Origin of the sequence: Streptomyces sp. C10-9-1 (assembly GCF_024497955.1) — a bacterium.
GTDB classification, from domain to species: Bacteria; Actinomycetota; Actinomycetes; order Streptomycetales; family Streptomycetaceae; genus Streptomyces; species Streptomyces sanyensis.
In genome coordinates, this window is the sequence record NZ_JANHKP010000004.1 from 57672 (window position 1) to 115342 (window position 57671).

The 57671-nt window shown below is 73.3% G+C and carries 47 protein-coding genes and 2 tRNA genes (2 of these 49 cut by a window edge); 23 read left to right on the plus strand and 26 right to left on the minus strand.

Annotation, left to right across the window (positions count from 1 at the left end):
- The 6 genes from mreC to NPS70_RS06770 form a co-directional block, all read right to left on the minus strand.
- On the minus strand, positions 1 to 544 hold the 5' portion of the coding sequence (gene mreC, locus NPS70_RS06745; protein ID WP_256523117.1) for a rod shape-determining protein MreC. Its footprint begins 539 nt before the window's first position; only the first 544 of its 1083 coding nucleotides appear in the window; it begins with the start codon at positions 542 to 544; its stop codon lies off the left edge, out of view.
- A gap of 146 nt (positions 545 to 690) precedes the next feature.
- The gene (locus NPS70_RS06750) at positions 691 to 1710 is read right to left on the minus strand and encodes a rod shape-determining protein (RefSeq protein WP_256523389.1); all 1020 of its coding nucleotides are present in this window, start codon (positions 1708 to 1710) and stop codon (positions 691 to 693) included.
- Between the two features lie 280 nt (positions 1711 to 1990).
- The gene (ndk, locus tag NPS70_RS06755) at positions 1991 to 2401 is read right to left on the minus strand and encodes a nucleoside-diphosphate kinase (protein ID WP_256523118.1); all 411 of its coding nucleotides are present in this window, start codon (positions 2399 to 2401) and stop codon (positions 1991 to 1993) included.
- A 94-nt stretch (positions 2402 to 2495) separates the two neighbouring features.
- Entirely contained in the window at positions 2496 to 2849 is a 354-nt protein-coding gene (locus NPS70_RS06760) for a DUF4233 domain-containing protein (protein WP_256523119.1), read from the minus strand.
- A 5-nt stretch (positions 2850 to 2854) separates the two neighbouring features.
- Complete coding sequence (locus NPS70_RS06765; protein WP_256523120.1) at positions 2855 to 4345, minus strand: folylpolyglutamate synthase/dihydrofolate synthase family protein; 1491 nt, start codon at positions 4343 to 4345, stop codon at positions 2855 to 2857.
- A gap of 80 nt (positions 4346 to 4425) precedes the next feature.
- Positions 4426 to 7047, minus strand: coding sequence for a valine--tRNA ligase (locus tag NPS70_RS06770; RefSeq protein WP_256523121.1), 2622 nt, complete (start codon positions 7045 to 7047; stop codon positions 4426 to 4428).
- Between the two features lie 138 nt (positions 7048 to 7185).
- On the opposite strand from NPS70_RS06770, the gene NPS70_RS06775 reads away from it, so the two are divergent.
- Entirely contained in the window at positions 7186 to 8217 is a 1032-nt protein-coding gene (locus tag NPS70_RS06775) for a hypothetical protein (RefSeq protein ID WP_256523122.1), read from the plus strand.
- 197 nt (positions 8218 to 8414) lie between these two features.
- Here NPS70_RS06775 and clpX read toward each other — a convergent pair whose 3' ends face one another.
- The 5 genes from clpX to NPS70_RS06800 all read right to left on the minus strand — a co-directional run bounded on the left by clpX (position 8415) and on the right by NPS70_RS06800 (position 13043).
- A complete protein-coding gene (gene clpX / locus NPS70_RS06780; protein WP_256523123.1) occupies positions 8415 to 9704 on the minus strand; it encodes an ATP-dependent Clp protease ATP-binding subunit ClpX in 1290 nt (429 codons plus the stop codon).
- Positions 9705 to 9849: 145 nt separating this feature from the next.
- Complete coding sequence (locus NPS70_RS06785; protein WP_256523124.1) at positions 9850 to 10524, minus strand: ATP-dependent Clp protease proteolytic subunit; 675 nt, start codon at positions 10522 to 10524, stop codon at positions 9850 to 9852.
- Between the two features lie 52 nt (positions 10525 to 10576).
- A complete protein-coding gene (locus NPS70_RS06790) occupies positions 10577 to 11182 on the minus strand; it encodes an ATP-dependent Clp protease proteolytic subunit (RefSeq protein ID WP_256523390.1) in 606 nt (201 codons plus the stop codon).
- 259 nt (positions 11183 to 11441) lie between these two features.
- Entirely contained in the window at positions 11442 to 12818 is a 1377-nt protein-coding gene (gene tig, locus NPS70_RS06795) for a trigger factor (RefSeq protein WP_256523125.1), read from the minus strand.
- Positions 12819 to 12966: 148 nt separating this feature from the next.
- A tRNA-Pro gene (locus NPS70_RS06800) sits at positions 12967 to 13043 on the minus strand.
- 144 nt (positions 13044 to 13187) lie between these two features.
- On the opposite strand from NPS70_RS06800, the gene NPS70_RS06805 reads away from it, so the two are divergent.
- A tRNA-Gly gene (locus NPS70_RS06805) sits at positions 13188 to 13261 on the plus strand.
- Positions 13262 to 13743: 482 nt separating this feature from the next.
- Here the strand turns inward: NPS70_RS06805 and NPS70_RS06810 are convergent.
- The gene (locus NPS70_RS06810) at positions 13744 to 14286 is read right to left on the minus strand and encodes a DUF4262 domain-containing protein (RefSeq protein ID WP_256523126.1); all 543 of its coding nucleotides are present in this window, start codon (positions 14284 to 14286) and stop codon (positions 13744 to 13746) included.
- Positions 14287 to 14502: 216 nt separating this feature from the next.
- Positions 14503 to 14697, minus strand: coding sequence for a hypothetical protein (locus tag NPS70_RS06815; protein WP_256523391.1), 195 nt, complete (start codon positions 14695 to 14697; stop codon positions 14503 to 14505).
- A 431-nt stretch (positions 14698 to 15128) separates the two neighbouring features.
- Between NPS70_RS06815 and NPS70_RS06820 the strand changes: the two genes are divergently transcribed.
- Complete coding sequence (locus NPS70_RS06820; protein WP_256523127.1) at positions 15129 to 16307, plus strand: acyltransferase family protein; 1179 nt, start codon at positions 15129 to 15131, stop codon at positions 16305 to 16307.
- A gap of 34 nt (positions 16308 to 16341) precedes the next feature.
- Here the strand turns inward: NPS70_RS06820 and NPS70_RS06825 are convergent, their stop codons facing one another.
- Together NPS70_RS06825 and NPS70_RS06830 are read right to left on the minus strand one after the other, a co-directional pair.
- Positions 16342 to 16794, minus strand: a complete 453-nt coding sequence (locus NPS70_RS06825) for an HD domain-containing protein (RefSeq protein ID WP_256523128.1) — start codon at positions 16792 to 16794, stop codon at positions 16342 to 16344.
- Between the two features lie 178 nt (positions 16795 to 16972).
- Positions 16973 to 18118, minus strand: coding sequence for a PP2C family protein-serine/threonine phosphatase (locus NPS70_RS06830; protein WP_256523129.1), 1146 nt, complete (start codon positions 18116 to 18118; stop codon positions 16973 to 16975).
- A 105-nt stretch (positions 18119 to 18223) separates the two neighbouring features.
- Here NPS70_RS06830 and NPS70_RS06835 point away from each other — a divergent pair, with 105 nt between their 5' ends.
- Positions 18224 to 19453 (plus strand): GNAT family N-acetyltransferase, encoded by a 1230-nt coding sequence (locus NPS70_RS06835; protein WP_256523130.1) that lies wholly within the window; start codon positions 18224 to 18226, stop codon positions 19451 to 19453.
- A gap of 49 nt (positions 19454 to 19502) precedes the next feature.
- Here the strand turns inward: NPS70_RS06835 and NPS70_RS06840 are convergent, their stop codons facing one another.
- From NPS70_RS06840 to NPS70_RS06850, 3 genes are all read right to left on the minus strand, one after another.
- Positions 19503 to 20312: an Fpg/Nei family DNA glycosylase gene (locus NPS70_RS06840; protein WP_256523131.1), complete on the minus strand. Its 810-nt coding sequence runs from the start codon at positions 20310 to 20312 to the stop codon at positions 19503 to 19505.
- Entirely contained in the window at positions 20312 to 20806 is a 495-nt protein-coding gene (locus NPS70_RS06845) for a ribose-5-phosphate isomerase (RefSeq protein WP_256523132.1), read from the minus strand. Before NPS70_RS06845 ends, NPS70_RS06840 begins: the two co-directional genes overlap by 1 nt.
- A gap of 197 nt (positions 20807 to 21003) precedes the next feature.
- Positions 21004 to 21588: a biotin transporter BioY gene (locus tag NPS70_RS06850; protein ID WP_256523133.1), complete on the minus strand. Its 585-nt coding sequence runs from the start codon at positions 21586 to 21588 to the stop codon at positions 21004 to 21006.
- A 419-nt stretch (positions 21589 to 22007) separates the two neighbouring features.
- On the opposite strand from NPS70_RS06850, the gene NPS70_RS06855 reads away from it, so the two are divergent.
- Positions 22008 to 23411, plus strand: coding sequence for an amino acid permease (locus tag NPS70_RS06855; protein ID WP_256523134.1), 1404 nt, complete (start codon positions 22008 to 22010; stop codon positions 23409 to 23411).
- Between the two features lie 209 nt (positions 23412 to 23620).
- Positions 23621 to 24265, plus strand: a complete 645-nt coding sequence (locus tag NPS70_RS06860) for a superoxide dismutase (RefSeq protein WP_256523135.1) — start codon at positions 23621 to 23623, stop codon at positions 24263 to 24265.
- A gap of 153 nt (positions 24266 to 24418) precedes the next feature.
- On the opposite strand, the gene NPS70_RS06865 is transcribed toward NPS70_RS06860, so the two are convergent.
- Entirely contained in the window at positions 24419 to 25090 is a 672-nt protein-coding gene (locus NPS70_RS06865; RefSeq protein ID WP_256523136.1) for a DsbA family protein, read from the minus strand.
- Between the two features lie 137 nt (positions 25091 to 25227).
- Here NPS70_RS06865 and pepN (NPS70_RS06870) point away from each other — a divergent pair, with 137 nt between their 5' ends.
- Positions 25228 to 27810, plus strand: a complete 2583-nt coding sequence (gene pepN / locus NPS70_RS06870) for an aminopeptidase N (protein ID WP_256523137.1) — start codon at positions 25228 to 25230, stop codon at positions 27808 to 27810.
- A 172-nt stretch (positions 27811 to 27982) separates the two neighbouring features.
- Entirely contained in the window at positions 27983 to 28993 is a 1011-nt protein-coding gene (locus NPS70_RS06875) for a hypothetical protein (RefSeq protein ID WP_256523138.1), read from the plus strand.
- A 40-nt stretch (positions 28994 to 29033) separates the two neighbouring features.
- Here the strand turns inward: NPS70_RS06875 and NPS70_RS06880 are convergent, their stop codons facing one another.
- The 3 genes from NPS70_RS06880 to NPS70_RS06890 all read right to left on the minus strand — a co-directional run bounded on the left by NPS70_RS06880 (position 29034) and on the right by NPS70_RS06890 (position 31828).
- Entirely contained in the window at positions 29034 to 30248 is a 1215-nt protein-coding gene (locus NPS70_RS06880) for a serine hydrolase (protein ID WP_256523139.1), read from the minus strand.
- A gap of 211 nt (positions 30249 to 30459) precedes the next feature.
- Positions 30460 to 31398 carry a pyridoxamine 5'-phosphate oxidase family protein gene (locus NPS70_RS06885; RefSeq protein ID WP_256523140.1) on the minus strand — a complete coding sequence of 313 codons (939 nt, stop codon included), beginning with the start codon at positions 31396 to 31398 and terminating at the stop codon, positions 30460 to 30462.
- A gap of 79 nt (positions 31399 to 31477) precedes the next feature.
- A complete protein-coding gene (locus NPS70_RS06890; RefSeq protein WP_256523142.1) occupies positions 31478 to 31828 on the minus strand; it encodes a VOC family protein in 351 nt (116 codons plus the stop codon).
- Between the two features lie 247 nt (positions 31829 to 32075).
- Here NPS70_RS06890 and NPS70_RS06895 point away from each other — a divergent pair, with 247 nt between their 5' ends.
- The 10 genes from NPS70_RS06895 (at position 32076) to NPS70_RS06940 (ending at position 46015) form a co-directional block, all read left to right on the plus strand.
- Positions 32076 to 32615, plus strand: a complete 540-nt coding sequence (locus tag NPS70_RS06895) for a CGNR zinc finger domain-containing protein (protein ID WP_256523143.1) — start codon at positions 32076 to 32078, stop codon at positions 32613 to 32615.
- A gap of 325 nt (positions 32616 to 32940) precedes the next feature.
- Positions 32941 to 36258 (plus strand): S8 family serine peptidase, encoded by a 3318-nt coding sequence (locus NPS70_RS06900; protein ID WP_256523145.1) that lies wholly within the window; start codon positions 32941 to 32943, stop codon positions 36256 to 36258.
- Between the two features lie 228 nt (positions 36259 to 36486).
- A complete protein-coding gene (locus tag NPS70_RS06905; protein ID WP_256523146.1) occupies positions 36487 to 37515 on the plus strand; it encodes an aspartate-semialdehyde dehydrogenase in 1029 nt (342 codons plus the stop codon).
- A 189-nt stretch (positions 37516 to 37704) separates the two neighbouring features.
- Positions 37705 to 40272 (plus strand): aminopeptidase N, encoded by a 2568-nt coding sequence (gene pepN, locus NPS70_RS06910; protein ID WP_256523147.1) that lies wholly within the window; start codon positions 37705 to 37707, stop codon positions 40270 to 40272.
- Positions 40273 to 40502: 230 nt separating this feature from the next.
- Positions 40503 to 41951: a sensor histidine kinase KdpD gene (locus tag NPS70_RS06915; protein ID WP_256523148.1), complete on the plus strand. Its 1449-nt coding sequence runs from the start codon at positions 40503 to 40505 to the stop codon at positions 41949 to 41951.
- Positions 41948 to 42364, plus strand: a complete 417-nt coding sequence (locus NPS70_RS06920; protein WP_256523149.1) for a roadblock/LC7 domain-containing protein — start codon at positions 41948 to 41950, stop codon at positions 42362 to 42364. The genes NPS70_RS06915 and NPS70_RS06920 overlap by 4 nt, the downstream gene beginning before the upstream one ends.
- The gene (locus tag NPS70_RS06925) at positions 42361 to 42720 is read left to right on the plus strand and encodes a DUF742 domain-containing protein (protein ID WP_256523150.1); all 360 of its coding nucleotides are present in this window, start codon (positions 42361 to 42363) and stop codon (positions 42718 to 42720) included. The genes NPS70_RS06920 and NPS70_RS06925 overlap by 4 nt, the downstream gene beginning before the upstream one ends.
- Positions 42701 to 43321: an ATP/GTP-binding protein gene (locus tag NPS70_RS06930; protein ID WP_256523151.1), complete on the plus strand. Its 621-nt coding sequence runs from the start codon at positions 42701 to 42703 to the stop codon at positions 43319 to 43321. The genes NPS70_RS06925 and NPS70_RS06930 overlap by 20 nt, the downstream gene beginning before the upstream one ends.
- Before the next feature lie 213 nt (positions 43322 to 43534).
- On the plus strand, positions 43535 to 44629 hold the full coding sequence (locus NPS70_RS06935; protein WP_256523392.1) for a selina-4(15),7(11)-diene synthase: 1095 nt from the start codon (positions 43535 to 43537) through the stop codon (positions 44627 to 44629).
- Between the two features lie 27 nt (positions 44630 to 44656).
- Positions 44657 to 46015: a cytochrome P450 gene (locus tag NPS70_RS06940; RefSeq protein WP_256523152.1), complete on the plus strand. Its 1359-nt coding sequence runs from the start codon at positions 44657 to 44659 to the stop codon at positions 46013 to 46015.
- A 160-nt stretch (positions 46016 to 46175) separates the two neighbouring features.
- On the opposite strand, the gene NPS70_RS06945 is transcribed toward NPS70_RS06940, so the two are convergent.
- The 3 genes from NPS70_RS06945 to NPS70_RS06955 are packed head-to-tail and all read right to left on the minus strand — an operon-like array spanning position 46176 to position 48890.
- The gene (locus NPS70_RS06945; RefSeq protein WP_256523153.1) at positions 46176 to 46406 is read right to left on the minus strand and encodes a hypothetical protein; all 231 of its coding nucleotides are present in this window, start codon (positions 46404 to 46406) and stop codon (positions 46176 to 46178) included.
- 23 nt (positions 46407 to 46429) lie between these two features.
- A complete protein-coding gene (gene malQ, locus NPS70_RS06950) occupies positions 46430 to 48595 on the minus strand; it encodes a 4-alpha-glucanotransferase (protein WP_256523154.1) in 2166 nt (721 codons plus the stop codon).
- A gap of 13 nt (positions 48596 to 48608) precedes the next feature.
- Positions 48609 to 48890 (minus strand): hypothetical protein, encoded by a 282-nt coding sequence (locus tag NPS70_RS06955; protein ID WP_256523155.1) that lies wholly within the window; start codon positions 48888 to 48890, stop codon positions 48609 to 48611.
- A 277-nt stretch (positions 48891 to 49167) separates the two neighbouring features.
- Here NPS70_RS06955 and NPS70_RS06960 point away from each other — a divergent pair, with 277 nt between their 5' ends.
- Positions 49168 to 52095, plus strand: coding sequence for a beta-N-acetylglucosaminidase domain-containing protein (locus NPS70_RS06960; RefSeq protein WP_374211948.1), 2928 nt, complete (start codon positions 49168 to 49170; stop codon positions 52093 to 52095).
- Positions 52096 to 52206: 111 nt separating this feature from the next.
- On the opposite strand, the gene NPS70_RS06965 is transcribed toward NPS70_RS06960, so the two are convergent.
- On the minus strand, positions 52207 to 52743 hold the full coding sequence (locus NPS70_RS06965) for an HNH endonuclease (protein ID WP_256523157.1): 537 nt from the start codon (positions 52741 to 52743) through the stop codon (positions 52207 to 52209).
- A gap of 250 nt (positions 52744 to 52993) precedes the next feature.
- On the opposite strand from NPS70_RS06965, the gene NPS70_RS06970 reads away from it, so the two are divergent.
- From NPS70_RS06970 to NPS70_RS06985, 4 genes are all read left to right on the plus strand, one after another.
- Positions 52994 to 54061, plus strand: coding sequence for a mechanosensitive ion channel family protein (locus NPS70_RS06970; protein WP_256523158.1), 1068 nt, complete (start codon positions 52994 to 52996; stop codon positions 54059 to 54061).
- A gap of 167 nt (positions 54062 to 54228) precedes the next feature.
- The gene (locus tag NPS70_RS06975; RefSeq protein WP_256523159.1) at positions 54229 to 55467 is read left to right on the plus strand and encodes an ROK family transcriptional regulator; all 1239 of its coding nucleotides are present in this window, start codon (positions 54229 to 54231) and stop codon (positions 55465 to 55467) included.
- Positions 55468 to 55655: 188 nt separating this feature from the next.
- A complete protein-coding gene (locus NPS70_RS06980; RefSeq protein ID WP_256523160.1) occupies positions 55656 to 56921 on the plus strand; it encodes a 6-phospho-beta-glucosidase in 1266 nt (421 codons plus the stop codon).
- Positions 56912 to 57671: the 5' portion of a BadF/BadG/BcrA/BcrD ATPase family protein gene (locus NPS70_RS06985; RefSeq protein WP_256523161.1), read on the plus strand. The gene runs 227 nt beyond the window's last position; only the first 760 of its 987 coding nucleotides appear in the window; it begins with the start codon at positions 56912 to 56914; the stop codon falls past the right edge of the window. Before NPS70_RS06980 ends, NPS70_RS06985 begins: the two co-directional genes overlap by 10 nt.

Here is a 57671-nt window from a genome sequence, read left to right on the forward strand (position 1 = left end):
CGACGGTGAAGTCGGGGTCGTTGGCGAGGAGCACGGTGGACGTACGCGGGCCGACGGTGGTGACCCGGCCCACGAGCCCGTCGCCGTTGAGGACCGTCATGTCCCGGCGGATGCCGTCGTCGGAGCCGATGTCGATGGTGACGGTCCAGGAGAAGCCCTGGGCCGCTCCTATGGCGACGACCTCGGCCCCCTTGACCCCGTACTGGCCGGTTGCCGCGGTGCGGATCAGCCCGTCGAGTTCGCGGAGCCTGCTGCGGTTGCGGTCGTCGCTGCCGAGGCGCTGCTTCAGTTCCGCGTTCTGCCGCTCCAGCTCGCTGATGCGGTCGTGGCGCTCGCCGGAGTCGCGGACCGCGCCGATGGCGTTCCCGATCGGGTCGACCGCGGCCGCCACCCCGCTCTCGACGGGTCCGAAGACGGTGGCCGCCGCCTGCCGGGCTCCGTCGACCGGGGACTCCTCGCCGCCGCGGATGTCCACCGTGATCAGAGCGAACGCGATGGCGATCAGCAGCACCAGGAGCAGCCGGCTCTCTCGTGTGTCCCTCACGTGCGGCGGCCGTGCCTTCCTCGTCGGTATGGGGTGTCGGTGGTGCAGACGGTGCTGCGGACCGGCCGGGAGCGGGGCGCCCCCGGCCGGGGTCCGCTGCCCCGTACGGCGGAGGGTGCGCCCCGGGGGGGGCGCACCCGTGACGCCTAACGACGCGGTTGTGCGTCCAGTACCTGCTGGAGCGCCTCGAACTCCTCGACGCACTTCCCGGAGCCGAGGGCCACGGAGTCGAGGGGGTCCTCGGCGATGTGGATCGGCATGCCGGTCTCGCGGCGCAGGCGCTCGTCGAGGCCCCGCAGCAGCGCCCCGCCGCCGGTGAGGACGATCCCGCGGTCCATGACGTCGCCGGAGAGCTCGGGCGGGCACTTGTCGAGCGTCGTCTTCACGGCGTCGACGATGGCGTTGACGGGCTCCTCGATGGCCTTGCGGACCTCGGCCGCCGAGATGACGACCGTCTTGGGCAGCCCGGAGACCAGGTCGCGCCCGCGGATCTCGGTGTGCTCGTCCTTGTCCAGCTCGTACGCGGACCCGATGGTGATCTTGATGCTCTCGGCGGTGCGCTCACCGAGGAGGAGCGAGTACTCCTTCTTGATGTGCTGGATGATCGCGTTGTCGAGCTCGTCGCCCGCCACCCGGATGGACTGTGCCGTGACGATTCCTCCGAGGGAGATCACGGCGACCTCGGTGGTGCCGCCGCCGATGTCGACGACCATGTTGCCGGTGGCCTCGTGGACGGGCAGCCCGGAGCCGATGGCGGCGGCCATGGGCTCCTCGATGATGTGCACCTGGCGTGCGCCCGCCTGGGTGGACGCCTCGATGACGGCACGGCGCTCGACACCGGTGATACCGGAGGGGACGCAGACCACGACCCGCGGCCGGGCGAGGTAGCGACGCTTGTGGATCTTGAGGATGAAGTAGCGGAGCATCCGCTCGGTGATCTCGAAGTCGGCGATCACGCCGTCCTTCAGAGGCCGGACGGCGACGATATTGCCGGGCGTCCGGCCGATCATCTTCTTCGCTTCGGCTCCGACCGCGAGAATGCCGCCCGTGTTGGTGTTGATCGCGACGACGGACGGCTCGTTGAGAACGATCCCCCGGCCTCTGACGTACACCAGCGTGTTGGCGGTCCCGAGGTCGACAGCCATGTCACGGCCGATGAACGACATGTTGTTCCCCATGAGGATGCGTCTGGCCTTCCCAAATCGAGCGTTGATGGCTAATCAGGATGGCGAGGTGGGTGCTGTGGCGTGGAGGCTTACATCGTAGTGCCGTAGGCACGGACACTGCGCGCTGGTCCACCTCTGTATGTGGTGACGATGCTTTGTAGCCATGCGTTCCCGCAATACCCGTGCGTAGACCTGAGGCGACCGAAATTCCTTCGGTCGCCCCAAGTCAAGACCCCTGTATGGCTGATGCTTTGTCAGGAATTCCCCGACGCGGCGGGGCTCAGAGTTCCGGGAAGAACAGCTTCAGTTCCCGTGCGGCGGACTCCTCGGAGTCCGAGGCGTGGATCAGGTTCTCCCGGACGATGGTGCCGTAGTCGCCGCGGATGGATCCGGGGGCCGCCTCGATCGGGTCCGTGGGGCCCGCCAGCCGGCGTACGCCGTCGATCACCCGCTCGCCCTCCACCACCAGGGCCACGACCGGCCCGGAGGACATGAAGGCCACCAGCGGCTCGTAGAAGGGCTTGCCCTTGTGCTCGCCGTAGTGCTGCTCCAGGGTGGCCCCGTCGAGCTGGCGCAGTTCCAGCGCGGCGATGCTCCATCCGGCCTTGGCCTCGATGCGGCCGATGATCTCTCCGATCAGGCCCCGGCGAACGGCGTCGGGCTTGAGCAGGACGAGCGTGCGCTGGCTCACGGTGCGGGCTCCTTCATGTGCGGTGTCCAGGGCCTGCGGCCCGGCCTGGGGACGACAGGCACCCCCGAGGCTACAGGGCCGGGACCGACGCCGGTCACGCAGCGTCAGGCCCTGCCGAGGCCTCCTGGGCCCAGCGCGCCTTGGCCTCGTCGACCTTCCTGCCGAAGTGGACCGAGGCCCACCACAGCCCGGCGAACACGACGCCGAGGAAGAACATCGCGGGCACCACGAAGCCGCCCGCGATCAGCGCGATCTGGAGCGCCCAGCCCAGCTGGACGCCGCCCGGTCGGGTGATCATGCCGCACAGCAGCAGGGACAGCAACATCCCGGCGCCGCAGACCGCCCAGACCGCGCCCATCGAGGCGCCGTCCGCCTTCATCGCCACCAGCCCGGCGAACCCGATCACGAAGAACTCGCCGATCAGCGTGGATGCACAGAGCGTACGCATCGGGGTCAGCCCCTCCCCAGCAGCAGCCGGGCCTCGCCGACCGTGATCACCGAGCCGGTCACCAGGACGCCCGCCCCGCTGAACTCCGACTCCTCCTCGGCGAGGGTGATAGCGGCCTCCAGCGCGTCGTCCAGCCTCGGCTCCACCACCACCCGCTCGTCGCCGAAGACCTCCACGGCCAGCGCGGCGAGCTCGTCGACGTCCATGGCCCGGTCCGTGGAGTTCCGGGTGACCACGATCTCCGCGAAGATCGGCTCGAAGGCCTCCAGCATCCCCCGGACGTCCTTGTCACCGCTGGTGCCCACGACGCCGATCAGACGGGAGAAGCCGAAGGACTCGGTGATCCCCTCGGCGGTGGCCCGCGCCCCCGCGGGGTTGTGCGCGGCGTCCAGCACCACGGTGGGGCTCCGCCGCACGACCTCCAGCCGGCCCGGGGAGACCACGGAGGCGAAGGCCCGGCGGACGGTGTCGGCGTCCAGGGTGCGGGCGTGTTCGGCGCCGACACCGAAGAACGCCTCCACGGCGGCCAGGGCCACCACGGCGTTGTGGGCCTGGTGCGCGCCGTACAGGGGCAGGAAGACCTGGTCGTACTCGCCGCCGAGCCCGCGCAGGGTCAGCAGCTGGCCGCCCACCGCGACCTCCCGGGAGACGATGCCGAACTCCATTCCCTCGCGGGCGACCGTGGCGTCCACCTCGACGGCCTTCTTGAGCATCACCTGGGCGGCGTCCACCGGCTGCTGGGCCAGCACCACGGTGGCACCGGGCTTGACGATGCCCGCCTTCTCGCCGGCGATCTCCGCCGGGCTGGAGCCCAGGCGGTCGGTGTGGTCCAGGGAGATCGGCGTGACGACGGCGACGGAGCCGTCGACGACGTTGGTCGCGTCCCAGGTGCCGCCCATGCCGACCTCGACCACGGCCACGTCGACCGGGGCGTCGGCGAAGGCCGCGTAGGCCATGCCGGTGAGCACCTCGAAGAAGGACAGCCGGTACTCCTGGGAGGAGTCCACCATCTCGACGTAGGGCCTGATGTCCCGGTAGGTCTCCACGAACCGCTCGGGCGCGATGGGCGCGCCGTCGAGGCTGATCCGCTCGGTGATCGACTGCACGTGCGGGGAGGTGTAGCGCCCGGTGCGCAGCTCGAAGGCGGCGAGCAGGGCCTCGATCATCCGCGCGGTGGAGGTCTTGCCGTTGGTGCCCGTGATGTGGAGGGAGGGGTAGGCCCGCTGGGGCTCGCCGAGCACGTCCATCAGTGCGGCGATACGGGAGACCGAGGGCTCCAGCTTGGTCTCGCCCCAGCGCGTCGCCAGTTCCGACTCGACCTCGCGCAGCGCCTTGTCGACCTCCGGGTCGGCGGGCCGGGCGGGCACCTGGTCGCTCTGCGGGGCTCCGGCCGTGGCGCGCAGGGTGCGGCTGCCGGCCTCGATCACCGCCAGGTCGGGGTCGCGGTCGGTCTCGGCGTCGACGATCTCGTCGAAGGGGTCGGGATGCTCACTCACGGGCACCAGTCTACGGAGGAGCGGGGGCGGGGGCGGTGAGGCCCCGGGGGTCCCGGGGCCTCACCCGCCTGTGCGCCGCCTCAGGCCGTCGGCAGGTTCGCCAGCTGGCCGGTGATCCGGGCGATCTCCGCCTCGGCCTTGGCCAGGCGGGTGCGGATCTTCTCCACCACCTGGTCGGGTGCCTTGGCGAGGAAGGCCTCGTTGCCCAGCTTGGCGTTCGCCTGCGCGACCTCCTTCTCCGCCGCGCCGAGGTCCTTGGTCAGGCGCTTGCGCTCGGCCTCGACGTCGATCGTGCCCGACAGGTCGAGCGCGACCGTGGCGCCCGCGACCGGCAGGGAGGCGGTGGCCTGGAAGCCCTCGCCCTCCGGCTGGAGGCGGAGCAGCTGCCGGATCGCGGCCTCGTGGGGGGCGAGCGCGGTGCCGTCCAGCGCGATCCGGGCCGGGACCTTCTGGCCCGGCTGGAGGCCCTGGTCGCTGCGGAAGCGGCGGACCTCGGTGACGACCTGCCGGACGAGCGCGATCTCCTGCTCGGCGTCCTCGTCGCGGAAGCCGCTGTCGGCGGGCCATTCCGCGATCACCAGGGACTCGCGGCCCGTCAGGGTCGTCCACAGGGTCTCGGTGACGAAGGGCACGACCGGGTGGAGGAGCCGGAGCATCACGTCCAGGACCTCGCCGAGGACCCGGCCGGAGACCCTGGCCTGCTCGCCGCCGGCGAAGAAGGTCGTCTTGGAGAGCTCGACGTACCAGTCGAAGACCTCGTCCCAGGCGAAGTGGAACAGCGCCTCGGAGAGCTTCGCGAACTGGAAGTCCTCGTAGTGGGCGTCCACCTCGGCGACGGTCTTGTTCAGGCGGGAGAGGATCCAGCGGTCCGCGGCCGACAGCTGCTCGGCGGGCGGGAGCTCGCCCTCCACGGTGGCGCCGTTCATCAGGGCGAAGCGGGTCGCGTTCCAGATCTTGTTGGCGAAGTTCCGCGAGCCCTGGACCCAGTCCTCGCCGATCGGGACGTCGACGCCCGGGTTGGCGCCGCGGGCCAGCGTGAAGCGCAGGGCGTCCGAGCCGTAGGTGTCCATCCAGTCGAGCGGGTTGACCGCGTTGCCGAAGGACTTGGACATCTTCTTGCCCAACTGGTCGCGGACCATGCCGTGCAGGGCGATGGTGCGGAACGGCGGGGTGCCGTCCATCGCGTAGAGGCCGAACATCATCATCCGGGCGACCCAGAAGAAGAGGATGTCGTACCCGGTGACCAGGACGGAGTTCGGGTAGAACTTCGCGAGGCTCTCGGTCCGCTCCGGCCAGCCCAGGGTGGAGAAGGGCCACAGGCCCGAGGAGAACCAGGTGTCCAGGACGTCGGTCTCCTGGTGCCAGCCCTCGCCGCTCGGCGGCTCCTCGTCGGGGCCGACGCAGACGACCTCGCCGTCGGGGCCGTACCAGACGGGGATGCGGTGGCCCCACCACAGCTGGCGCGAGATGCACCAGTCGTGGAGGTTGTCGACCCAGTCGAAGTAGCGCTTCTCCATCTCCTGCGGGTGGATCGCCACCCGGCCGTCGCGGACGGCGTCGCCCGCGGCCTTGGCCAGCGGGCCGACCTTGACCCACCACTGCAGGGACAGCCGCGGCTCGATGGTGGTCTTGCAGCGCGAGCAGTGGCCGACGGAGTGGACGTAGGGCCGCTTCTCCGCGACGATCCGGCCCTCGGCGCGCAGCGCGGCGACGATCGCGGAGCGCGCCTCCAGCCGGTCCAGGCCCTGGAACGGGCCGGGGGCGGTGATGACGGCGCGCTCGTCCATGACGGTCAGCGAGGGCAGCCCGTGGCGCCGGCCGATCTCGAAGTCGTTCGGGTCGTGGGCGGGCGTCACCTTGACGGCGCCGGTGCCGAACTCGGGGTCCACATGGGTGTCGGCGACGACGGGGATGCTGCGGTCGGTCAGCGGCAGCCGGATCTCTCTGCCGACCAGGTGCCGGTAGCGCTCGTCGTCCGGGTGGACGGCCACCGCGGTGTCGCCGAGCATGGTCTCGGCGCGGGTGGTCGCGACGACGATCGTCTCCTCGCCCTCGCCGTAGGTCATGGAGACCAGCTCGCCGTCGTCGTCCTGGTACTCGACCTCGATGTCGGAGATGGCGGTGAGGCAGCGGGGGCACCAGTTGATGATGCGCTCGGCGCGGTAGATCAGCTCGTCGTCGTAGAGGCGCTTGAAGATGGTCTGGACGGCCCGGGAGAGGCCCTCGTCCATGGTGAAGCGCTCCCGCGACCAGGCGACGCCGTCGCCGAGGCGGCGCATCTGGCCGGAGATCTGGCCGCCGGACTCGCCCTTCCACTTCCAGACGCGCTCGACGAAGGCCTCGCGGCCCAGGTCCTGGCGGGACTTGCCCTCCTTGGCGAGTTCGCGCTCGACGACGTTCTGGGTGGCGATGCCCGCGTGGTCCATGCCCGGCTGCCACAGCGTCTCGTGGCCCTGCATCCGCTTGCGGCGGGTGAGGGCGTCGATGAGCGTGTGCTCGAAGGCGTGGCCCAGGTGCAGGCTGCCGGTGACGTTGGGCGGGGGGATGACGACGGTGAACGGCGGCTTGTCGCTGGCCGCGTCCGCCTCGAAGTAGCCCCGCTCTACCCAGCGCTCGTACAGCGGCCCCTCTACGTCGGCCGGCGCGTACTGGGTCGGCAGTTCGGTGGTGGGCGCGCTCTGATGCTGAGTGTTCTCGGTCACGGGCCCAGTTTAGGGGTGTCACGGGGCGGTCCTGAAACACGATTCTTCGGTAACACTGCGGGCCCCTGCCTCGCTGGACCGCTCCCCCGTGCGCCAGGATGTTCGGAACACATAAGCATCACGAGGGGGACACCCGCGATGAGCCACAACCAGCCGGGCCCGTACGGGGACCAGCCCCAGCAGCCGGGCCCGTACGGCCAGCCGGGCCCCTACGGCCAGCAGCAGCCCGGGGCGCAGCAGCCGGGCTACGGCTATCCGCAGCAGGCGCCGCAGGGTGTTCCGCCGCAGCCCGGATACGGGTACCCGCAGCAGGCGGGCCCGTACGGGAGCCAGCCCCAGCAGCCCGGTCCGTACGGGAGCCAGCCCGAGCAGCCGGGCCCGTACGCCCAGCCGGGCCCCTACGGCCAGCAGCAGCCCGGCCCCTACGGCCAGCCCGGATTCCCCGCCCCCGCCCAGCCGCCGCAGAGCGGTGGCGGCGGCAGGAAGGCGGCCCTGATCGTCGGCGCGGTGGCGGTGGTGGCCGCGGCCGCCGTCGGCGCGTACTTCGTGATCGGCGGGGGTGGCGGCAACTCCGCCGTGTCCGAGGACACCAAGGGGTACAAGATCACCCCCGCGGAGGCGATCGGCGCCTACGAGAAGGACGGGTCGGACAAGGCCGCGCCACTGGACGACGAGCAGAAGGCGAACGCCCGGGCGATGGGCGTCAAGGACCCGAGCATGGTGGCGGCCTCCTACGTCTCGGGCGACAAGAGCGATCCGTTCTCGATGAAGAACATGAGCCTGACCGGGATGTGGGGCGAGGTCGCCGACCCCGAGAAGGCCGTCGACTCGGGCTTCGCCAACTACGAGAAGGACCAGAGCAAGACGCTGGGCAAGAACATGGAGGTGGAGCCCGTCGGCTCCCCCGTGGAGAAGACCCCGGCCGGCTTCGAGGGCGCGCTGATGAAGTGCCAGTCCATCAAGTTCGTCAACGCCGAGGGCGACGGCACCATGGCCAAGGGCCCCAAGGAGTTCGAGGTGCCCACCTGCATCTGGGCCGACTACAGCACGGTCGGCGTCGTGAACGCGATCGACCTGTCCGCCGCGATCGCGGGCGGCAAGGGCCTCGGCCTGGACCAGCTGGCCGAGCTGACCGCCGAGCACTACAAGGAGTCCCGCTCCAAGGTCTGACCCCTCCGCTCGCCGGAGCCCCGCCGACGGCGCCGGCGGGGCTCCGGTGCGTCCGGCGCGGCCCGCCGGCCCGAGGCTCCTTCGGCACAGGGCCCTTCAGGCCGGTGGGCGGGGTGCCCGCGGCCCCGGGCACGGCTCAGGGGGCGTCCCCGCCGGAGCCTGCCGGGCGGGGACGCCCCCTGTGTGCGCCGCGGCGCCTACGCGCTCTTCTCGTGGCGGCCGTTGCCCTCGTCCTTGACGATCCGCGGGACCAGTGTCGGGTTGACGTTGTTGTGGACGACGTCCGCCGTGATGACCACGCGGGCGACGTCCTTGCGGGACGGCACCTCGTACATCACCGACATCAGGACCTCCTCCATGATGGCCCGCAGCCCCCGGGCCCCCGTGCCGCGCAGGATCGCCTGGTCGGCGATGGCCTCCAGTGCCGGGCGGTCGAAGTCCAGCTCGACACCGTCGAGTTCGAACAACCGCTGGTACTGCTTCACCAGGGCGTTACGCGGCTCGACGAGGATCTTCAGCAGCGCCTCGCGGTCGAGGTTGTGCACGGAGGTGATCACCGGGAGCCGGCCGATGAACTCGGGGATCATCCCGAACTTGACCAGGTCCTCCGGCATGACCTCCTGGAACTGGTCACTCGCCTCGATCTCGCGCTTGGAGCGGATCGTCGCCCCGAAGCCGATGCCCTTGGCCCCGGCGCGGGACTCGATGATGCGCTCCAGCCCCGCGAACGCACCGCCCACGATGAACAGCACGTTCGTCGTGTCGATCTGGATGAACTCCTGGTGCGGGTGCTTGCGACCGCCCTGCGGAGGAACGGAGGCGGTGGTGCCCTCCAGGATCTTCAGCAGGGCCTGCTGCACGCCCTCGCCGGAGACGTCCCGGGTGATCGACGGGTTCTCGCTCTTGCGGGCGACCTTGTCGATCTCGTCGATGTAGATGATCCCGGTCTCGGCCTTCTTGACGTCGTAGTCGGCCGCCTGGATCAGCTTCAGCAGGATGTTCTCGACGTCCTCGCCGACGTACCCGGCCTCCGTGAGCGCCGTCGCGTCGGCGATGGCGAACGGGACGTTGAGCATGCGGGCGAGCGTCTGGGCGAGCAGTGTCTTGCCGGAGCCCGTGGGGCCCAGCAGCAGGATGTTGGACTTCGCGAGCTCGATCGCGTCGTCCCGGCCCTGCGCGCCGCCGTTCTCCCCGGCCTGGACGCGCTTGTAGTGGTTGTACACCGCGACGGAGAGCGCCTTCTTGGCCGGCTCCTGGCCGACGACGTAGCTCTCCAGGAACTCGTAGATCTCACGGGGCTTGGGCAGTTCCTCCCAGCGGACCTCGGAGGTCTCCGCGAGCTCCTCCTCGATGATCTCGTTGCAGAGGTCGATGCACTCGTCGCAGATGTACACCCCGGGCCCTGCGATGAGCTTCTTCACCTGCTTCTGGCTCTTGCCGCAGAACGAGCACTTGAGCAGATCGCCGCCATCACCGATGCGTGCCACGAGGTGCTTCCCCTTCGCCTGGGAGCAGCGTGGTTCGGCCGCTCCTGGTGCCTCATATCCGACGGTACCTTGCCTGGCCCCCCGTTCGGGCCCCCCTTGGCACGGTTCACATGGACGTGCACCGCGCCAAGGGCGCCGGACGCGGTCAGGCGGCCGCTGCGGCCGCGCTCTTGCGGGTCGAGACGATCTGGTCGACGAGCCCGTAGGCGAGGGCGTCCTCGGCCGTGAGGATCTTGTCGCGCTCGATGTCGTCGCGGACCTTCTCGATCGGCGTGGTGGAGTGCTTGGCCAGCATCTCCTCCAGCTGCTCGCGCATGCGCAGGATCTCGTTGGCCGCGATCTCCAGGTCGGAGAGCTGCTCCCGGCCGGTCTGCGAGGAGGGCTGGTGGATCAGCACGCGGGCGTGCGGGAGGGCCATGCGCTTGCCCGGGGTGCCGGCGGCCAGCAGGACGGCGGCGGCGGAGGCGGCCTGGCCCATGCAGACGGTCTGGATGTCCGGCTTCACGAACTGCATCGTGTCGTAGATGGCGGTGAGCGCGGTGAACGAGCCGCCGGGGCTGTTGATGTAGATCGAGATGTCGCGGTCCGGGTCCATCGACTCCAGGCACAGCAGCTGCGCCATGACGTCGTTGGCGGAGGCGTCGTCGATCTGCACGCCGAGGAAGATCACGCGCTCCTCGAACAGCTTCGCGTAGGGGTCGTACTCGCGCACGCCCTGCGAGGTGCGCTCGACGAAGCGCGGGACGACGTAGCGGTTGTCCGGCTGCGGACCGGTGTAGAGACCGCTCGCGGAGAAGTTGCTCATGTGGGTGTTCACCATCCTGGGGGCGTTCTGCGGGCTCGGACGAGGCGGGCGGGGCGGGCGGTGCGGCTCAGGCGCCGGTGCCGCCACCGCCGGGCACGCCCGAGGCGGCGGAGATGATCTCGTCGATGAGGCCGTAGTCCTTGGCCTCCTCCGCGGTGAACCAGCGGTCGCGGTCGCCGTCGCGGATGATGGCCTCGACCGTCTGGCCGGAGTGCTGGGCGGTGATCTCGGCCATGCGCTTCTTGGTACGGAGCAGGTACTCGGCCTGGATCTTGATGTCCGAGGCGGTACCGCCGAGGCCGGCCGAGCCCTGGTGCATGAGGATGTCGGTGTTCGGCAGGGCGAAGCGCTTGCCCGGGGCGCCGCCGGTCAGCAGGAACTGGCCCATGGAGGCCGCCATGCCCATGCCGATGGTGACGACGTCGTTCGGGATGTACTGCATGGTGTCGTAGACCGCCATGCCCGCCGTCACCGAACCGCCGGGGCTGTTGATGTAGAGGTAGATGTCCTTTTCCGGGTCGGCGGCAAGGAGCAGCATCTGCGCCGTGATCTTGTTGGCGATGTCGTCGTCGACCTGCTGGCCGAGGAAGATGATGCGCTCGCCGAGCAGCCGGCTGTAGACCTGGTCGCCGAGGCCACCACCGATGGACGGCTCGCCGGCGGCGTAAGGCATCAGATTCGTCACGTGTCCACCTGCTCGTCTCTGACGGCTGCGGCCGTCTCAGCGTCTTCGTACCGGGGGGCGGGGACTTGCCTGCCCTCGTACCCATGGACCCTAACGCGCAGGTCGGACAGAGCCATCCCGGTTCCCGAACTGTTCGCTGGGAGCGCAAGCTAGGGCCCTGGGCCTACGGCAGACGGGCTCCGGACGCCCTGCGGCGTCCGGAGCCCGTCCACGGCCGGAGCGGGGCTCAGGCCCCTGCGGAGGAGGCTCAGCCCTCGGTCTTCTCGGCGTCCTCGGCGGAGGCCTCGGCCTTCTCCTCGGTCGCCTCGTCCTCGTCCTCGTCCAGGTCGACGACCTCGCCGTTGGTGTCGGTGACCTTGGCGGCCTCGACGACCACGGCCAGCGCCTTGCCGCGGGCGACCTCGCCGACGAGCATCGGCACCTGGCCGCCCTCGACGACGGCCTGGGCGAACTGGTCCGGGCTCATACCGGAGGAGGCCGCACGCCGCATGAGGTGCTCGGTGAGCTCCTCCTGGTTGACGTTCAGCTTCTCCTTGTTGACCAGCTCGTCGAGGATGAACTGGGTCTTGATGCCCTTGACCGCCTGCTCGCGGGTCTCGGCGTCGAACTCCTCGGCCGACTTGCCCTGGATCTCCAGGTACTTGTCGATCGTGAGGCCCATCTGGCCCAGCTGGTGGTGCTCCAGGTTGTGCTTGCGGGTGTTGACCTCGTCCTCGAGGAGCTTCTCGGGGATCGGCACCTCGACCAGCTTCAGCAGCTCCTCCAGGACGCGCTCCTGCGCCTGGGTGGCCTGGTCGTACTGCTTGGTGTTCTCCAGGCGCTTGCGGCTGTCCGCCCTGAGCTCCTCGAGGGTGTCGAACTCGGAGGCCAGCTGGGCGAAGTCGTCGTCCAGCTCCGGCAGCTCGCGGGCGGCGACGGCGGTGACCTTGACGGTGACCTCGGCGTCCTTGCCCTCGGCGGAGCCGCCCTTCAGCTGAGAGGTGAAGGTGGCCTCGCCGCCGGCCTCCAGACCGGTGACGGCCTCGTCGACGCCGTCCAGCAGCTCACCGGAACCGATGGTGTAGGACACGCCGTTGGCCACGCCGTCGGGCAGGACCTCGCCGTCGACCTTGGCCTCCAGGTCGATGGTGACGACGTCGCCCTCGACGGCGGCGCGCTCGACCGGGTTGGTGGACGCGAAGCGCTCACGCAGCTGCTCGACGGCCTTCTCGACGTCCTCGTCGGTGACCTCGACGGCGTCGACGGTGACCTCGATGCCGGAGTAGTCCGGGATCTCGACGGCCGGGCGGACGTCCACCTCGGCGGTGAAGTTCAGCGTCTCGCCGTCCTTCAGCTCGGTGATGTCGACCTCGGGCTGACCCAGCGGGTTGATCTCCGCCTCGTTGACCGCCTCGGTGTAGAACTTCGGGAGGGCGTCGTTGACGGCCTCCTCCAGCACCGCACCACGGCCGAACCGCTGGTCGATCACTCGGGCCGGGACCTTGCCCTTGCGGAAGCCCTTGACGGTGACCTGCTGGTTGATCTTCTTGTACGCCGCGTCGAGGCTGTCCTTGAGCTCCTCGAAGGGCACCTCGACAGTGAGCCGAACCCGGGTCGGGTTCAGGGTCTCCACGGCGCTCTTCACGGTTCGGTCTCCTTGGTGGCTGACATCTAGGGGTTCAGCTGGCGCCGGGAACCGGCGGCTCAGCGGATCGGGCCCGGCACATCAGACACACGGGCACGCAGCTTGCATAGTAACGGCAAGCAGGAGGGCCCTCACAACGTGATCTTGCTGGTCGGGGTGGCCGGATTCGAACCGACGACCTTCCGCTCCCAAAGCGGACGCGCTACCAAGCTGCGCCACACCCCGTCGGTGCGAACCGTAGGGTACATGCCCCGGGGCGCCTGGTCGGCCTCTTTGTCCGGCGCCGTGCAAGGGTGTGTGCGCCGGGCACCGGTGACCCGCTACGATGCTTCTCGTGTCCAGGCGCTCGCCGCCTGCGGCGCACTCTGTGCGGGCGTAGCTCAATGGTAGAGCCCTAGTCTTCCAAACTAGCTACGCGGGTTCGATTCCCGTCGCCCGCTCCACACGGCTCAGGGCCGGGCCGGAGGATCATCCTCCGGCCCGGCCCTGATGCGTTCCCGGCCCGGCCCCACGTGCCCGCTGCGCGCCCATCCCGGTCGTCAGCTCGCGCGTGCCCGCACCGGTCGCGGCGGCGAGCGTGCTGCCGCTGTGCCGAAGATCATGAAGGTGCAGCCCCCGGCCTGCCCGCACGGCTCACGCCACAGCTCGCCGAAGCGGTTCCGCCGGGGCACGGCCTCCGCCGCTCCGGCCCGGCTGCCCGGCCGCACGCCGACAGGGCGGGGGCGTGACGGGGGTGAGGTCCCGCCGCAGCCGGGACGGTCGGCTCCACGGCTTCCGGAAGCCACCGTGGGGCGAGCCTCCGAACTCGGGGCCCGCAACGGGCCCTACGGGCGGGTCCGCAGACTGCCCGACGTCGCCGACCGGCGTACGGGCCCCGGCCGCTCTCCCCCATGGCAGCCCCCGCCCCGAAGCCGCTCCGCCGGCCTCAGCCGGTCTCCCCCCAAGGGCCGGCGGTCTCACCCTTGGGCGCCCAGAGCAGTGGCTGACTCACACGGCAGCGCTCGTTCACGCCCTGGTCCCAGGGGAACCGGCCGGCCTCGTCCGGCCAGAACAGCTGAGTGATCGGCAGTGGCGGAGCCTGGTAGAAGTCGATACCCGCGCCGAAGTAGTCGGGGTACCAGCTGGGATGCACAGGTCGGACCACCACGTCGTAGCCGTTGAGAACATCCCCCCGGCGCTGGTCGGGTTCCAGTGGGCTCCCGTCCCGGATCGCCGCCCCGGCCGCGTTCGCCACACGCATCGCGGTCTGCGAAGGAAGGCCGAACACGCTGACCTCCGGACTGCGCATCGTGTGCCAGAGACCGATCGAGTAGCCCCAGTCGCCGCCGGCGTCACCGCCGGCCACGCCCATGACGTGCCAGCCGTGGTCCGCGACGTTCCTCGCGATGTGACGATCGCGTTCCTCCGACACGGGGCCGCCCCATTGCGTCGGGGCACACAGCAGGCAGAAGCAGGGGGACTCGTCCATCCGAGGAGACTAGCCCTGCCCCGCTCACCGGGACCTCCGGCGGTGAGCCGGCCCCGCATCGGGCAGGGCCTGCCCCGCCCGACCACGTCGTCGACGGTGGGCGGGGCCGCGGGGCGGGGCCGCGGCGGGCAACGCGGGCGGCCCCGGCACGGTGGAGTCGCCCGGGGCGGGGTGGGGTACGGCGGGTACCGGCCCCGGGAGGGCCGCCCCGCCGCGTCAGAAGGTTATCTGGTTGATCGTCTCGGCCAGCGAGTTCATGAATCTGTTGATCGACGGGGCGATGCCCGTCGAGGCCAGGAAGAAGCCGAAGAGGATCGCCACGAGGGCCGGGCCGGGCTTGATGGAACCGCCGCGGACCATCACCACCAGGATGACCAACAACAGCACCACCACAGACAGCGAAATGGCCACACTGATCACACCCTCGGTCGGTCCGCCTTGCCGGCCCGGGGGCACGCGGCCCGGCACGCCCCCGACGGCACCCATGGTGCCATCAACCTCCCTGCCCCCGGGGCCGGGTGGTGAATCGTGGACGTCACGATCACGCCACCACCCGGGGCCCGGCCCCCTCACCGGGAGCCCGACACGCCGGCCGGCCGGCCTCCGGGGCAACAAGGGGGAGATGTACCGGCGGTTTCGTTTCCAGGCCCTCACCCGCCGTCCACAGGAACTCCGAAGAGCCGCGGGCCGCGAGGGCCTCCGCACCGCGAGCCCCTACCGGAATGGCCCTTTTATTGCGCTTTCGACCGGTCAAAGCCGGTCATAAAACAGCGCTGTTGACGCCCTCGGCGAAGCCCTCGACGTGTTTCCCCCACCCGTTCTCGATGGCTAGGGTGCCGTGGATGTTCCACGCTGCGCACGCATCCCGGAGAGCGGCCGCCCTGGACACCGGGGAGCCGGAGACCGCCCCTGCACCGCCCCGGGCGACCACCCCGGCCCCTGCGGCAGGTGGCCGGAACTCCCCCTCGCCACCGGGCGGTGAGCCCTCCGGTCACACGGGTCGCGACCCCTTCTTCGACAACGCCAAGTACCTGGCGATCGTGCTGGTGGCGGTGGCCCACGCCTGGGAACCGGTCATGGACGGGAGCCGGGCGGCCCGCGCCCTCTACATGATCGTCTACACCTTCCACATGCCGGCCTTCATCGTGATCTCGGGCTACTTCTCGCGCAGCTACCAGGGCAGGCCCGGGCAACTGCGGCGGCTGCTCACCGGGATCGCCCTGCCCTACGTGGTCTTCGAGGTGGCGTACTCCCTGTTCGCCCGCTGGTCGGGGCACAGCCCCGACCAGCCCGTCACCCTTCTCGACCCCTACTACCTGACGTGGTTCCTGGCCGCGCTCTTCGTCTGGCGGCTCACCACCCCGCTGTGGCGGATCGTGCGGTGGCCCCTCCCGGTGGCACTCGGAATCGCCGTGGCGGCCGCGCTCACGCCCGGCATCGGAGCGGATCTGAACCTCCAGCGGGTGCTCCAGTTCCTGCCCTTCTTCGTCCTCGGGCTCACCCTCGGGCCGGAGCACTTCCAGATGGTGCGACGGCGGGAGGTGCGGCTGATGAGCCTGCCGCTGCTGGCGGCCACCGCCGCCTTCGCGTACTGGGCCGCGCCCAGGGCCGGGCTGGACTGGTTCTTCCGGTCGAGCAGCATCCAGGAGATCGGCGTCCCCTGGTGGCGGGGCGTCGCCATGGTGCTCGGCCTCTTCGGCTGCGCGGTCGTGCTCACGGCCGTGTTCCTCGCCTGGGTGCCCGCCCGGCGCACCTGGATGACCTCCCTGGGAGCGGGGACGATCTGCGGCTACCTGCTGCACGGGGTCCTCACCAAGGCCGGCGACTGGCTCGGCTTCTTCGAGGCCAATCCCTGGCTGGGCAGCCCCCTCGGCCTGGTGGTGCTCAGCACGGGGATGGCCGTCGCGGTGACACTGCTGTGCACGCCCCCGGTACGGCGCCTGCTGCGCGCGGTGACCGAGCCCGAGCTGCGGTGGGCCTTCCGCCGTGACGTCACCGACCTCCGGCCCGGCGGCCGCTGACGCGGGTGGGCGGCCCGCGCGGGCCGCCCGCCGGTCACCCCGGAGGCAGCCCGAGCAGGCGCCGGGTCGTGGCGTACTTCTCGACCAGGCGCGTCCGGGTCGGGAGGTCCAGCTCGGCGAGGCGGCCCGGATCGGTGTTGTGGGCCAGGTCCGCCTCCTTGACCAGCAGCGCCCCGGGGACGGCGAGCACCCGCGCGGCGTACGCGGCGGGCTCCTCGCCCCTCTCCCTGGTCAGCGCGAGCACCATGTCCTTCACGGACCGCGGCAGGGCGGCCGCCTCCAGCCAGGCGCGGCTGAGGCGGTCGTCCTCGATCGCGTCGTGCAGCCAGCCCGCGGCGATCTGCTCCTCGCTCCCGCCGCGGGCGCGGACCCCTTCGGCGACGGCGGCCAGGTGCTCGGCGTAGGGGCGCCCGGACTTGTCCGTCTGCCCGGCGTGCGCCTCGCGTGCGACGGCCTCGACCTCGTCCAGGCTCAGGGTGTCTGCCATGCCCCGACTCTAGGCCGTGTCCGGCACATGGCGCCGTCCCCCCTCAGGGCGGGGCGCGTACCGGGGGTCGGGCACCGGGCGGGAGGCGTCGGACACCCCCCGGAGGCGTGCGTACCGGGCCGTCGCGCGCCGGGCGGGAGGCACCGGGTCCACGTCGCGGCGGAGGGCCGCGCCCGGGTCAGGTCCGACGGGACAGCAGCAGCAGCGCGCGGTCGTCGTTGACGTCCTTGGCGACGGCCTCGATCAGGTGCCAGGCCGCGCCCTCGAAGCCGGTCGCGACATACCGCTCGGCCTCTCCCGTCAGCCGGTCGATGCCCTCGGCGATGTCGCGGTCGGACGCCTCCACCAGGCCGTCGGTGAACAGCATGAGCACGTCGCCGGGGCGCAGGGAGCCCTTCAGCGGGTCGAACTGCGCCCCGTCGTAGACGCCCAGCAGGGGGCCCTCGGCCGCCCGCTCCTCCCAGCGGCCGCTGCCCGCGTGGTACTGGAGCGCGGGCAGGTGGCCCGCGGACAGCAGCTCGTAGTCCCCGGAGTCGAGGTCGAGCACCAGGTGGACGGAGGTGGCGAAGCCCTCGTCCCAGTCCTGCCGCAGCAGGTAGCCGTTGGCGGCGGGCAGGAAGGCGTGCGGGGGCAGGGAGCCGAGCAGCCCGCCGAAGGCGCCGGAGAGCAGCAGTGCGCGGGAGGCCGCGTCCATCCCCTTGCCGGAGACGTCCGTGAGCACGACCTCCAGGGTGCGCCCGCCGCCCGTGCGCGCGGCGACCACGAAGTCGCCGGAGAAGGACTGCCCGCCCGCCGGGCGCAGCGCCATCTCCCGGTGCCAGCCCTTGGGCAGGCGGGGCAGGGCGCTCTGCACCCGGATCCGCTCGCGCAGGTCGAAGAGCATCGTCCCGCCCCGTCGCCACGGTACGCCGACCCGGGCCCGGAACTGGGCTATCAGCAGCCCGAAGAAGCCGCAGGCGGCGACGGTGAGGACCGTGCCGGGAGTGACGCTGGCCGCGCTCTGGGTGTACGGGCCGAGCACCGTGGACTCCACGATCAGGCCGGCCGCCGCCGCCGCGTAGAGCCCGAGCAGGCTGGCGGGCCGCAGCAGCAGACCGCCCGCGACGATGGGCAGCACCAGCGCCACCGGGGAACACCACACGGGGTTGGTGACGGTTCCCCAGACCAGGGCCGGGACCGTGAGCAGCAGTCCGGCCAGCGCGAACCGGTCGGAGCCGTCCCCGCGGAAGTAGTCGACGGCGGACCGGCGCAGCGCGGTGCGGACCCGGTGAGCGGCCTTCCGCTGCCGGGCCGAGAACGAGTCTGGTGAAGAGCCGCGGGCCACCCGGTGGACCCTATCCACCCGCCCGCCCCGCGTGCAGGGGTACCCCGGGACAACGCGTTCGAAATCCGGTCGCGGCCGTCCGGAGGGGGCTGGTAGGGATGGCGTATGACACCTGATCTGCGGCCCGTGACCGATGCCGACTGGGACTCCTGGTACTCCTCGCTGGAGCGTGCCTTCGGCGGGGTCCGGGAGTCGGACCAGGAGCGGGCGCTGTACCGGGACCTGACCGAGCTGGACCGTTCCTTCGGTGCCTGGGACGAGGGCGCCTGGGTGGGCACCGCGGGTGCGTTCTCGTTCCGGCTGTCGGTGCCGGGCGGGGCGATGGTTCCCGCGGCCGGCGTGACCATGGTCAGCGTGGCGGCGACGCACCGGCGGCAGGGCGTGCTGACGGCGATGATGCGCCACCAGCTGGACTCGGTCCGCGAGCTGGGCGAGCCGCTCGCCGTGCTGACGGCCTCCGAGCCGGCCATCTACGGCCGCTTCGGCTACGGGACGGCGACGTACGCGATGTCCGTGGACGTGGACTCCTCCCGGGTGGCGATCGCCGCGCCGCCGGGGACCGAGGGGGTGCGGCTGCGCTTCGCGGACCCGGAGCAGGCGGCCGGGGCGTGCGAGGCGGTCTACCTGCGCCGGGCGGGCGCGCGGCCGGGCATGCCGGCGCGCTCGCCCGGGTGGGAGCGGCAGCCGCTGCTCGACCCGCCGGCGGACCGGGAGGGGGGCTCGCCGCTCCAGTGCGTGCTGGCCGAACGCGGGGGTGAGACCGTCGGGTACGCGCGCTTCCACAACCGTCCCGACTGGTCGGACGCCGGGCCGAAGGGCGCGGTCGTGCTGCGGGACGCCGCCGCCGACGACCCGGCGGCGTACGCGGCGCTCTGGCGGTTCCTGTGCGGGATCGACCTGACGAGTTCGGTGCGCTCGCGGAACCTGCCGGTGGACGACCCGCTGCTGCACCTGGTCTCCGACGTGCGCCGGTGCTCGGTGCGGACACGGGACTCGCTGCACCTGCGGCCCGTGGAGCTGGGTGCGGCGCTCCAGGCGCGCACCTACCGGGCGCCGGTGGACGTGGTGCTGGAGGTGGCGGACGCGTTCTGCCCGTGGAACACCGGGCGCTGGCGCCTGAGCGGTGACGCCAAGGGCGCCTCCTGCGAGCGCACCCGGGACGCGGCGGACCTTGAGCTGTCGGTGCGGGAGCTGGGCTCGGCCTACCTCGGCGGGGTGTCCCTCTCCTCGCTGGCGGGCGCCGGCCGGGTGCGGGAGCTGCGGAAGGGGGCGCTGGCCGAGACCTCGGCGGCGTTCGGCTCCGACGCCGCCCCCTGGCTGCCGCACGGCTTCTGAGCGGGGCGGCGGCCGCCGCCCCCGTTCCCGCGGGGCAGGGGCGGCGGGATCAGCGCCGCTGGCAGGTGGGGCACCAGAAGAGGTTGCGCGCGGCGAGCGGCGCGGTGCGGACGGTGTCCCCGCAGACGTGGCAGGGCATGGCGGCCCTGCGGTAGACGTAGACCTCGCCGCCGTGGTCGTCGACGCGCGGCGGGCGGCCCGTCGCCTCGGGCCCGTGCTCGGGGCGGACCGTGTCGATCCGGTTGTTCCGGACGCCCTCGCGCATCAGCGCGGCGAGGTCCGCCCACACCGCGTCCCACTCGCGCCGGGTGAGGTCGCGCCCCGCCCGGTAGGGGTCGATGCCGTGCCGGAACAGGACCTCGGCCCGGTAGACGTTGCCGACCCCGGAGACGACCTTCTGGTCCATCAGCAGGGCGGCGATGCTGCTCCGGGACCGGGAGACGCGTGCCCAGGCGCGGTCCGGTCCGTCGTCGGGGCGCAGCGGATCGGGCCCCAGGCGGTCGTGGACGGCCGCCTTCTCCCCGTCGGTGACCAGGGCACAGGCGGTGGGCCCCCGCAGGTCGACGTAGGAGTCGGGGTTGGCGAGCCGGAGGCGGACGGTGTCCGTGGGCGGCGGGGCCGGTGCGTCGCCGAAGGCCACCTTGCCGAAGAGGCCGAGGTGGATGTGGACCCACTCGCCGCGTCCGAAGCCGAGGAAGAGGTGCTTGCCGTGGGCCTCGGTGGCGTCGAGCACGGCTCCGTCTATGAGCGCGGCGGAGTCGGCGAACTTCCCCTGCGGGCTGGTGGCCCGCACGGGCCGGCCGCCGAACCGTTCCCGGTAGTCGGCGGCCAGCCGGTGGATGGTGTGCCCTTCGGGCATCAGGCGGTCGGCTCCTGCGGGTGGTGCGCCGGGATCGGCGGGAGCTCGCCGGTCGTCTCGTAGGCGGAGAGCATCTCGATGCGGCGGGTGTGCCGCTCCTCGCCCGAGTACGGGGTGGCCAGGAAGACCTCGACGAAGGAGGTCGCCTCCTCCTCGGAGTGCATACGGGCGCCGACGGCGATCACGTTGGCGTTGTTGTGCTCGCGGCCGAGGGAGGCGGTCTGCTTGCTCCAGGCGAGTGCCGCGCGTACGCCCTTGACCTTGTTGGCGGCGATCTGCTCGCCGTTGCCCGAACCGCCGATCACGATGCCGAGGGAGTCGGCGTCGGCCGCGGTGCGCTCCGCGGCGCGCAGGCAGAACGGCGGGTAGTCGTCCTGGGCGTCGTAGACGTGCGGACCGCAGTCCACGGGCTCGTGGCCGTTGGCCTTCAGCCACTCGACGAGGTGGTTCTTGAGTTCGTAGCCCGCATGGTCCGAGCCGAGGTAGACGCGCATGGTCCGAGTGTGGCACGAGGGGAGGGCGCGTCCGGGTGCGGGGCCCGCCCGGCGGGGCGGACCGGCACGGTCCGTTTCGGTGTGCGGCAGTGCGCGGGGGTGCACGGGCGCGGGCGCGCGCGGGGGGCGCACGCACGTACGGCGCGGGCCCGCCCGCCGCGGGCGCGGCCGACGGGCCCCGGGGGCGCCGGAGGGGATCAGCCGCGCCGCCCGGCGATCCTCCAGGCGGTGGGCAGGGCGCCCATGGCGAGCGCCGCCTTCAGCGCGTCACCGAAGAGGAACGGCAGGAGGCCGACGGCGATCGCCTGGGACAGGCTCATCCCGGTGGCCAGGGCCAGGTAGGGAACGCCCACGGCGTAGATGATCAGGGAGCCGAGGGCCATCGCCCCGGCGGTGCGCAGCACGGTCCGGTCGGCGCCCCGGCGGGCGAGGGCGCCGACCACGGTCGCGGCCAGCAGCATGCCGAGGATGTAGCCGAAGGAGGGCATGCCGTATCCGGAGGCGCCCTGCGCGAACCACGGCACGCCGAGCACACCGGCGACGGCGTAGAGGCCGAGGGAGAGGAAGCCGCGCCGGGTGCCCAGGGCGGAGCCCACCAGCAGGGCGGCGAAGGTCTGGCCGGAGACCGGGACGGGGGAGCCGGGGACCGGCACGGAGAGCTGGGCCGCGAGTCCGGTCAGCGCGGCACCGGAGGCGACCAGAGCGATGTCCCGGGCGCGGGAGGCCGGGACCAGGTCGGCCAGGACGAGGCCGGATCGGACGGGGGCGGCAGCGGTGCTCATCGGGCTCTCCGGAGGTGAGGGGCGGGGGAACAGGGCGACCGTAGCCCAGCGTGACGTACCCGATCACCGTCATCCGCCCACAAAGCGACGGCCGGCGCCATGGTGGAGTTCGGACAAAGCAGCGAGACAGGACCCCGGGACGGGTGATGCTCATCACTAAGGTCCGGGGCGCGTAGGGCCAGGAAGGCCACGGGGGAGCGTGCGACGGGTATGTAGGAAGTCCATAACGCGCCCTGGCGACGCCGGAGAACGCGCCGAGGGTCGCGACGCGGTCGGGGGCACCGCGGACCACGCGGACCCGTGTCGACGTGGTGGCTTTGTGTGAACATGGTGACCGCATAGCGGACACTCGTTCCTTCCGGGCGGTGCTCCACTCACACTGTCGGCTGCTCTCCGCCCATTCAAGGAACAGGGCCCACATGTCCCGGACCACCGCGCCCCCCTCCACCGAGCAGCCGGCCGACACCCGGCTCGCGCACGGCCTCAAGCAACGCCATCTCTCGATGATCGCCCTCGGCGGCGTCATCGGCGCCGGGCTCTTCGTCGGCTCGGGTGCCGGCATCGCCGCCGCCGGTCCGTCGATCGTGGTGGCCTATGCGCTCTCCGGACTGCTCGTCATGCTGGTGATGCGCATGCTGGGCGAGATGTCGGCCGCCCATCCCGCCTCCGGCTCGTTCTCCGTGCACGCCGAGCGGGCCATCGGCCCGTGGGCCGGCTTCACCGCGGGGTGGGCCTTCTGGTTCCTGCTGTGCGTGGCCGTGGGCCTGGAGGCCATCGGCGCCGCCTCGATCATGACGGGCTGGCTGCCGGGGACGCCGGAGTGGGCCTGGGTGGCCCTGTTCATGCTGGTCTTCTGCGGCACCAACCTCGCCGCGGTGAAGAACTTCGGCGAGTTCGAATTCTGGTTCGCCGCGCTCAAGGTCGGCGCCATCGTGCTCTTCCTCGGCATCGGCGTGCTGGCGATCACCGGACTGCTCCCCGGCGCCGAGGCCCCCGGCACCTCCAACCTCACCGGCGACGGCGGCTTCCTGCCGAACGGCAGCGAGGGCCTGATCGTGGGCCTGCTCGCCTCCGTGTTCGCCTACGGCGGCCTGGAGACGGTCACCATCGCGGCGGCCGAGTCGGAGCACCCCGTGCAGGGCGTGGCGAAGGCGGTGCGCACGGCGATGTGGCGGATCGCGATCTTCTACATCGGCTCCATGGCCGTCATCGTCACCCTGGTGCCGTGGAACGACCCGGCCGTGGCGGAGAAGGGCCCCTACGTCGCGACCCTGGACCACCTGGGCATCCCCGCCGCCGGGGAGATCATGAACGTGGTCGTGCTGATCGCGCTCCTGTCGGCGATGAACGCGAACATCTACGGCGCCTCCCGGATGGCCTGCTCGCTGGTGGCCCGCGGACAGGGCCCCGCCGCGCTGGGCCGGGTGACCGGCGGTGTGCCGCGCACCGCGGTGCTGGTCTCCTCCGTCTTCGGCTTCCTGTGCGTACTGCTCAGCTACTGGCGCCCGGACGACGTGTTCATGTGGCTGCTCAACACCATCGGCGCGATCATCCTGGTCGTCTGGTACTTCATCGGCGTCTCGCAGCTGATACTGCGGCGGCGCACCGAGCGCGAGGCGCCGGAGCGCCTGGTGGTCCGGATGTGGCTGTACCCCGGCCTGACGCTGCTGGCCCTGGCCGGGATGACGGCCGTCTTCTGGATGATGGTGCGGCAGCCGGAGACGCGGCTCCAGCTGCTCGGCACCGGGGTCCTGACCCTGGCCCTGGCCGCCGGGGGCTACGCCCTCCAGCGCCGCCGGGGCACCGTCCGCCCGGCGGACTGACCCCCGACGCCCCTCCCCCGGTCCCCGCGACCGACCCGGACCCCCGCGCCGACCCGGCGCGGGGGTCCGCGCATGTCCGGCGGGGGCGGCGGGACGGCACGCCGGCCCCAGGACCCCCGGGCCTGATCACCGTGTCACCCTGCTGCTGCTAGCGTGCAGTTGCATAAGATGTGCAATAGGCAGTTGCCAGTCGGAGGGACCACCGAACCATGGCCATCTACACGCTTCCTGAACTCCCGTACGACTACGCGGCGCTCGAACCGGTCATCAACCCGCAGATCATCGAGCTGCACCACGACAAGCACCACGCCGCGTACGTGAAGGGCGCCAACGACACCCTCGAGCAGCTGGAGGAGGCGCGCGACAAGGACGCCTGGGGCTCCGTCAACGGCCTGGAGAAGAACCTGGCGTTCCACCTCTCCGGCCACATCCTGCACAGCATCTACTGGCACAACATGACGGGCCCGAAGGAGGGCGGCGGCGGCGAGCCGCTGGCCGCCGACGGCGTGGGCGAGCTGGCCGACGCCATCGCCGCCTCCTTCGGCACCTTCGCCAAGTTCAAGGCCCAGCTGACCAAGGCGTCGGCCACCACCCAGGGCTCCGGCTGGGGCGTCCTGGCCTACGAGCCGGTGAGCGGCCGCCTGATCGTCGAGCAGGTCTACGACCACCAGGGCAACGTGGGCCAGGGCACCGTGCCGATCCTGGTCTTCGACGCCTGGGAGCACGCCTTCTACCTCCAGTACAAGAACCAGAAGGTGGACTTCATCGAGGCCATGTGGCAGGTCGTGAACTGGCAGGACGTCGCAGCGCGCTACGCGCAGGCCAAGGACCGCACCCCGCTGATCGCCCCCTGACCCGGGGCCCGCGAACGCCCTGCTCGTGATCGTCTTCTCAACTGTCACCGGGCGGGCGGACAAAGGACGGCCCCCACGAGGACGTGACTCGTGGGGGCCGTCGCCTGTCCGGGGACGTACCGCGGCGCGGCCGAGGGCCGCCGCGGGGGCGGCTCAGTCGAAGACCGGGCCGCGGGTACGGGTGCGCTTGATCTCGTAGAAGCCCGGGATGGACGCCACCATCAGGGTGCCGTCCCACAGACGCCCGGCCTCCTCGCCCCTGGGCGCGGGCGTGACGACCGGGCCGAAGAAGGCGATCCGCTCCCCGCCGGGCCCGGGCACCGCCACGACCGGGGTGCCGACGTCCTGGCCGACCAGGTCGATGCCCTCCTTGTGGGAGGCGCGCAGCTCGGCGTCGTAGGCGTCCTTCTCCGCGTAGGCGGCGAGCGAGGCGGGCAGGCCCACCTCGGCGAGCGCCTCGGCGACCGCCTCGGGGACGGGGCCGCGCCCCTCGTTGTGGAAACGGGTGCCGAGCGCGGTGTACAGCGGCCCGACCACCTCCTCGCCGTGCAGGAGCCGGGCGGCGTTCACGACCCGGACCGGCCCCCAGGCGACCGTGTCCATCATCTCCCGGTACTCCTGGGACAGTTCGTCCAGGCGGTCCTCGTTGAGCACCGCGAGGGACATCACGTGCCAGCGGACCTCGACCTCGCGGACCCGCTCGACCTCCAGCATCCAGCGCGAGGTCATCCACGCCCAGGGGCACAGCGGGTCGAACCAGAAGTCGGCGGGCGTCCTGCCCCCGGGGGCCGCCGTGCTCGTCGCCTCGTGGGCCGTGTCCGACATGTCACTCCTCGTGTCCGGAGGGCACCCCGTGTGCCCACGGGCGGGAACACGCGCGGCGGGCAGGGGATTCCCCGTGCCGCCTGCCAGCAGCGCATGGGAGGATCACTGCTGTTCGAACGAGACACGAAGGAGTGCCCGTGCCCGGTGAGAATCTCTCCCGCGACGAGGCCCGCACCCGGGCCGAGCTGCTGACCGTCGAGGCGTACCACGTCGCGCTCGACGTGCGCTCAGCCGTCGGGGACGCCGAGGAGCCCGGGGAGGGGCCCCGTACCTTCCGCTCGGTGACCACGGTCCGCTTCCGGGCCTCGGAGCCGGGTGCCGCCACCTTCGTGGACCTCGTCGCCCCCTCCGTGACCGCGGTCACCCTCAACGGCCGCCCGCTCGATCCCGCGGCCGTCTTCGACGGCACCCGGATCGCGCTGGACGGCGTCGAGGAGGAGAACGTCCTCGTGGTCGACGCGCAGTGCGCCTACAGCCGCACCGGCGAGGGGCTGCACCGCTTCGTCGACCCGGAGGACGGCGAGGTCTACCTGTACACCCAGTACGAGCCGGCGGACGCCCGGCGGGTGTTCGCCAACTTCGAGCAGCCCGACCTCAAGGCCCCCTTCCGCTTCGAGGTGGCCGCGCCGGAGGGCTGGACCGTGTGGTCGGGCGCCGAGGGCGCCCGCGGCGAGGACGGGGTGTGGCGCTTCGCCGAGACCCGCCCGATCTCCACGTACATCACGGCGGTCGTGGCCGGCCCGTACCACTACGAGACCGACGTCTACGAGCGCCGGCTGCCGGACGGCACGGTGCTGCGCATCCCCCTGGGCGCCATGTGCCGCAAGGGGCTCGCCCGGCACTTCGACGCGGACGACATCTTCCTCGTCACCAAGCAGGGCCTGGACTTCTTCCACGAGCACTTCGACTACCCGTACCCCTTCGGCAAGTACGACCAGGCCTTCGTGCCCGAGTACAACATCGGGGCGATGGAGAACCCGGGCTGCGTGACCTTCCGCGAGGAGTTCGTCTTCCGGGGCAAGGTCACCGCGGCCTCCTACGAGCGCCGGGCCAACGTCATCCTCCACGAGATGGCGCACATGTGGTTCGGCGACCTGGTCACCATGGAGTGGTGGGACGACCTGTGGCTGAAGGAGTCCTTCGCGGACTTCATGGGCTCCTTCTCCATGGTGGAGGCCACCCGCTTCACCAACGGGTGGGTGACGTTCGCCAACAACCGCAAGGCCTGGGCCTACCGGGCGGACCAGCTGCCCTCGACCCACCCGGTCACGGCCGACATCCGCGACCTGGAGGCCGCCAAGCTCAACTTCGACGGCATCACCTACGCCAAGGGCGCCTCGGTGCTCAAGCAGCTGGTGGCCTACGCGGGACGGGAGCCGTTCCTGGAGGGGGCCCGCCGCTACTTCAAGCGCCACGCCTTCGGCAACACCACACTGGACGACCTGCTGGCGGTGCTGGAGGAGACCTCCGGGCGCGACATGCGCGAATGGGCCCGGGCCTGGCTGCAGACCTCGGGCGTGAACACGCTGACGCCCGAGGCGCAGTACGGCGGGGACGGGCGCGTGGCGGAGCTGGCCGTCGTCCAGGAGGGCGACACGCTGCGCCCCCACCGGGTCGTGGTCGGCCTCTACCGGGTCGAGGGCGCGAAACTGGTGCGGTACGCCGAGACCGGAGTGGACGTGGTCGGCGCGCGGACCCCGGTGCCTGAGCTGACCGGCGCCGAGCGGCCCGACCTGGTGCTGGTCAACGACGAGGACCTCACCTTCTGCAAGCTGCGCTTCGACGAGCGCTCCCTGGCGACGCTGCGCGAGCACCTCGGCGACATCGAGGACCCGCTCGCGCGGGCGCTGTGCTGGTCCGCCCTGTGGAACCTCACCCGGGACGCGGTCCTGCCGGCCCGGGACTTCGTCGGCCTGGTGCTGCGGTTCGCCGGCCGGGAGACGGACATCGGCGTCCTGCAGATGCTGCACGCGTGGACCCGGACCGCCCTGGTCCACTACGCCGCCCCCGACTGGCGGGAGGAGGGCGGCCGGATCACCGCCGCCGGGGCGCTGGCGGAGCTCCGCCGCGCGGAGCCCGGCAGCCAGCACCAGCTGACCTGGGCCCGGTTCTTCGCCGCGACGGCGTCCGGGGAACAGGACCTGCGCCTGCTGGCGGAGCTGCTGGACGGCACCTCGGCGGTCGAGGGGCTGGAGGTCGACCAGGAGCTGCGGTGGGCCTTCCTCGGACCCCTGGCCGCCCACGGGGCCGCCGACGAGAGCGCGATCGCCGCGGAGCTGGCCCGGGACGACACCGCCTCCGGCAAGCGCCACGAGGTCCGCTGCCTCGCGGCCCGGCCGTCGGCTGCGGTGAAGGACCAGGCGTGGGCGGCCGTGGTCGAGTCGGACCGGCTGTCGAACGCGCTGGTGGAGGCCACCATCGCGGGCTTCGTCCAGCCCTCCCAGCGCGATCTGGTGGCGCCCTACGCCGGGCGGTACTTCGAGGCGATCGAGCGGGTGTGGGCCGAGCGCTCCATCCAGATCGGCATGGACGTGGTCAGCGGCCTCTACCCGGCCCTCCAGGACTCGCCGGAGACGCTCGCCGCCACGGACGCGTGGCTCGCCGCGCACGAGAAGGCGGCGCCCGCACTGCGCCGCCTGGTGCTGGAGGCCCGCGACGACCTGGCGCGCGCCCTGCGGGCGCAGGCCCGCGACGCGCAGGCCCCGGCGGACACCGCCTGACAGGGCACCCCGGCGCGCGGGGCGGGGGCCGCTGTCGGACCCCCGCCCGGCGCGCCGCTCCGGCACGCACTCGGCAGCGCCGGGACCGCCCTTGAGGACGGGCTTGTCCCGAAATGCCGACGGGCCTGTAACAGCGGTTAGCGCCACGGCGCCCCCCGGGCATGCCCACCGCATGGAACAGTGCGACACTCCCCCCTCGCTCTCCCCCCACCCGCCCGGAGGCGAACTCGTCGTCTCGGGTGCCCAGTTGCGGGCCCGCGGGCTGACCTCCGCGCGGGTAGCGCAGCAGTGCCGGGACGGCGGCCCCTGGCAGGTGCTGCTGCCCGGCGTCTACCTGCTGAGGCCCGGTCCGCCCACCGGCCGGGAGCGGCTGCTCGCCGCGCTGCTGTACGCGGGACGGCCGGCGCCCTCGACGGGCCGGTCCGAACACGACGGGCCCTACGGCGAGGCGATGGTCACCGGCCTCGCGGCCCTGGCGCTGCACGGCTTCGCCGCCGCCCCCGCGGTGCGGGCGCTCGACGCCGTCGACGTGCTCGTGGGCCACACCCGCCGGCTCCGGTCCACCGGCTGGGTGCGGCTGGTCCGCGGACCGGCGCCTCCGGCGCCGCAGCAGGTCACCGGGCTGCCGGTCGCACCGGCGGGCCGGGCGGTCGCCGACGCCGTCGCCGGGCAGGACGACCCCGAGGCCGCCCGGCGGCTGCTCACCGAGGCGGTGCGCGAGGGCCACTGCGAACCGGCCGCCCTGGTGCGGGAGCTGGACCGGGCCCGGCTGCTGGGGCGCCCGCACGTGCTCGACGCCGTCGACGCCCTGCTCGCGGAGGGCCGGTCCCTGGCCGAGAGCCGCCTCTACACGCTGGTCGCCGCCCACCGCCTGCCCGAGCCGCTGTGGAACGTGGAACTGCGCCTGCCCGGAGGGCCGCGACTGGGCGGGGTGGACGCCTACTGGCCGGACCAGGCGGTGGCCGTGGAGCTGGACACCCGCGTCCTCGCCCCCGGGGGCGGGGACGGGCCGCCCGGCGCCGCCCGGCGGGAGGCCCTGGAGCGGCTGGGCATCACGGTGGTGCACCTCACCCCGCGCGGTCTGCGCGAGGCACCGGATCGGCAGGCCGTGGTCGTGCGCACCGCGCTGATGGCCTCGGCGGACCGGGAGCCCGCCGCCTACCTGCGCGTGCTGCCCCGCTGAGCGGAGGCGGGCGCGGCGGTCCCGGTCCCGCCGTGCCGGCTCAGCGCCTCCCGCAGAACTCGGCCCGGACCACGGCCGCGGTGTCACCCGCGAAGTCGCCGTTGAGGTTGACCGCCACCGAACGGGTGCCCTCCTCGGTGACGGCGACCTGGGAGAGGGAGCCGTGGATGCCGCCGCCGTGGCCCCAGATCTCCGTGCCGCAGTCGAGCCTGCGCCACATCACGCCCAGTCCGTAGCGGGCCTCGGGCACCTGCGGGCTCACCTCGACGGTGTCCGTCAGCTCAGCCATCTGGGCCTCGGGGAGCAACCGGCCGGAGAACAGAGCGCGGTAGAAACGCTGCAGGTCGCGGGTGTCGGAGATCATCTCCCCGGCGGCATGGGCGATGCTGGGGTTGAGCTCGGTGACGTCGTGGAGGTCCCGGTCGGGCGAGGGCGCGGCGCCGAGCGTGGAGTAGGCGCGGCCGCTCGGACGGGGCATCCCGGACGAGGTGCCGGGGACGGAGGTCGCCCGCAGGTGGAGCGGCCGGAGGATGCGCCGCTCGATCTCCCGCCCGTAGGGCCTTCCGGTGACCTCCTCGATCACCAGGCCCGCCAGGACGTAGTTGGTGTTGGAGTAGCCCCACGCGGTGCCGGGCGGGAAGTCGGGTGCGTGCTTCATGGCCGTCCGCACCAGGCTCCGGGGCGTCCAGGTGTCGTAGCGGTGCTCCGGGAAGCCGGAGCCGAAGACGCGTTCGCCGAAGTCGGGGTCGGCGGTGTAGTCGGCGATACCGCTGGTGTGGTTGAGCAGCTGACGGATCGTCACCTGGGAGCCGTCGTGCCCGTTGCCCTCGACGAGGCCGGGCAGTCGGCTCCCGACGCTCTCGTCCAGGTCGATCCTGCCCTCGGCCTCCAGCTGGAGCAGCACGGTGGCGACGAAGGTCTTGGTGATGGAGCCGACCCGGAAGCGGTCCCGGGGGGTCCTGGGCTTCCCGGTGTCGAGGTCCGCCGCACCGGCGGTGGCGTGCCAGGCCCGGTGTCCGCGGACGGCGCCGGCGACCGCACCCGGGGCGCCGGCCGCGACGGCCGCGTCGAGCGCCTCGCGGGTGGCCCGGTGGGCGCCGAGACCGGTGGCGGGCGGCGCGGCGGCCGTCCCCGCGGGTGCCGGGGCGGGGGCGGCGGCACCCGCGGGTGCCGCCGCGGTGATCAGGGCGGCCACCGCGAGGGCGGCGGCCGCGGCGCGGCGTGCGGTGAGTCGTCGTGCCGTGGTTGCGGTCATCTCTTCCCCAGCTTCTCGGGCTCGCGGACGCTGTCGGCGGTCAGGACCGCACCGCGGCGCCCGGGGTTGAGTGGGGGGAGGAGGGTTGGGCGGCTTTCGGCCGTCTCGGGTCGAGGCCGCGTGGGCGGGGCGGCGCAAGGGTGCGCGCCCGGCGGCCCGTCGGTCCCGGTGCGCCCGGCGGCCCGTCGGTCCCGGTACACCCGGCGACGGGTCAGTCCGCCTCTGGTCCGGGAGGCGCGTCCCGCGGCAGGGCCGGGTTCGCGGGCGAGTAGCGGGGGGCGGTCCACCTCACCGGGGAGGCCGCCTCGGTGTGCACGGTCCGCTCCACGGTGAAGTGCACGGTCCGTGCGCCGCCCGGGGCGTAGGCGGTCCGGGCGGTGCCAGTGAGCTGGAGCGTGGCGCCCGTGCTCCAGTCCAGGGCCAGGATCCCCGCCCCCGGGTTCCGCTCCAGGTTCCCGAGGGTGAGGAACATGGCGTTGCCCGGGTAGTCCGGCCAGCTCAGGCCGGTGGGCGAGGCCACCCGAAGGAAGCCGGGGTTGCCGCCACGATGGCTGACATCCACTCCGTCGGAGGTTCCGGTGGCGATGAAGAAGGTGTCCGCCGCCCGGAGGAACGCGGTCTGGGCCGCGTCGAGTTCCCCGCCCGTCCGGTGGACGGGCACGGCGGGTGCGGCACCCTCGGCTCCCGGCGACGCCGGCAGCGGCAGTCTCTGCTGGATGTACTTGGGGCAGTTGGAGAAGACCCGCTCGGTCTCCAGCAGAAGGCCGCGCGCGGAGGGGCGGACGCTGCCGCCCATCCGCAACCGCCGGCGGGTGCGGGGGTCGAGCGCGAGGACTGCCGCGGGCACCGGGCCCGCGGCGAGGGCATCGGCGAGCGGGTCGCCCGCCGGGGGCCCGCCGCGCACCGAGACGCTGTGCGGGCCGGTGGCCCGGGCGAACCCGGGCCGCCCGGTGAGGAGCGAGGCCCACATGCGCCCCTGCACGTCGGCCGCCGCGAGGACGAGGTGCGGCTGCAACTCCAGGAAGGCCGCGGCCACGGGCCTGATGCCGCCGCCGATGGAGCGGCCGACGCGCGCGGCCTCCCCCTCGACGCCCAGGCGGCGCTGCACGGCGAGGGAGCCGTGGTGGTAGGTGCCGCGCTCGGTGTCCACGGGGTGTCCTCCTTGACGGGGCGGTCGGGCAGGGCGGGTCCGGGGGCGTCGCGCCGGGGCGCCCCCGGCCGACGCGGGGTCAGAGGAAGCCGCGGGCGGGGGCGGAGGGCACGGGGGCCGGTGCCCCTGCGGCGCCGGAGGCTGCGCGGCTCCCCGGACGGGCGCCGCCGGGGTCGCGGACGAGGATGCCGCCGGATGCCGCGCCGTCGGCGGAGGGCGCCCCGTGCTCCCTCGACCGGGCCTCCGCGTCCCGTACCCCCTCCGCGGCCGGGGTCCCGAGTGCGAGGTGGCGCCGTCCGGCGCGGGAGGCGTCGAGCAGGGAGCCGGCCTGCTTCCGGAGGGTGAGGAGGAGGATGCCGCGCTGCCCGGGGAAGGCGTGGTGGCGACTCCTCCTCCGTGCCCTCGCCGAGGACCTCGCAGCCGTGGACACCGGTACGGAAGGCGGGCGACCGGTCGCGGCCGGTCGCGCCGGGCTCCGTGCGGCCGGGGGCGAGGGTGCCGCTGAACGTCATGGGTGACCTCTCTGCCGCGTGCGGCCGTCCTCACCGGCCTAACTGCCCAAACGGACCGTAGTAGTTAGACAACGGGGCGGGCAACCCCCGACGCGCCGCCGCCCGCCGCACGGGGAGCCCTTACCCTGGTCCGGACCGCCCGCCCTCCGGAGCGAAGGAATCCGATTGAGCGCCGCCGACCCGCGCCCCCTCCTCGGTGAACCGATCTCGCTGGACCTGCTCAACACCCGCTGGATACAGGGCGGGGAGCTGCGGGACCTGCTCCGGGACACCGCCGGGCTGGCGGTGTGGCTGCGCACGGTCGGCCTCGACGAGGACTTCCCCGCGGACGAGGTCGCGCTGGAGCACACCAGGGCGGCCCGCGAGGCCCTGGCGGGCCTGGTGGACGGCTCCGGCCCCGGGGCCGCGGCCCGCGTCGACGCGGTGCTCGCGCACGGCCGGGTGCGCCCGACGCTCACCGCCGAAGGACCGGGCGAGGCCGCCGAGTTCGCCGACGCGACCTGGGGGCCGGGCTGGACGGCGGCCCGCGGCCACCTGGAGCTGCTGCGCACCGCTCCCGACCGCATCCGCCGCTGCGCCCACGAGAGCTGCGTGCTGCACTTCCTCGACACCTCCCGCAACGGGACCCGGCGCTGGTGCTCCATGGCGGTCTGCGGAAACCGCGCGAAGGCGTCGCGGCACTACGCCCGCCGCCACGACCACTGACCGGCCCCCGACGGAGCCCCGCCGCGGGTCCCGTGCCGCCACCGCGGATGGGCACCCCCTGCCGCACCCGCACCCGCACCCGCACCCGCGGGAGGCCCTGCGGCACCGCCCCCTGACACCACCACAAACGGAATCACCACATCCGGAGTGAAGGATTTCGGCAGCCCTGCATGGGTTCGCACCCGACCGACCCATTCCGGATCATGGCGGGTTCCCGCCAGGAACGCTTCATGTCCTGGTCAACTCTCCACAAACGCCTGTCTCTTGCGAAAGGCTGAGCGGTCATCCGGCACCGAATTCCGGACCGTCTCATTCACCAACAGGGATGCTGATGACCCCCGAATCCCAGAGCACCACGACAGGGCGCTCCATACCCGGCCGCAGGCGCGCGGCACGCGTCGCGGCCGCGGCCTCGCTCGTCGCCGCACTCGCCGCCGCGGGCATCACCCCGGCGTTCGCCGCGCCCGCCGCCGACCCGGCGGGCGGCGGCGACAAGGCCGCCGTCGCGGAGAAGCTCGGCACCGCGGACGCCGACCGGCTCGCCGCCGCCGAGGCCAGGGGCGAGAAGGACGTGACCGTCATGGTCGCGACCGCCCCGGGCCGCACCGAGCAGGTGGCCGACCAGCTGGAGGCCGTCGAGGGCGCCACCGTCGGCGCGCGCGACGACAAGCTCGGCTACGTCCGGGCGACCCTGCCGACCGGCAAGGCGGACGCCGCGCTGAAGGCCGCCGCCAAGCTCTCCACCGTCCACGGCATCGACCTCAAGCACGAGATCGAGCTGGACGACCCGACGCCGGCCGGGGACCGCCCCGAGGGCCAGGCCGCCCGCAAGGGCAAGAACAAGGGCTACTCGGGCCCCGACGCCGGGACCCCGGCGGAGAACCCGTACAACCCGTCCTTCGAGACCGGCGCCGTCGACTTCGTCAAGAAGAACCCCAAGGCCGACGGCCGCGGGGTGACCATCGGCATCCTCGACTCCGGTGTCGACCTGGGGCACCCGGCGCTCCAGAAGACGACCACCGGCGAGCGCAAGATCGTCGACTGGGTGACCGCGACCGACCCGGTGGCGGACGGCGACGGCACCTGGCTGCGGATGAACAGCACGGTCAGCGGCCCGACCTTCACGGCCGGCTCGCGGACCTACACGGCGCCCGCGGGCTCCTACACCTTCCGCACCTTCGCCGAGGCCACCACCACCGGCGGCGACATGAAGGGCGACCTCAACCGCGACGGTGACACCACCGACGTGTGGGGCGTGCTCTACGACGCCGAGGCCGGAACGGTCCGCGTGGACCTCGACAACAACGCGGACTTCACCGACGACGAGGTGCTCAAGCCGTACAAGGACGGCTTCCAGGTCGCCTACTTCGGCACGGACGACCCGGCGACCGAGGTCGCCGAGCGCATCCCGTTCGTCGTCGAGATCCGCAAGGACGTCGTCTACAACGCGGCCGGGGCCACCTCGGACTACGTGAGCATCGGCGTCATCGAGGGCTCGCACGGCACCCACGTGGCCGGCATCACCGCCGCCAACGGCCTCTTCGGCGGGAAGATGAACGGCGCGGCGCCCGGCGCCAAGCTGGTCTCCTCGCGCGCCTGCACCTGGAGCGGGGGCTGCACCAACGTCGCCCTCACCGAGGGCATGATCGACCTCGTGGTCAACCGCGGCGTGGACATCGTCAACATGTCCATCGGCGGGCTCCCGGCGCTGAACGACGGCAACAACGCGCGCGCCGAGCTCTACACGCGGCTCATCGACACCTACGGCGTGCAGCTCGTCATCTCGGCGGGCAACAGCGGCCCCGGCGCCAACACCATCGGCGACCCCTCCCTCGCCGACAAGGTGATCTCGGTCGGCGCCACGGTCTCCAAGGAGACGTGGGCCGCCAACTACGGCTCCCAGGTGCGCGCCAAGTACGCGATGTTCCCCTTCTCCTCGCGCGGTCCGCGCGAGGACGGCGGGTTCACGCCGACCCTCTCCGCCCCCGGTGCGGCGATCAACACCATCCAGACCTGGTCGGCCGGCCAGCCGGTCGCCGAGGCCGGCTACGACCTGCCCGCCGGCTACGGGATGCTCCAGGGCACCTCGATGGCCTCCCCGCAGGCCACCGGTTCCATGGCGCTGCTGCTCTCGGCCGCGAAGCAGAAGGGCCTCGAGGTCACCCCGGCGCAGCTGCGGACCGCGGTCACCAGCACCGCGGACCACATCCGCGGCACCCAGGCCTACGAGCAGGGCGCGGGTCTGCTGAACGTCCCGGACGCCTGGAAGGCGATCACCAAGGGCGCCACGGCGCACGAGTACACGATCTCCGCGCCGGTGGACACCGCGATCGACCAGTTCCTGAAGACGCCCGGCAAGGGCACCGGCCTGTACGACCGCGAGGGCGGCCTGAAGGTCGGTGAGAAGAAGGTCTACGAGATCACCATCACCCGGACCACCGGTCCGGACCGCCCGGTCCGGCACGAGCTGTGGTTCGAGAACAACCACGAGCGGACCTTCCGGGTCGTCGGCGACGACCTGGTGAAGCTGCCGCTGAACGAGCCGGTCACCGTGAAGGTCGCCGCCAAGCCGCGCTCCGCCGGCCTGCACAGCGCGGTCCTGGAGATCAACGACACCGCCACCCGGGGCACCGACAAGCTGATGCTGGCGACCGTGGTCGCCGCCGACGAGCTCGGCCAGGCCCCGTACACCTTCTCGGCCGAGGGCACCGCCCGGCGGAACCTGACCACCTCGTACTTCGTGAACGTCCCGGCGGGCGCGAAGAACCTGGAGATCGCCATCTCCGGCCTGAGGGGCGAGAGCCAGACCCGGTTCATCGCGATCCACCCCTACGGCGTGCCGGTGGACCCGACCTCCACGATCAACTGCTACCCGCACTACAACCCGGAGAACACCTGCCGGCCGGACGTGCGCTCCTACCCGGACCCGCAGCCGGGCGTGTGGGAGATCGAGGTCGAGTCGCGCCGCACCTCGCCCTACCTGTACAACCCGTACGAGCTGGACGTGACCCTGCTCGGTGCCGCCTTCGACCCCGCGGTGAAGGTCATCCCGGAGGCCAGGACCGGCGAGGCCACCCCGGTGGACCTCGGGATCAGGAACGGCTTCGCCTCGATCGAGGGCACCCTGAAGGGTGGGCCGCTCGGCTCGGCCAAGGAGGACCGCCCGACCATCGCCGACGGTGACGTGATCCAGGGCACGGTGGAGGTGCCCGCGGGCGTCTCGCGCCTGGACGTGGCCATCGGCTCGGTCTCCGACGCGGCCGCCGACCTGGACCTGGTCGTGCTGCGCAACGGCGTGGTCGTCGGCCAGTCGGCGGACGGCGACTCCGAGGAGTCGGTGAGCCTGGTGAACCCCGCCGCGGGCACGTACACGGTCGTCGTCGACGCCTACGCGGTCCCGTCCGGGTCCACCGCCTACGACTACCGCGACGTGTACTACTCCGCCTCGCTCGGCGAGGTGAAGGTGGACAGCTCGGGCACGGTCGAGCTGCCGACCGGCGGCACCGCCGCGGTCTCCGCCGAGGTGCTGGTGAACAGCGCGGCCCCGGCGGGCCGGCAGTTCTTCGGCGAGGTGCAGCTGGTCAACGGCCGCGGCACCGCCGCGGGCGTGGGCAGCATCCGGATCGACAAGGTCCTTCCGTAACCCTCCGCAGGAGGGCGTGACGGTCCGTGCGGTTCGCCGCACGTCAGGCGGGGCGGGTGCCGTGGGCACCCGCCCCGCGGGCGTTGCCGGGGCCGTCCCCCGGGGGACATGTCGCGTGTCACACGTCCCGCCCATCGGACAACCGATTGGACAAGGCGGACCTGGACATACGCATCATGGAGCGGCGCAAGTGCCGCATCAGGTGCACACACGTACGGAGGAGTCCCCGTGAAGGTCGGAATCGTCGGAGCCACCGGGCAGGTCGGCACGGTCATGCGCAAGATCCTTGCCGAGCGGAAGTTCCCGGTCGACGAGCTGCGGCTCTTCGCCTCCGCGCGGTCGGCGGGCTCCACCCTCCCGTGGGACGGCCGCGAGGTCACCGTGGAGGACGCCGCCACGGCGGACTACACGGGGCTGGACATCGTGCTGTTCTCCGCCGGCGGGGCGACCTCCAGGGCCCTCGCCGAGAAGGTGGCCGGGCAGGGCGCCGTCGTGATCGACAACTCCTCCGCGTGGCGCCGCCACCCCGAGGTGCCGCTGGTGGTGTCCGAGGTGAACCCGCACGCGGTGCGCAACCGGCCCAAGGGCATCATCGCCAACCCGAACTGCACCACCATGGCCGCCATGCCGGTGCTGAAGCCGCTGCACGCCGAGGCGGGCCTGACGGCGCTGGTGGCCACGACCTACCAGGCCGTCTCCGGGTCGGGTCTCGCGGGCGTGGCCGAGCTGGACGCGCAGGTCAAGGAGGTCGCCGGCCGCGCGACGGAGCTGACCCACGACGGCGAGGCCGTCGAGTTCCCCGAGCCGGGCGTCTACAAGCGTCCGATCGCCTTCAACGTGCTGCCGCTGGCGGGCTCGATCGTCGACGACGGCTCCTTCGAGACCGACGAGGAGCAGAAGCTCCGCCACGAGTCCCGCAAGATCCTGGAGATCCCCGAGCTGAAGGTGTCGGGCACCTGTGTGCGCGTCCCGGTGTTCTCCGGGCACTCGCTCCAGGTGAACGCCCGCTTCGCGCGTCCGATCGGCGTGGAGCGCGCCCGGGAGCTGCTCGGGGCAGCCGCGGGCGTCGAGCTGTCCGAGATCCCGACCCCGCTCCAGGCGGCGGGCCGGGACGCCTCCTACGTGGGCCGCATCCGCGTGGACGAGACGGTGGACAACGGGCTGGCCCTGTTCCTGTCGAACGACAACCTCCGCAAGGGCGCCGCGCTGAACGCCGTCCAGATCGCGGAGCTGGTCGCCGACGAGCTGCGCGGCTGAGCCCGCGCATCCGCGCTCCGAGGGGGCGGGCACCGCTGCGTCGCGGTGCCCGCCCCCTCGCGTTCCCCGCTCCGGGCCCCTCCCGGCCCGGCGGCGGGGCGACGGCGCCGGGACCCGATGACCGCGGGCGTGCCCGGTGGGCCGCGTGGAAGGATGACCGCAAACAACGCAGACCGAGGAGATGACCGGGTGCCTGGCACAAACCTGACCCGTGACGAGGCGCAGCAGCGCGCGCGCCTGCTCACCGTTGACTCGTACGAGATCGACCTCGATCTCTCGGGGGCGCAGGAAGGCGGGATCTACCGGTCCCGGACCACCGTGCGCTTCGCCTCGGCGGAAGAGGGCGCCGAGACCTTCATCGACCTCGTGGCCCCCTCGGTGCACGAGGCCGTGCTCAACGGCAAGGCCCTGGACGTCGCGGCCGTCTTCCGGGACTCCCGGATCGCGCTGAAGCACCTGCAGCGGGGCGACAACGAGCTCGTCGTCGTGGCGGACTGCGCGTACACCAACACGGGCGAGGGCCTCCACCGCTTCGTGGACCCGGTGGACCAGCAGGCCTACCTCTACACCCAGTTCGAGGTGCCGGACGCCCGCCGGGTCTTCGCCTGCTTCGAGCAGCCGGACCTGAAGGCGGCGTTCGCCTTCACCGTGAAGGCGCCCGAGGGGTGGACGGTGATCTCCAACTCGCCGGCCGCCTCCTCCGGGGACGGGGTCTGGCGCTTCGAGCCCACGCCGCGGATCTCCACGTACATCACGGCGCTGATCGCGGGCCCGTACCACAGCGTGCACGGCTCCTGGGAGAAGGACGGGCGCACGGTCCCGCTGGGGATCTACTGCCGCCCGTCGCTGGCCGAGTACCTGGACGCGGAGGCGATCTTCGACGTCACCCGGCAGGGCTTCGACTGGTTCGAGGAGAAGTTCGACTACGCCTACCCCTTCGCCAAGTACGACCAGCTGTTCGTGCCGGAGTTCAACGCCGGGGCGATGGAGAACGCGGGCGCGGTGACCATCCGCGACCAGTACGTCTTCCGTTCCAAGGTGACGGACGCGGCCTACGAGGTGCGGGCGGAGACGATCCTGCACGAGCTGGCCCACATGTGGTTCGGCGACCTGGTCACCATGGAGTGGTGGAACGACCTGTGGCTGAACGAGTCGTTCGCCACCTACACCTCCATCGCCTGCCAGGCGTACGCGCCGGGGTCCCGCTGGCCGCACTCGTGGACCACGTTCGCCAACTCCATGAAGACCTGGGCCTACCGGCAGGACCAGCTGCCCTCGACCCACCCGATCATGGCCGAAATCCGCGACCTCGATGACGTTCTCGTGAACTTCGACGGCATCACCTACGCCAAGGGCGCGTCTGTCCTGAAGCAGCTGGTCGCCTATGTCGGCATGGACGCGTTCTTCCGGGGCGTGCAGGCGTACTTCAAGGCGCACGCCTTCGGCAACACCCGGCTCTCGGACCTGCTGGGCGCCCTGGAGGAGACGAGCGGCCGCGACCTGAAGGCCTGGTCGAGGGCGTGGCTGGAGACGGCGGGGATCAACGTCCTGCGCCCCGAGGTCACCGTGGACGACTCGGGCACCGTCACCGCCTTCGCGGTGCGGCAGGAGGCCCCCGCACTCCCCGAGGGCGCCCAGGGCGAGCCGGTGCTCCGCCCGCACCGCATCGCGATCGGCCTCTACGACCTGGACGGCTCCGGTGCGCTGGTGCGCACCGAGCGGGTCGAGCTGGACGTGGAGGGCCCGCTCACCGAGGTGCCCGCCCTGGTGGGCACCCGCCGCCCGGCCGTGGTGCTGCTGAACGACGACGACCTCTCCTACGCGAAGGTCCGCCTCGACGAGGAGTCGCTGCGCAACGTCACCGAGCACCTCGGCGACTTCGCCGAGTCGCTGCCGCGCGCCCTGTGCTGGGCCTCGGCCTGGGACATGACGCGCGACGGGGAGCTCGCCACCCGGGACTACCTGGAGCTGGTGCTCTCCGGCATCGGCAAGGAGTCCGACATCGGCGTGGTGCAGTCGCTGCACCGCCAGGTGAAGCTCGCCCTGGACCTCTACGCGGACCCGGCGTGGCGGGAGGCGGGGCTGACCCGCTGGACGGACGCGACACTGGCCCATCTGCGGGCGGCGGAGCCGGGCAGCGACCACCAGCTCGCCTGGGCGCGGGCGTTCGCCGCCACCGCGCGCACGCCGCAGCAGCTCGACCTGCTCCAGGCCCTGCTCGACGGCACCGAGTCCGTCGAGGGCCTGGTCGTGGACACGGAGCTGCGCTGGGCGTTCGTGGAGCGCCTCGCCGCCACCGGCGTCTTCGACGAGGAGGAGATCGCGGGCGAGTACGAGCGGGACCGGACCGCCGCGGGCGAGCGCCACGCGGCGACCGCCCGGGCGGCCCGTCCGACGGCGGAGGCGAAGGAGGCCGCCTGGGCCGACGTGGTGGAGGGCGACAAGCTGCCCAACGCGGTGCAGGAGGCGGTCATCGCGGGCTTCGTCCAGACCGACCAGCGCGAGCTGCTCGCGCCCTACGCGCAGCGGTACTTCGCCGCGGTCAAGGGGGTGTGGGACTCCCGCAGCCACGAGATGGCCCAGCAGGTCGCGGTCGGGCTCTACCCCTCGCTCCTGGTGTCGGCCGAGACGCTGTCCGCGACCGACGCCTGGCTGGCCTCGGCGGAGCCGAACGCGGCGCTGCGCCGGCTGATGTCGGAGTCCCGCGCCGGTGTGGAGCGTGCGCTGAGGGCGCAGGCGGCGGACGCGGCGCGGTAGCGCGCCCGTGCGGGCCGTGCGGGGACTCCCCGCACGGCCCGGGCGGAGGACCGGGTCCCTCCGGAAGTGGAGGCGCGCTGGGGCCGAAAAGGCCCCGGCGCGCCTCCTTGTCTTTTCGGCCGATGACAATCCGCCAGATGCCCGCCCCGGCGTCAACACCCGTTCCCTGAGCGGGATATGCTCCCGCCCGTCGTTTCATATGATCTTTCCGGTCCGATCTGAGGATGCTGATGGTTCGACAGGGAACGCCGACCGGGAGTCCCCGGCCGCGGTCCGGTCTGGTGTGGCAGCTGCCGGTCGCCGCGACGCTGGCGGCCGCGGTCGCGGCGGTCGTCCTGGTCCCCGCAACGGCGCGCACGTCCGTCGTGGTCGTCTGCGCCGTCGCGGTCGTGACCGTCGCGATCGCCTGCGCCGAGGTGGCGCGCCGCGGACGGACGGTGTCCGAGCTCCGCGCCCGCACGGCCGCGCAGGAGGCGGAGCTGGTCCACCGGTCGGCCGAGACCAGCCGCCTCGCCGACGAGCTGCTGCCCCGGGTCGTGGCGGAGCTGCGCCACGGCGCCTTCCCGGAGGACGTGCTGGCCTCGCTGGACACCTCCCCCGAGCACCGGGCGGTGCTGCGCTCCGTGGTCGAGGCGGTGAGCGCCGAGGAGGACCTGCGCGAGTCCGCGCAGCGCGCCTTCGTCAACATCGCCCGCCGCGTGCAGGCCATCGTCCACCAGCAGGCCCAGGAGCTGCGGGAGATGGAGGACCGCCACGGCCACGCCCCGGAGGTCTTCGGCGACCTCCTCCGCATCGACCACGGCACGGCTCTGATCGGCCGTCTCGCCGACTCGATCGCCGTCCTCGGCGGCGCGCGCCCGGGACGCCAGTGGAGCAAGGCCGTCCCGCTCTACAGCGTGATGCGCGGCGCCATGTCCCGGATCATCGACTACCAGCGCGTGGAGCTGCACACCGTCTCCGAGGTCGCCGTCGTCGGCACCGCCGTCGAGCCCCTGATCCACGCCCTGTCCGAGCTGCTGGACAACGCCACCCGCTACTCGCCGCCGCAGACCAGGGTCCATCTGACCGCCGTGGACGTGCAGTCGGGCATCGCCGTCGAGATCGAGGACGGCGGCGTCAGCATGAGCGAGGAGGCCCGCCAGCGCGCCGAGCGCATGCTGCGCCAGGCCCAGCAGGGCATCGATGTCAACGACCTCGGCGAGACGCCCCGGCTGGGCCTGGCCGTGGTCGGCCGGCTGGCGCGGGCGTACGGCTTCCAGGTCTCGCTGCGCCCCTCCGCCTACGGGGGTGTGCGCGCCGTCCTCGTCGTGCCGCAGGACCTCATCACCACGACCGCGGCGGCGACCGGCCTCGCGCACGGCATCGGCACGGCGTCCGGCCCGCGCACCACCGACACCCCGCCGCCCCAGCACCGCCCGCGTCCGGTCACCGGCCCCACGGTCGCCCCGCTCCCCCTGCCCGAGGAGGCCCCCCTGGTGACCGAGCGGACCGCGGGCGGGCTGCCCCAGCGGCGCCGCAAGACACGGGCGACGGCACCGGCGGCCGTCGACACCCCGGCACCTTCCCCCACCGCTCCGGACCCCGCACCGGCGGTGCAGCCCGGCCTCTGGCTGTCCGCGTTCCAGAGCGGCCTGTCCGGCGACACTCCCCCGACGAACAACGGAAACGAGCAGCCATGATTCAGCGGCAGTCCCACCAGACCAACATGGACTGGATGCTCAAGGACCTGGCGGAGGGCGTACCGCAGACCAGGAACGTCGTCGTGCTCTCCGCCGACGGGCTGCGCATGGCGCAGCACGGTTCCGACAACGACACCGCCGACCGGCTGGCCGCCGCCTGCGCCGGGCTCCAGAGCCTGGCGGGGGCGGTGGCCGCCGAACTCCCGCACGCCGACGGCCAGATGCGCCTGGTCGTGATCGAGATGAACGGCGGGTTCTTCTACCTGATGGCCGCGGGCGCGGGCGCGTACCTGGCCGTGCTGGCCGACGAGGGCGTGGACGCGGGCCTGATGGGCCAGCGGATGCGCGACCTCGTGCTGCGGATCGGCGAGCACCTGAGCACCCCGCCACGACATGAGGGGCACCCCGCGTGAGCGACGCGGGCGCGGACTGGGAGGAGACCAGTCCGGAGCGGCTGTACGTGATCACGGGCGGCCGCAGCGGCTCCTCGTCGCCCACCGGGTTAGACCTGGTCACCCTGATCGTGGCCAGGTCGGGCCCCAGGCCCGGCATGCAGCCGGAGCACGAGGCGATCGTCCGGATCTGCCAGGCGCCGCTGTCGGTGGCCGAGATCTCCGCCTACCTGAGCCTGCCGGTGAGCGTGGTCACCGTGCTGCTCAGCGACCTCCTGGCCGAGGACAAGGTGCTGGCCCGCGCACCCGTCCGGGCGGCCGCCCTCCCCGACCGTGCTCTGATTGAGGCAGTGATCGATGGACTTCAGAAGCTCTGAGCAGGCTCTCGGGCCGCGGAGCGAGGATGTGCTGCCGACGACGGCCACGGCCGCCGTCAAGGTGGTCATCGTCGGAGGATTCGGTGTCGGCAAGACGACACTGGTCGGCTCCGTCAGCGAGATCCGGCCATTGACGACCGAGGAGACGATGACCCAGGCCGGGGTCGGCGTCGACGACACCGCGGGGGTGGAGCGCAAGACCTCCACGACCGTCGCCATGGACTTCGGCCGCATCAGCATCAACGAGGAGCTGGTGCTCTACCTGTTCGGCACACCGGGGCAGCAGCGCTTCTGGTTCCTCTGGCGGGGCCTGTTCGAGGGCGCGCTGGGCGCGGTGGTGCTGGTGGACACCCGTCGGCTGGAGGTCAGCTTCGACGTCATCGGGCGGCTGGAGGAGCGCGGGGTGCCCTTCGTGGTGGCCGTCAACTCCTTCCCGGAGGCCCCCTCGTACCCGGTCGACGAGCTGCGGGGCGCACTGGACCTGCCCGCCTCCGTGCCGATCGTGCTGTGCGACGCGCGCTCCCGCACGTCCAGCAGGGATGTGCTCATGGCGCTGATGCACTACCTTCAGGCGCTCGCCACCGCGCAGGAGGTGGGCTGAGGCGGGGCACACGGGCATGCGGCTGCGACACCTGCCCCACTGATCGATTCTGGCCAACTCGTGTCCTCGATGTACCGATTCACTGCTGAATCGTCCTATTGGATCGGCCAACACGGCTGAGTACGATGCGCAATAGTTGATCACTCTGTGGTGCAAGTTGCGCATGTGACAACGCAGTTGACGCGCCGCACCCGCATCGAGAGGCAGGCCCCCGTGGACCCCGAGCTGACCGTTCCTCCGATCTACACGCCCATGGCGCCGGCGATCCATCCCCGGCACGCGGACATAGACGTCCAGACCGCGGCCTGGGCGGAGACCTTCCGCATCGGTTCGGAGGAGTTGCGCGCCAAACTCGTGGTCCAGGACATCGGCACCTTCTCCGCGCGCATCCTGCCCGAAGGCCGCGAGGAGGTCGTCTCCCTGCTCGCGGACTTCGTGCTGTGGCTGTTCGGCGTGGACGACGGCCACTGCGAGGAGGGGGAGCTCGGCCACCGCCCCGGCGACCTCGCGGGCCTGCTGCACCGGCTCATCCGGGTCGCGCAGAACCCCGAGGCGCCGATGATGCTGGACGACCCGCTCGCCGCGGGCCTGCGCGACCTGCGCCTGCGGGTGGACCGCTACGGCACCCCCGGGCAGACCGCGCGCTGGGTCGACGCCCTGCGCGAGTACTTCTTCTCCGTCGTGTGGGAGGCGGCCCACCGCCGCGCGGGCACCGTGCCCGACCTCAACGACTACACCCTGATGCGGCTCTACGACGGGGCCACCTCGGTGGTGCTCCCCATGCTGGAGATGGCCCACGGCTACGAGCTCCAGCCGCACGAGCGGGACCGGACCGCGGTGCGCGCCGCGGCCGAGATGGCCTCGTTCGTCATCACCTGGGACAACGACATCTTCTCCCACCACAAGGAGCGACGGGGCCCGGGCTACTACCTCAACGCGCTGCGGGTCCTGGAGCAGCAGGGGATGTCCACCCGGCAGGCCCTGGACACCGCGATCGCCCAGCGGGACCGCGTGATGTGCCTCTACGTGCGGCTCGCCGAGCAGCTCGCCCGCGAGGGCAGCCCGCAGCTGCGCCGGTACCTGGCGAGCCTGTCCCACTTCATCAGGGGTGCCCAGGACTGGGGCATCACCTCGGTGCGCTACACCACCCCCGACGACCCGGCCGACCTGCCGCCCGTCTTCAGCGACACGCCCACCGACGGCCGCCACGAGCCGCTGGGCATCCCCGCCGTCGACTGGTGGTGGACCCTGGTGCCGGCCCCCAGCACACCGTCCGGCAGCCGCAGAACCGCTGCGCGCACCGCCTGACGGCCCCCCAGCGGAAAGGATTCTCCGGTGTCCGTCGGAACCCCCTCGGCCGAACTGCGGTCGGTCCCGGTCGCCCCGGGAGCGGTCCCGCTCCTCGGCCATGCCCTCAGGCTCTGGCGCGAGCCCCTCGGCTTCCTGTCGTCACTGCGCGACAGCGGCGACCTGGTCCGCGTCGACCTGGGAACGATGCCCATGTACGTGGCGACCTCGGCGGAGCTGATCCACGAGGTGACGGTGCGCCAGGCGCGCAGCTTCGAGAAGGGCCGCTTCTTCGACAGGCTCCGCCCCCTCGCCGGGAACGGCCTCGCCAACTCCGACGGCGAGGTGCACCGCAGGCACCGCAGGCTCATCCAGCCGATGTTCCACCCGCAGCGCATCGCGGCGTACGCCGAGGCGATGAGCACCAACGCCCGCGCGCTGGCCGACTCCTGGAGTCCCGGTCAGGAGGTCGAGCTGGAGCAGGCGATGGCCCAGTACGCCATCGAGACGCTCGCGACGACGCTCTTCTCGACGGACATGGGCCTGCCCGCGGTGGTCGCCATCCGCGAGAACCTGCCCGTGGTCCTGAAGAACCTGCTGGTGAGGGCGGCCTCGCCGAAGTTCCTCGACCGCTTCCCGATCCGCTCCAACCGCGAGTTCGACGCCGCCGCCGCGACCCTGCGCCGGGTCATCGACGAGGTCGTGGCCGAGACCCGCAGCTCGGGCGGGACCGGGCACAACGACCTGCTGTCGGTGCTCCTCGCGGCCCGCGACGACGAGACGGGCGACGGCCTGAGCGACGTCGAGGTGCGCGACGAACTGAGCACCCTCCTCTTCGCCGGCGCGGAGACCACCGCCGCCACCCTCTCCTGGACCTTCTACGAGCTCTCCCAGCACCCGGCGGTGGAGGAGGAGCTGGTCGCCGAGATCAAGGCCGTGGTGGGCGACCGCCCGGTGGGCGTCGCGGACGTGCCGAGGCTGGAGTCGGTGCGCCGCGTCCTCGACGAGGTGATCCGCCTGCACGGCGTCACCATGCTCATGCGCCGCACCACGGCCCCCGTGGAGCTGGGCGGCTACCGGCTCCCGCCGGGCACCGAGGTGGGCTTCAGCCTGTACGCGATGCACCGGGACCCGTCGCTCTACGAGAACGCCGACCGCTTCGACCCCGACCGCTGGCTGCCCGAGCGCCGGGGGACGATCACACGCCAGGCGTACATCCCCTTCGGCGCGGGCAACCGCAAGTGCATCGGCGACGCCTTCGTGTGGACGGAGGCGACCATCGCCCTGGCCACCGTCCTCGCCCGCTGGCGCCTGAGCCCGGCCCCGGGCCATGTCCCGAAGGAGGTCGCCTCGGCCGTGGCGCACGCGGACACCATGCCGATGGTGGTCACCCCGCGGGACGCCTGAGCCGCCCTCCCCGGGGCGCGAGGGCGCCCCGGGGAGGGCACCCGGCGGCCCCGGGTGCGGCACGCGGGCACGACAAGGCGCCCCGGGGCCTCACCACCGGGGCGCCTGTCCGGCGCGGGCGGGGGCGTACGGCGCCGTGGCGCCGGGCCCGCCCGGGCCGTCAGCTCTGCTTGCGGGACTTGTCGAGCACCATCACCAGGCCGGTGATGACGGCGAACAGCACGATCGGGGCCGCCACGAACAGGCCGAGGGTCTCGGCCACGCTCAGGCCGGTGCCCGGGTCGTCGCCGTCGTCCCGGGTCAGGGCGAGCGCGGGGGACGACATCATCAGCATCATCAGCGTCGTACCGGCCGTGAGGGCGCCGGCGCGCAGGGCGTTCTTCTTGTCCACCCTGCCAACGTAGCGAACGCGTGTCAGCACCGCGCGTCCGGGGGTGCCGTGGGGCCGTCCCCGCGGGACGCCCGGGGCCCCAGGGCCCCGATCAGCCGGTGCAGCCGGGGGGAGGCGGCCAGCTCCCCCAGGGTCACCGGACGGCCCTCGGCATCGGCGATCGGCAGCCGCCAGTTCGGGTACTGGTCCCAGGTACCCGGCAGGTTCTGGGGGCGCCGGTCGCCGACGGCGTCGGGCAGCCACACCCCCACCAGGGACGCCGGGGTCCCCGCCAGGTAGCGGTAGACCGCGCGGATGCCCTCCTCCTCGGCGCCGCCCCCGCCGTCCGCCTCGGCGAGCAGCCCCTCGCCGCGCAGCGCGGCCAGCCACTCCGCCACGTCCGCCGCGTCCCGGGCCCGCTCCTCCTCCAGCCCCTCGGTCAGCAGGCCCAGGCGGTGGCGCAGCTCCACGTGGCCGCCGGTGAGCCGGGCCGCGGTGGAGGGCAGGTCGTGGGTGGTGGCGGTGGCCACACAGCCGGCACGCCAGCGCCCGGACGGCAGCGGGGCGCCCGAGCCGGCCCAGTCGCGCTCGAACCACAGGACGGACGTCCCGAGGACTCCGCGCGCCGCGAGCGCCTCGCGCACTCCCGGCTCCACCGTGCCGAGGTCCTCCCCCACGACCACGGCTCCCGCCCGGTGCGCCTCCAGCACGAGCACCGCGAGCATCGCCTCGCCGTCGTAGCGGACGTAGGCGCCGTCGGTGGGCGGCGCGCCCTCCGGCACCCACCACAGCCGGAACAGGCCCATGACGTGGTCGACCCGCAGTCCCCCGGCGTGCGCCAGCACGCCGCGCAGCAGCCCCCGGAAGGCCGCGAAGCCGGACCGGGCGAGCGCGTCGGGGCGCCAGGGGGGCAGGCCCCAGTCCTGGCCGCGGGCGTTGAAGGCGTCCGGCGGGGCGCCCACGGACATCCCGTCCGCGAAGACCTCCGCCTGCGCCCAGGCGTCCGCCCCCGAGGGGTGCACGCCGACGGCCAGGTCGTGGACGACGCCCACCCCCATGCCCGCCTCGCGGGCGGCGCGGGCGGCGGCGGCGAGCTGGGCGTCGGCGAGCCAGGCCAGCCGGCTGTGGAAGTCGACGCGCTCGGTCAGCTCGCCCCGGGCCCGGGCGGTCTCCGGCGAGCGGGGGTCGCGCAGGCCCTGCGGCCAGGAGCGCCAGTCGGGGCCGTGGACCTCGGCGAGCGCGCACCAGGTGGCGTGGTCCTCCAGCGCCGCGCCCTGCTCGGCGAGGTAGGCGCAGTACGCGGCGTGGCGGCCGGGCCCGAGCGGCACGGTCCCGAGGACCTCCAGCGCCTGGCGCTTGAGCTCCCAGACGGCGTCCCGGTCGATCAGGGCGCCCTTGCGCAGCACCGCGCCGCGCAGCTCCGCGCCCTTGTCCCGCAGCGCGTCCAGCCGGGCGCGCTGCGCGGGCTCGGCGTAGCCGTACTCGGGGACGTCCTCGATCCTCAGGTGCACCGGGTCGGGGAAGCGGCGGGAGGAGGGCCTGTACGGGGAGGGGTCGGTGGGCGGCCCCGGCACCGCGGCGTGCAGCGGGTTCACCTGGACGAAGGACGCCCCGAGGGACCGTCCCGACCAGGCGGCGAGCTCCCCGAGGTCGCCCAGGTCCCCCATGCCCCAGGAGCGCTCGGACAGCAGCGAGTACAGCTGGACGAGGAAGCCGTAGCAGCGGCCCGGCGGGGCCGGGGCCCGGTCCGGCGCCACCACCAGGGCGGCGCTGCCGCTCCTGCCGTCCGGTGCCCGTGTGTGCAGCCGGTGGACGCCGAGCGGCAGCTCGCCCCACCCGCCCCGGGCGGCCGCCCGGGTGCCGGGCGGTCCTCCGGCGGCGGCCGGGGCGGGGGGCCCGGGAGTCAGCACGGCGCCGTCCTCGCAGACCACCTCCAGCTCCGTGCCCGGCGGCAGCGCGGCCAGGGCTGCGGGCAGCCCGGGTGCGCCGGGCCCCTGCCAGACGACGACCGCGTCCGGCAGCAGCCGGGCCGCGGCCTCCCGCTCGGCGCGGTCGAGGGCCGCGCGCAGCGCCGCGGGCGTGGCGGTGTCGACGCCCAGCGCGGCGAGGACGGCACGGACCGTGTGGTCCGGGACCGCGCGGGTGACGCCTTCGGACGGCGAGAAGGAGGTGGCGACTCCGTGCAGCGCGGCGAGCCGGGCAAGGCCCATGGGGACTCCTCTTCTACGCCCCCGGGCCGTCGATGCCGCCCGCCGTGGCCGGCGCGGTGGGCTCACTGGTCAGGGGCGCGATGTCGGCGAGCGGGGGCTCGCTGGTGAGCGGGGCGGCGTGGGCGAGCGGGGGCTCGCTGGTCAGCGGGACGTCGTAGGCGAGCGGGGGCTCGCTGGTGAGCGGCGCGTCGTACGAGGTCAGGGCGGTGTGGTCGAAGGGGCAGGCTCCCGGGGGCGTCTGCGCCGGGACCTGTTTGGAGAGGGCGTCGAGCAGCAGCTGGGCCGATGCAGTCACGGGTGAATCACTCCAAGCGGGGCGTGAACGGTCGTGAACGGTCATTGAGGCCCTACCCCGTCGACGCGAACGCAGACGTACACGATCGGTCGACGTGTCCCGGGTCACACCGCGCGCCGGAGCCCGCCGCCCGGCCCCCGGCGGCGCACCCCGCCCCCGATCATCCACCACGGCGGGCATAAAGGGCACAACGACCACGCGCATTGACACCCCGACGGTGGTGGTGGTGGGCTCGAACACCGGCCGGGGCGGGCGGGTTGGACCGAAGGGAGACCTCGTGCGGCACTCGGGGAGAAGGCGTACGGCCGCGGCCGTGACGGTCGCGGTCATCGGCGGTCTGCTCGCCGGCGCCCCCGGCGCCACGGCCGACCCCTCCGGACCGGCGGCCCCGTCCGACCGGGCGCAGGACCCCCGGGGCGGGACCGCGGTGCCGGCAGTGTGGCCCCGCCCCCAGTCGCTGCGCACCGCGCACGCGCCCGTCGCGCTGGGCGGGGAGGCGACCGTGGTCGCGGATCCGGACGCGGACCCGTACGCGGTGGCCGCGGTGAAGGACCTGCTCCACGGTGCCGGGGTGCGCACCGTGCACGAGGAACTGCCGGGCCGCGGCCCGGTGGTCCTGCTGGGCGGCACGGGCGCCGCGGAGGCCCTGCGGGCGCTCGGCGCCGCGGACCGGGCCGACCTCCCGCGGGGCGGCTACCGGCTGGCCGCCGGCACGGTGGGCGGCCGCGCCACGATCGCCCTCGACGGGATGGGCGCGGACGGCCTCTTCCACGGCGCGCAGACACTGCGCGCCCTCGGCGCGGACGGGGTCGTCCCCGGTGTCGTGGTGCGCGACTGGCCCGGTACCGCGGTGCGCGGTGTCGCGGAGGGCTTCTACGGGACCCCGTGGACCCACGCGCAGCGGCTCTCCCAACTCGACTTCCTGGGACGGACCAAGCAGAACCGGTACCTCTACGCTCCGGGCGACGACCCCTACCGCCAGGCGATGTGGCGCGAGCCGTACCCTGCCGAGCGGCGGGCGGAGTTCCGCGAGCTGGCCGAACGGGCGGCGGCCAACCACGTCACGCTGGCCTGGGCGGTGGCGCCCGCGCAGTCGATGTGCCTGGCCGACGAGGGGGACCTGAAGGCGCTGACCCGCAAGATCGACGCGATGTGGGCCCTGGGCGTACGCGCCTTCCAGCTGGAGTTCCAGGACGTCAGCTACAGCGAGTGGCACTGCGGCAGGGACGCCGACGCCTTCGGCTCCGGCCCCGGGGCGGCGGCCGGCGCACAGGCGCGGATCGCCAACGCCGTCGCGGCCCACCTGGCGGAGCGCCACCCGGGCGCGGAGCCCCTGTCGGTGATGCCGACGGAGTACTACCAGGACGGCGAGACCGACTACCGGCGGGCGCTGGCCGCCGCGCTGCACGACTCGGTGCGCGTGGCCTGGACGGGCGTGGGGGCGGTGCCCCGGACCATCACCGGCGGGGAACTCGCCGGCGTGCGACGCGCGTTCGACGACCATCCCCTGGTGACCCTCGACAACTACCCGGTCAACGACTACGCCCAGGACCGCGTCTTCCTCGGCCCGGTGACCGGCCGGGACCCGGCGGTGGCCGCGGGGTCCTCGGTGCTGCTCGCCAACGCGATGGAGCAGCCGACCGCCTCGCGCATCCCGTTGTTCACGGCGGCCGACTACGCCTGGAACCCCAAGGGCTACCGGCCCGCGGACTCCTGGCGGGCCGCCCTCGACGACCTGGCCGGGGACGACGCGCGCGCCCGGGCGGCGCTCGGGGCGCTCGCCGGGAACGGGGCCTCGTCCCTCCTCGCGCCGGACGCCGAGTCGGAGTACCTGCGGCCCCTGATGAAGGAGTTCTGGGCCGCGCGGACCTCCACGAACGCCGCGGCCCTCAACCGCGCGGCCACCCGGCTGCGCGGCGCGTTCTCGGTCATGCGCGATGCGCCCGCGGCGCTGGAGGGGGTGGCGGGCGGCCGCCTCGCGGGGGAAGTCGGCCCCTGGCTGGAGCAGTTGGCCCGCTACGGCCGGGCCGGGGAACTGGCGGTCGACATGCTCGGCGCCCAGTCCCGCGGGGACGGCCCGGCCGCCTGGCGCGCCTCGCTCGACCTGGAGCCGGTGCGCGTGCGCCTGGGCGGCAGCAGGGCGACCGTCGGCGAGGGAGTCCTGGACTCCTTCCTGGACCGGGCGGAGAAGGAGTCCCGCGCGTGGACCGGGGCCGACCGGGAGGAGGCGGGCAGGGCCACCGTACGCCTGGACCGCGCCCGGCCGGTGGCCGCGGTGACCGCCATGACGGAGCCCGCCGCCCCCGGCCGGGGCACCCCCGGCCATCTGGAGGGGCACGTCCCGGGCGAGGGCTGGCGCAGGCTCGCCCCGCTGTCCGCGAGCGGGTGGACCCAGGCGGACCCGGGCGGCCTCACCGTCGACGCCCTGCGGGTGGTGCCCGGCGACGGCGGGGCGGCGGTGCCGGTGCGCGCCGTGGTGCCCTGGTTCGCCGACGAGCCCGCCGCCGGGCTCGACCTGGAGCGCGCGGAGACCAGCGCCGAGATCGGGGGGAAGCCCAGCCTGGCCGGGATACGGCTCACCGCACGCCGTCCGGCCGAGGTCACGGGCGAGCTGAACGCCGAGGCGCCGGCGGGCATCGAGGTGAAGGTGCCCCCGCAGGCGACGGTGCCGCGGGGCACCCGGACCACCGTCCCCGTGGAGGTGACCGTCCCGGAGGGGACGCCCTCGGGCGAGTACCGGGTGCCGCTGTCCTTCGCCGGACAGGAGAGCACCCTGACGGTGCGGGCCTTCCCCCGCACCGGCGGCCCCGACCTGGGGCGCGCCCCCGGGGCGCGGGCCTCCTCCTCGGGCGACGAGACCCTGGACTTCCCGGCCGCCGCCGCGCTCGACGGCGACCCCGCGACGCGGTGGTCCTCCCCGCAGGGCCCGTCCGCCTGGTGGCAGCTGGAGCTGGAGCGCCCGCAGCGGGTGGGCGAGGTCGTGCTCCACTGGCAGGACGCGTACGCGACCCGCTACCGGGTGCAGGTCTCGGGCGACGGCAGCATCTGGCGGACGGCGGCCACCGTCACCGACGGCCGGGGCGGACGCGAGGTGGTGCGCATGGACGCCCCGGACACCCGCTTCGTGCGGGTGCAGGGGGACGAACGGGCGACCGGCTTCGGTTACTCGCTCTTCGGCGTGGAGGCGTACGCCGTCGCGGAGTGAGGGCCCGGCGGGCACGCTCCGCGGGCGCTCGGGACGTCCGCCGGCCCGCACCGCCGCGGACGGCGGGTGCCGGGGCCGCACCGGCCCCGGCACCGGGAGTCGGAGCGGTCCTCAGGCGGAGACGCCGTCGATGCGGGCCATCGCGTCGTCCGCGCCGTAGGGCTGCAGATAGGGCAGCCAGCGCGGGTCCCTGTGGCCCGTGCCGATGATCCGCCATGCCAGGCCGCTCGGCGGTGCGGGCTGGTGGCGCAGGTGCCAGCCGAGTTCCCGCAGGTGCCGGTCGGCCTTGACGTGGTTGCAGCGGCGGCAGGCCGCCACCACGTTCTCCCAGGCGTGCTGTCCGCCGCGGCTGCGCGGAATGACATGGTCGACGCTGGTTGCGACGCCACCGCAGTACATGCAGCGTCCGCCGTCGCGGGCGAACAGGGCCTTGCGGGTGAGAGGAACGGGCCCCCGGTAGGGGACCCGAACGAACCGTTTGAGCCGCACCACACTGGGCGCGGCGACGACACGGGTCGCACTGTGCAGGAAGGCGCCGGACTCCTCCAGGCAGAGGGCCTTGCCCTCGAGGACGAGGACGAGCGCGCGGCGGAGCGGTACGACGCCGAGCGGCTCGTACGACGCGTTGAGGACCAGGACATGCGGCACGGATGCCTCCTTGTACGCCGGCGGCGCGTGGCTCGCGCCGGGACGATCTGCCTCAAGTTTCGCCTCAGGGCCGTGCGGAGCGCCACCACGTACGGGTAACGGGCTGAAGGTGTTGTACGAGGCGGACGGTTCCGCCCCTTTTCTCCCCCGCCGTGAGCCGTGTCTCCCCGTGACGGAACCGCACCGAAGGCCCGTACCGCCGCCGCTAGGGTTGTCGCGGGTCCCATCGCACGCCTGGAGGTTCACCCCCGTGACCGCGTCCTGGTCCGCCGTCCGCGCGGAATCCGATCCGTCTCCCGCCCCCGTCACCCTGGACGAGGCCGCCAGGCACGCGAGCAACGCCGCGGGCTGGGTCGAGGAGAACTGGTCCACCTGGCTCAACACCGGGCTGCGCATCGCACTGATCATCGCCGTGGCCCTGGTGCTGCGAATGCTGGTCCGACGGGCCCTGACCAAGCTCATAGAACGCATGAACCGCTCCGCGCAGGCGGTGGAGGGCACCACCCTGGGCGGCCTGCTGGTCAACGCCGAGCGGCGGCGGCAGCGCTCGGAGGCGATCGGCTCGGTCCTGCGCTCCATAGCCTCCTTCCTGATCATGGGAACCGCGGGCCTGATGGTGCTCGGGGCCTTCAGCATCAACCTCGCCCCGCTGCTGGCCTCCGCGGGAGTGGCGGGCGTGGCGATCGGCTTCGGGGCGCGCAACCTGGTCACGGACTTCCTCTCCGGGGTGTTCATGATCATGGAGGACCAGTACGGCGTCGGTGACTCGATCGACGCGGGCGTGGCCTCGGGCGAGGTGGTCGAGGTGGGCCTGCGGGTGACCAAGCTGCGAGGGGACAACGGGGCGATCTGGTACGTCCGCAACGGCGAGATCAAGCGGATCGGCAACCTGAGCCAGGGCTGGGCGACGGCCGCCGTGGACGTCACGGTCCGGCCGACGGAGGACCTGGACCGGGTGAAGGCCCTGATCGGCGAGGTCGCGGACGAGGTCGCGAAGGCCGAGCCGTGGAACGAGCAGCTGTGGGGCCCGGTCGAGGTGCTGGGCCTGACCGAGGTCCTGCTGGACTCGATGACCTTCCGGGTCTCCGCGAAGACCATGCCCGGCAAGGCGCTGGGGGTGGAGCGCGAGCTGCGCTGGCGCATCAAGCGGGCCTTCGACGCGGCCGGGGTGCGCATCGTGGGCGGTCTGCCCCAGCAGGGCGAGGAGCAGGGCCCGGACCCGGCCGCGGGCGTGGCCGCACCCTCGGCCTTCGCCTCCCACACCTCGCCCCAGTCGATCGCCGCCTCGCCGATACCGCCGACCAGCCTCTCGAAGTAGCGCGACCCGGCCCGGACGGGCGGGACGGGCGCCCCCGGACGACCGGATGCGGTCGCCGGGGGCGTCCGCGTTCCCGGCGACCGCGTCCGGGCGTTGACTCCGGCCGCCGGGCCCCGTACGGTCAACGACGAACAGGAAACTTTCCTAACAGTCTCTGGAGGGTGCACATGGCAGGCCCGCCCCCCGGCACCCCGCCGGGCCCGGCACCCTCCTCCTCGCCCGGCACCCCGCGGGTCCTGCGCGCCATGAACGACCGGGCCGCACTGGAGCTGCTGCTGGAGCACGGCCCCCTGTCGCGGACCAGGATCGGCAACCTCACCGGCCTCTCCAAGCCCACCGCCTCACAGCTGCTGGCCCGCCTGGAGGCCGCCGGACTGGTCGTCGCCACGGGCACCACCGCGGGGCGTCCGGGGCCCGGTGCCCAGCTGTACGCCCTCAACGCGGGGGCGGCCCACGCCGCCGGCCTCGACGTCACACCGCTGCGCATCAGGGCCGCCGTCGCCGACCTCACCGGGACCGTGGTCGGCAGCTGCGAGCTCGCGACCCCGGGGCGGCGCGCCGAGGGCGTGGTCCGTCAGGTCACGGCCGCCCTGGACGGAGCCGTGGACGCCGCCGGCATCACCCGGGCCGGGGTCGGCCGCCTGGTCGTCGCCACCCCCGGCGCCTTCGATCCCGCCACCGGACGGCTGCGCTACGCCTCCCACCTGCCGGGCTGGCACTCCCCCACCCTGCTCGACGAGCTCGCCGCCGCCCTGGAGATGCCCGTCGAGTACGAGAACGACGTCAACCTCGTCGCCGTCGCCGAGCAGCGCCTGGGCGCCGCCCGGGGCCACAGCGACTTCGTGCTGCTGTGGAACGAGGAGGGCCTCGGGGCGGCCCTGGTCATCGGCGGACGGCTGCACCGGGGCTTCACCGGGGGCGCGGGCGAGGTGGGCTTCCTGCCCGTGCCCGGCACCTCGCTGGTGCGCAACGTCGCCCGGGCGGGCAGCGGAGGCTTCCAGGACCTGGCAGGGGCGCGGGCGGTGAAGGACCTCGCCCGGGAGCTCGGCGTCGAGGACGTCGGCGGCGGGCCGCACGCGCAGGCGGCGGCCGAGCTGCTGGCCCGCGCGGCCGCGTCGGACACCGGGCCCTTCGCCCGCCTGCTCGACCGCTACGCCACCGGCCTGGCGACCGGCCTCGCCTCCCTGGTGTCCGTGCTCGACCCCGAGCTGGTGGTCCTGGCCGGCGAGGTGATCGCCGCGGGGGGAGAACCGCTGCGCGAGCGGGTCCGGGCCGAACTCGCCGAGCTCGCCGCACCCCGGCCGAAGCTGGTGGCCGGTGCCGTGCGGGAGGGCCCGGTGCTGCGCGGGGCGCTGGAGAGCGCGCTCGCCGCCACCCGGGACGAGGTGTTCGACACCTCGCGCTGACCGCCCGGGCACCGCGACGCGGGCGGACCGCGGCCAACCGCCCGCGGCGGCTGCCGCCACCCGGCCGTGCCCTCGCGCGCCGGGCGCTCCCGGACCCCCGGCCGCCCATCGCGGCCCCCCGCAGCTTCCACGCACGCAAGGCCTTCGTCGAAGGCGCCACACCGACCGGAGTGAAGGGCAGACCGCACATGAGACTCGCTGTGGTGGGGGGCGGCTCCACCTACACCCCCGAACTGATCGACGGCTTCGCCCGGATGCGGGGGACGCTGCCGGTGACCGAACTGGTCCTGATCGACCCCGACACCGAGCGGCTGGAGCTGGTCGGCGGCCTGGCCCGGCGCATCTTCGCCCGGCAGGGCCACGAGGGGTCCATCACCACCACCGCGGACCTCGACGCGGGGGTGGACGGCGCGGACGCGGTGCTGCTCCAGCTGCGCGTCGGCGGCCAGGCGGCCCGACTGCAGGACGAGACCTGGCCGCTGGACTGCGGCTGCGTGGGGCAGGAGACGACGGGCGCGGGCGGCCTGGCCAAGGCGCTGCGCACCGTTCCCGTCGTCCTGGACATCGCCGAACGGGTCCGCCGCGCCAACCCCGGGGCCTGGATCATCGACTTCACCAACCCGGTGGGCATCGTGACCAGGGCCCTGCTCCAGGCCGGGCACCGGGCCGTCGGCCTGTGCAACGTGGCCATCGGACTCCAGCGCAGGTTCGCCGGACTGCTCGGCGTGGCGCCGTCCGAGGTGCACCTGGACCACGTGGGGCTCAACCACCTGACCTGGGAGACGGGCGTGCGCCTGGGCGGGCCCGGCGGCACCGACGTCCTGCCCGGCCTGCTGGCCGAGCACGGCGGCCGGATCGCCGAGGACCTGCGGCTGCCGCAGCCCCTGCTGGAGCGGCTCGGCACCGTCCCGTCCTACTACCTGCGCTACTTCTACGCGCACGACGAGGTGGTCGGGGAACTGCGCTCCGGGCCCTCGCGGGCGGCGGAGGTCGCCGCCATGGAGAAGCGCCTGCTGGAGATGTACGCGGACCCGGCACTCGACGAGAAGCCCGAGCTGCTCACCCGGCGGGGCGGCGCCTTCTACTCGGAGGCGGCCGTCGACCTGGCGGCCGCCCTGCTGGGCGGTGGCGGCAGCCCCTACCAGGTCGTCAACACCCTCAACCGCGGCACCCTGCCGTTCCTGCCCGACGACGCCGTGGTGGAGGTGCAGGCCCGGGTGGGCCGCGACGGCGCGCAGCCGCTGCCCGTGGCCGGATGCGATCCGCTGTACGCGGGGCTGGTCTCCGCCGTCGCGGCCTACGAGGACCTGGCGCTGGGGGCGGCGCTGCACGGGGGACGCGAGCGGGTCTTCCGGGCCCTGCTCGCCCACCCGCTGATCGGCCAGTACACCTACGCCGAGAAGCTGACCGACAGCCTGATCGCACACAACCGGGAGCACCTGCCGTGGGCCTGAGAGCCGCCGTCCTCGCCATCGACGCGGGGAACAGCAAGACCGACGCCGCGTTCGTCGCGGCCGACGGGACCGTCCTCGCCTCCGGGCGCGCGGGGGGCTTCCGCCCCCCGGCGGCCGGGGTGGCCTCCGCGGTCGACGTCCTGGGCGAGGCGGTCGACCGGGCACTGGCCGGGGCGCGGAGCGCCGGAGCGCCCCTGGAGGGCGCGGAGCACGTGTCCGCCGCGCTGGCCAACGCCGACCTCCCGGTGGAGGAGGCCGAACTCGCCGCGGCCGTCGCAGCCCGCGGCTGGGGGCGCGCCACCGAGGTGCGCAACGACACCTTCGCCGTGCTCCGCGCCGGGCTGGACGAGCCCCGCGGGGTGGCGGTGGTGTGCGGAGCGGGCATCAACTGCGCGGGCATGCTCCCCGACGGGCGCACCGCTCGCTTCCCGGCGCTCGGCAGGCTCTCCGGCGACTGGGGCGGCGGCGGGGGCCTCGCCGAGGAGGCCCTGTGGTGCGCCGCCCGCGCGGAGGACGGGCGCGGGGAGCCCTCGGAGCTGGCGCGCCTGCTGCCGGCGCACTTCGGGCTCCCGTCGGTGCACGCGCTGATCGAGGCGCTGCACCTGGGCGCGATCGCGCCGCCGCGCCGCCACGAAATGGTCCCGGTGCTCTTCGCGGCCAGTACCGCGGGGGACCCCGCGGCCCGTGCGCTGGTGCGGCGCCAGGCCGAGGAGGTGGTCGCGATGGCCGCCGTGGCGCTGGGGCGGCTGG

Excerpts from the sequence above, each read along its gene's own strand:
- malQ (WP_256523154.1), bottom strand. The coding sequence starts at position 48,595 with ATGGGCCTTGCCCGGCTCGCCGCGCTGCACGGAGTCGCCACCTCCTTC.
- NPS70_RS06760 (WP_256523119.1), bottom strand. The coding sequence starts at position 2,849 with ATGCGTACGCTCTGTGCATCCACGCTGATCGGCGAGTTCTTCGTGATC.
- NPS70_RS06880 (WP_256523139.1), bottom strand. The coding sequence starts at position 30,248 with ATGACCGCAACCACGGCACGACGACTCACCGCACGCCGCGCCGCGGCC.
- NPS70_RS06855 (WP_256523134.1), top strand. The coding sequence starts at position 22,008 with ATGTCCCGGACCACCGCGCCCCCCTCCACCGAGCAGCCGGCCGACACC.
- NPS70_RS06775 (WP_256523122.1), top strand. The coding sequence starts at position 7,186 with ATGAGCCACAACCAGCCGGGCCCGTACGGGGACCAGCCCCAGCAGCCG.
- NPS70_RS06820 (WP_256523127.1), top strand. The coding sequence starts at position 15,129 with ATGTTCCACGCTGCGCACGCATCCCGGAGAGCGGCCGCCCTGGACACC.
- NPS70_RS06840 (WP_256523131.1), bottom strand. The coding sequence starts at position 20,312 with ATGCCCGAAGGGCACACCATCCACCGGCTGGCCGCCGACTACCGGGAA.
- NPS70_RS06845 (WP_256523132.1), bottom strand. The coding sequence starts at position 20,806 with ATGCGCGTCTACCTCGGCTCGGACCATGCGGGCTACGAACTCAAGAAC.
- NPS70_RS06790 (WP_256523390.1), bottom strand. The coding sequence starts at position 11,182 with ATGCCTTACGCCGCCGGCGAGCCGTCCATCGGTGGTGGCCTCGGCGAC.
- NPS70_RS06920 (WP_256523149.1), top strand. The coding sequence starts at position 41,948 with ATGATTCAGCGGCAGTCCCACCAGACCAACATGGACTGGATGCTCAAG.
- NPS70_RS06900 (WP_256523145.1), top strand. The coding sequence starts at position 32,941 with ATGCTGATGACCCCCGAATCCCAGAGCACCACGACAGGGCGCTCCATA.
- NPS70_RS06860 (WP_256523135.1), top strand. The coding sequence starts at position 23,621 with ATGGCCATCTACACGCTTCCTGAACTCCCGTACGACTACGCGGCGCTC.
- NPS70_RS06850 (WP_256523133.1), bottom strand. The coding sequence starts at position 21,588 with ATGAGCACCGCTGCCGCCCCCGTCCGATCCGGCCTCGTCCTGGCCGAC.
- NPS70_RS06750 (WP_256523389.1), bottom strand. The coding sequence starts at position 1,710 with ATGTCGTTCATCGGCCGTGACATGGCTGTCGACCTCGGGACCGCCAAC.
- NPS70_RS06930 (WP_256523151.1), top strand. The coding sequence starts at position 42,701 with ATGGACTTCAGAAGCTCTGAGCAGGCTCTCGGGCCGCGGAGCGAGGAT.
- NPS70_RS06975 (WP_256523159.1), top strand. The coding sequence starts at position 54,229 with ATGGCAGGCCCGCCCCCCGGCACCCCGCCGGGCCCGGCACCCTCCTCC.
- NPS70_RS06915 (WP_256523148.1), top strand. The coding sequence starts at position 40,503 with ATGGTTCGACAGGGAACGCCGACCGGGAGTCCCCGGCCGCGGTCCGGT.
- NPS70_RS06835 (WP_256523130.1), top strand. The coding sequence starts at position 18,224 with ATGACACCTGATCTGCGGCCCGTGACCGATGCCGACTGGGACTCCTGG.
- NPS70_RS06785 (WP_256523124.1), bottom strand. The coding sequence starts at position 10,524 with ATGGTGAACACCCACATGAGCAACTTCTCCGCGAGCGGTCTCTACACC.
- NPS70_RS06875 (WP_256523138.1), top strand. The coding sequence starts at position 27,983 with ATGGAACAGTGCGACACTCCCCCCTCGCTCTCCCCCCACCCGCCCGGA.
- NPS70_RS06810 (WP_256523126.1), bottom strand. The coding sequence starts at position 14,286 with ATGGACGAGTCCCCCTGCTTCTGCCTGCTGTGTGCCCCGACGCAATGG.
- NPS70_RS06825 (WP_256523128.1), bottom strand. The coding sequence starts at position 16,794 with ATGGCAGACACCCTGAGCCTGGACGAGGTCGAGGCCGTCGCACGCGAG.
- NPS70_RS06865 (WP_256523136.1), bottom strand. The coding sequence starts at position 25,090 with ATGTCGGACACGGCCCACGAGGCGACGAGCACGGCGGCCCCCGGGGGC.
- NPS70_RS06980 (WP_256523160.1), top strand. The coding sequence starts at position 55,656 with ATGAGACTCGCTGTGGTGGGGGGCGGCTCCACCTACACCCCCGAACTG.